This window comes from Cohnella sp. WQ 127256, from assembly GCF_024519285.1.
Taxonomy (GTDB): domain Bacteria; phylum Bacillota; class Bacilli; order Paenibacillales; family Paenibacillaceae; genus Cohnella.
The window spans coordinates 173,015-230,685 of record NZ_JAMZCY010000007.1 but is presented as its reverse complement, the minus strand read 5'-3'; the positions used below and the strand labels follow the sequence as shown (position 1 = coordinate 230,685).

The 57,671-nt window shown below is 45.1% G+C and carries 46 protein-coding genes (2 of these 46 running past the window's edge); 6 read left to right on the top strand and 40 right to left on the bottom strand.

Annotated features, from left to right (window positions below; genetic code table 11):
- The 5 genes from M1K58_RS21150 to M1K58_RS21130 form a co-directional block, all read right to left on the bottom strand.
- Positions 1 to 738 carry the 5' portion of an ABC transporter substrate-binding protein gene (locus M1K58_RS21150; protein ID WP_256760869.1) on the bottom strand. Its footprint begins 390 nt before the window's first position, so only the first 738 of its 1,128 coding nucleotides appear in the window; its start codon is at positions 736 to 738; its stop codon lies beyond the left edge, outside the window.
- A 46-nt stretch (positions 739 to 784) separates the two neighbouring features.
- A complete protein-coding gene (locus M1K58_RS21145) occupies positions 785 to 1,606 on the bottom strand; it encodes an alkaline phosphatase family protein (RefSeq protein WP_256760868.1) in 822 nt (273 codons plus the stop codon).
- 328 nt (positions 1,607 to 1,934) lie between these two features.
- Positions 1,935 to 2,324 carry a LytTR family transcriptional regulator DNA-binding domain-containing protein gene (locus M1K58_RS21140; protein WP_256760867.1) on the bottom strand — a complete coding sequence of 130 codons (390 nt, stop codon included), beginning with the start codon at positions 2,322 to 2,324 and terminating at the stop codon, positions 1,935 to 1,937.
- A gap of 30 nt (positions 2,325 to 2,354) precedes the next feature.
- Positions 2,355 to 2,477 (bottom strand): cyclic lactone autoinducer peptide, encoded by a 123-nt coding sequence (locus tag M1K58_RS29735; protein WP_256760866.1) that lies wholly within the window; start codon positions 2,475 to 2,477, stop codon positions 2,355 to 2,357.
- Positions 2,474 to 3,004, bottom strand: a complete 531-nt coding sequence (locus M1K58_RS21130) for an accessory gene regulator ArgB-like protein (protein ID WP_256760865.1) — start codon at positions 3,002 to 3,004, stop codon at positions 2,474 to 2,476. The genes M1K58_RS29735 and M1K58_RS21130 overlap by 4 nt, the downstream gene beginning before the upstream one ends.
- A gap of 1,360 nt (positions 3,005 to 4,364) precedes the next feature.
- Between M1K58_RS21130 and M1K58_RS21125 the strand changes: the two genes are divergently transcribed.
- The gene (locus M1K58_RS21125; protein WP_256760864.1) at positions 4,365 to 5,204 is read left to right on the top strand and encodes a sensor histidine kinase; all 840 of its coding nucleotides are present in this window, start codon (positions 4,365 to 4,367) and stop codon (positions 5,202 to 5,204) included.
- Positions 5,205 to 5,329: 125 nt separating this feature from the next.
- Positions 5,330 to 6,889 carry a glycosyl hydrolase family 18 protein gene (locus M1K58_RS21120; RefSeq protein ID WP_256760863.1) on the top strand — a complete coding sequence of 520 codons (1,560 nt, stop codon included), beginning with the start codon at positions 5,330 to 5,332 and terminating at the stop codon, positions 6,887 to 6,889.
- Positions 6,890 to 6,981: 92 nt separating this feature from the next.
- Here the strand turns inward: M1K58_RS21120 and M1K58_RS21115 are convergent, their stop codons facing one another.
- From M1K58_RS21115 to M1K58_RS21070, 10 genes are all read right to left on the bottom strand, one after another.
- Positions 6,982 to 9,882 (bottom strand): GxGYxYP domain-containing protein, encoded by a 2,901-nt coding sequence (locus tag M1K58_RS21115; RefSeq protein ID WP_256760862.1) that lies wholly within the window; start codon positions 9,880 to 9,882, stop codon positions 6,982 to 6,984.
- 56 nt (positions 9,883 to 9,938) lie between these two features.
- Positions 9,939 to 12,602, bottom strand: a complete 2,664-nt coding sequence (locus M1K58_RS21110) for an alpha-mannosidase (RefSeq protein WP_256760861.1) — start codon at positions 12,600 to 12,602, stop codon at positions 9,939 to 9,941.
- 77 nt (positions 12,603 to 12,679) lie between these two features.
- Positions 12,680 to 14,779 (bottom strand): DUF5054 domain-containing protein, encoded by a 2,100-nt coding sequence (locus M1K58_RS21105; RefSeq protein ID WP_256760860.1) that lies wholly within the window; start codon positions 14,777 to 14,779, stop codon positions 12,680 to 12,682.
- A 12-nt stretch (positions 14,780 to 14,791) separates the two neighbouring features.
- Entirely contained in the window at positions 14,792 to 15,679 is an 888-nt protein-coding gene (locus tag M1K58_RS21100; protein WP_256760859.1) for a carbohydrate ABC transporter permease, read from the bottom strand.
- A gap of 17 nt (positions 15,680 to 15,696) precedes the next feature.
- Positions 15,697 to 16,578: an ABC transporter permease gene (locus M1K58_RS21095; RefSeq protein ID WP_256760858.1), complete on the bottom strand. Its 882-nt coding sequence runs from the start codon at positions 16,576 to 16,578 to the stop codon at positions 15,697 to 15,699.
- Between the two features lie 70 nt (positions 16,579 to 16,648).
- Positions 16,649 to 18,346 (bottom strand): extracellular solute-binding protein, encoded by a 1,698-nt coding sequence (locus M1K58_RS21090; protein WP_256760857.1) that lies wholly within the window; start codon positions 18,344 to 18,346, stop codon positions 16,649 to 16,651.
- A gap of 167 nt (positions 18,347 to 18,513) precedes the next feature.
- Positions 18,514 to 20,193, bottom strand: a complete 1,680-nt coding sequence (locus M1K58_RS21085) for an extracellular solute-binding protein (RefSeq protein WP_256760856.1) — start codon at positions 20,191 to 20,193, stop codon at positions 18,514 to 18,516.
- A gap of 16 nt (positions 20,194 to 20,209) precedes the next feature.
- A complete protein-coding gene (locus tag M1K58_RS21080; RefSeq protein WP_256760855.1) occupies positions 20,210 to 21,634 on the bottom strand; it encodes a response regulator in 1,425 nt (474 codons plus the stop codon).
- A 13-nt stretch (positions 21,635 to 21,647) separates the two neighbouring features.
- Entirely contained in the window at positions 21,648 to 23,366 is a 1,719-nt protein-coding gene (locus tag M1K58_RS21075; protein ID WP_256760854.1) for a sensor histidine kinase, read from the bottom strand.
- Between the two features lie 48 nt (positions 23,367 to 23,414).
- The gene (locus M1K58_RS21070; RefSeq protein WP_256760853.1) at positions 23,415 to 24,233 is read right to left on the bottom strand and encodes a helix-turn-helix transcriptional regulator; all 819 of its coding nucleotides are present in this window, start codon (positions 24,231 to 24,233) and stop codon (positions 23,415 to 23,417) included.
- Between the two features lie 118 nt (positions 24,234 to 24,351).
- On the opposite strand from M1K58_RS21070, the gene M1K58_RS21065 reads away from it, so the two are divergent.
- Entirely contained in the window at positions 24,352 to 26,853 is a 2,502-nt protein-coding gene (locus M1K58_RS21065) for a beta-galactosidase (RefSeq protein ID WP_256760852.1), read from the top strand.
- Positions 26,854 to 26,932: 79 nt separating this feature from the next.
- Here the strand turns inward: M1K58_RS21065 and M1K58_RS21060 are convergent, their stop codons facing one another.
- Positions 26,933 to 28,828 (bottom strand): PrkA family serine protein kinase, encoded by a 1,896-nt coding sequence (locus tag M1K58_RS21060; RefSeq protein ID WP_256760851.1) that lies wholly within the window; start codon positions 28,826 to 28,828, stop codon positions 26,933 to 26,935.
- Between the two features lie 173 nt (positions 28,829 to 29,001).
- Between M1K58_RS21060 and M1K58_RS21055 the strand changes: the two genes are divergently transcribed.
- The gene (locus M1K58_RS21055; protein WP_256760850.1) at positions 29,002 to 29,862 is read left to right on the top strand and encodes a DUF2161 domain-containing phosphodiesterase; all 861 of its coding nucleotides are present in this window, start codon (positions 29,002 to 29,004) and stop codon (positions 29,860 to 29,862) included.
- On the top strand, positions 29,840 to 30,151 hold the full coding sequence (locus M1K58_RS21050) for a Rieske (2Fe-2S) protein (RefSeq protein ID WP_256760849.1): 312 nt from the start codon (positions 29,840 to 29,842) through the stop codon (positions 30,149 to 30,151). Before M1K58_RS21055 ends, M1K58_RS21050 begins: the two co-directional genes overlap by 23 nt.
- Here the strand turns inward: M1K58_RS21050 and M1K58_RS21045 are convergent.
- A complete protein-coding gene (locus M1K58_RS21045) occupies positions 30,148 to 31,284 on the bottom strand; it encodes an aminotransferase class I/II-fold pyridoxal phosphate-dependent enzyme (protein WP_256760848.1) in 1,137 nt (378 codons plus the stop codon). The two genes, M1K58_RS21050 and M1K58_RS21045, sit on opposite strands and share 4 nt — an antisense overlap.
- A 183-nt stretch (positions 31,285 to 31,467) precedes the next feature.
- Between M1K58_RS21045 and M1K58_RS21040 the strand changes: the two genes are divergently transcribed.
- Entirely contained in the window at positions 31,468 to 31,620 is a 153-nt protein-coding gene (locus M1K58_RS21040; RefSeq protein WP_256761004.1) for a hypothetical protein, read from the top strand.
- Between the two features lie 122 nt (positions 31,621 to 31,742).
- Here the strand turns inward: M1K58_RS21040 and M1K58_RS21035 are convergent, their stop codons facing one another.
- The 23 genes from M1K58_RS21035 to metA all read right to left on the bottom strand — a co-directional run.
- A complete protein-coding gene (locus M1K58_RS21035) occupies positions 31,743 to 31,985 on the bottom strand; it encodes an AbrB/MazE/SpoVT family DNA-binding domain-containing protein (protein WP_120977001.1) in 243 nt (80 codons plus the stop codon).
- A gap of 168 nt (positions 31,986 to 32,153) precedes the next feature.
- Positions 32,154 to 32,615 carry a tRNA (uridine(34)/cytosine(34)/5-carboxymethylaminomethyluridine(34)-2'-O)-methyltransferase TrmL gene (gene trmL / locus M1K58_RS21030; protein ID WP_256760847.1) on the bottom strand — a complete coding sequence of 154 codons (462 nt, stop codon included), beginning with the start codon at positions 32,613 to 32,615 and terminating at the stop codon, positions 32,154 to 32,156.
- A gap of 82 nt (positions 32,616 to 32,697) precedes the next feature.
- A complete protein-coding gene (gene serC, locus M1K58_RS21025; protein WP_256760846.1) occupies positions 32,698 to 33,786 on the bottom strand; it encodes a 3-phosphoserine/phosphohydroxythreonine transaminase in 1,089 nt (362 codons plus the stop codon).
- 226 nt (positions 33,787 to 34,012) lie between these two features.
- Positions 34,013 to 35,437: a type I glutamate--ammonia ligase gene (glnA, locus tag M1K58_RS21020; RefSeq protein ID WP_256760845.1), complete on the bottom strand. Its 1,425-nt coding sequence runs from the start codon at positions 35,435 to 35,437 to the stop codon at positions 34,013 to 34,015.
- Positions 35,438 to 35,861: 424 nt separating this feature from the next.
- Positions 35,862 to 36,923: a 3-deoxy-7-phosphoheptulonate synthase gene (aroF, locus tag M1K58_RS21015; RefSeq protein ID WP_256760998.1), complete on the bottom strand. Its 1,062-nt coding sequence runs from the start codon at positions 36,921 to 36,923 to the stop codon at positions 35,862 to 35,864.
- Between the two features lie 120 nt (positions 36,924 to 37,043).
- Positions 37,044 to 37,544 (bottom strand): DUF2062 domain-containing protein, encoded by a 501-nt coding sequence (locus M1K58_RS21010; protein WP_256760844.1) that lies wholly within the window; start codon positions 37,542 to 37,544, stop codon positions 37,044 to 37,046.
- 33 nt (positions 37,545 to 37,577) lie between these two features.
- Complete coding sequence (locus M1K58_RS21005) at positions 37,578 to 38,543, bottom strand: 4-hydroxy-3-methylbut-2-enyl diphosphate reductase (protein WP_256760843.1); 966 nt, start codon at positions 38,541 to 38,543, stop codon at positions 37,578 to 37,580.
- A 169-nt stretch (positions 38,544 to 38,712) separates the two neighbouring features.
- Positions 38,713 to 40,218, bottom strand: a complete 1,506-nt coding sequence (locus tag M1K58_RS21000; RefSeq protein ID WP_256760842.1) for a sensor histidine kinase — start codon at positions 40,216 to 40,218, stop codon at positions 38,713 to 38,715.
- Positions 40,219 to 40,220: 2 nt separating this feature from the next.
- Positions 40,221 to 40,907: a response regulator transcription factor gene (locus M1K58_RS20995; protein WP_256760841.1), complete on the bottom strand. Its 687-nt coding sequence runs from the start codon at positions 40,905 to 40,907 to the stop codon at positions 40,221 to 40,223.
- 90 nt (positions 40,908 to 40,997) lie between these two features.
- A complete protein-coding gene (locus tag M1K58_RS20990) occupies positions 40,998 to 42,500 on the bottom strand; it encodes a S1C family serine protease (protein ID WP_256760840.1) in 1,503 nt (500 codons plus the stop codon).
- A gap of 268 nt (positions 42,501 to 42,768) precedes the next feature.
- The gene (locus tag M1K58_RS20985) at positions 42,769 to 43,182 is read right to left on the bottom strand and encodes a YugN family protein (protein ID WP_256760839.1); all 414 of its coding nucleotides are present in this window, start codon (positions 43,180 to 43,182) and stop codon (positions 42,769 to 42,771) included.
- Positions 43,183 to 43,230: 48 nt separating this feature from the next.
- The gene (locus tag M1K58_RS20980; protein WP_256760838.1) at positions 43,231 to 43,905 is read right to left on the bottom strand and encodes a response regulator; all 675 of its coding nucleotides are present in this window, start codon (positions 43,903 to 43,905) and stop codon (positions 43,231 to 43,233) included.
- A gap of 12 nt (positions 43,906 to 43,917) precedes the next feature.
- On the bottom strand, positions 43,918 to 44,982 hold the full coding sequence (locus M1K58_RS20975) for a sensor histidine kinase (protein WP_256760837.1): 1,065 nt from the start codon (positions 44,980 to 44,982) through the stop codon (positions 43,918 to 43,920).
- Positions 44,983 to 44,986: 4 nt separating this feature from the next.
- Positions 44,987 to 45,994: a cell wall-active antibiotics response protein LiaF gene (liaF, locus tag M1K58_RS20970; protein ID WP_256760836.1), complete on the bottom strand. Its 1,008-nt coding sequence runs from the start codon at positions 45,992 to 45,994 to the stop codon at positions 44,987 to 44,989.
- 191 nt (positions 45,995 to 46,185) lie between these two features.
- A complete protein-coding gene (locus M1K58_RS20965; protein ID WP_256760835.1) occupies positions 46,186 to 47,634 on the bottom strand; it encodes a methyl-accepting chemotaxis protein in 1,449 nt (482 codons plus the stop codon).
- A 172-nt stretch (positions 47,635 to 47,806) separates the two neighbouring features.
- Complete coding sequence (locus M1K58_RS20960; RefSeq protein WP_256760834.1) at positions 47,807 to 48,325, bottom strand: RNA polymerase sigma factor; 519 nt, start codon at positions 48,323 to 48,325, stop codon at positions 47,807 to 47,809.
- 170 nt (positions 48,326 to 48,495) lie between these two features.
- Positions 48,496 to 50,436 carry a threonine--tRNA ligase gene (gene thrS / locus M1K58_RS20955; RefSeq protein ID WP_256760833.1) on the bottom strand — a complete coding sequence of 647 codons (1,941 nt, stop codon included), beginning with the start codon at positions 50,434 to 50,436 and terminating at the stop codon, positions 48,496 to 48,498.
- Between the two features lie 376 nt (positions 50,437 to 50,812).
- Positions 50,813 to 51,718, bottom strand: a complete 906-nt coding sequence (locus M1K58_RS20950) for a putative sporulation protein YtxC (protein ID WP_256760832.1) — start codon at positions 51,716 to 51,718, stop codon at positions 50,813 to 50,815.
- Positions 51,719 to 51,908: 190 nt separating this feature from the next.
- Positions 51,909 to 53,045, bottom strand: a complete 1,137-nt coding sequence (mqnC, locus tag M1K58_RS20945; RefSeq protein WP_256760831.1) for a cyclic dehypoxanthinyl futalosine synthase — start codon at positions 53,043 to 53,045, stop codon at positions 51,909 to 51,911.
- An 81-nt stretch (positions 53,046 to 53,126) separates the two neighbouring features.
- Positions 53,127 to 54,500, bottom strand: a complete 1,374-nt coding sequence (locus M1K58_RS20940) for an EAL domain-containing protein (protein WP_256760830.1) — start codon at positions 54,498 to 54,500, stop codon at positions 53,127 to 53,129.
- 120 nt (positions 54,501 to 54,620) lie between these two features.
- Positions 54,621 to 55,805, bottom strand: coding sequence for a MalY/PatB family protein (locus tag M1K58_RS20935; protein ID WP_256760829.1), 1,185 nt, complete (start codon positions 55,803 to 55,805; stop codon positions 54,621 to 54,623).
- Positions 55,806 to 55,846: 41 nt separating this feature from the next.
- On the bottom strand, positions 55,847 to 57,007 hold the full coding sequence (locus tag M1K58_RS20930) for a PLP-dependent transferase (RefSeq protein ID WP_256760828.1): 1,161 nt from the start codon (positions 57,005 to 57,007) through the stop codon (positions 55,847 to 55,849).
- A gap of 17 nt (positions 57,008 to 57,024) precedes the next feature.
- On the bottom strand, positions 57,025 to 57,671 hold the 3' portion of the coding sequence (gene metA, locus M1K58_RS20925) for a homoserine O-acetyltransferase MetA (protein WP_256760827.1). 286 nt of this gene lie beyond the right edge of the window; 647 of the gene's 933 nt are visible here — the last part of the coding sequence; its start codon lies off the right edge, out of view — the gene reads right to left on this strand; the stop codon is at positions 57,025 to 57,027.

Genomic DNA, 57,671 nt, shown 5'->3' with positions numbered 1-57,671 from the left:
CTTTTGAAAGTTCGGGATCGTTACATCCACTTTAGAGATCAGGTTATTTTTAGCTAAGCGTGTGAAGTACTCGACACCTGGCTTCAGGTTTCCTTCATCGCCACCGAAAGCAATAGCTGCTGCCAATAGCGCATGTTGCGCTTGTGCTGCACCCGTAACATCGCCTAAAGCAACCTTGTAAGCTCCACCATTGTTCTCGATATCTGCCCAGCTTTTTGGACAAGTGGCCACAAGCTCTTTGTTACAAAGGAATGAGATGGAACCTGTATAACCAACGATCCAGTTTCCGTCCTTGTCTTTTGCCCAATCCGGGATTTCATCCCAGTATTGCGTTTTGAAAGGTTGAGTAACACCTTTCGTCACAGCCAGTGGAGCCAATGCAATTCCAACGTCACCGATATCGGCAGTTGGGTTATTTTTTTCTGCTTCAAATTTATTAATTTCATCAACGCTACCCATATCCGTATCGGAATGGCTCAAGCCATATTTCGTTTTCAGATCTGCCCAAGTATCCTTCCAGTTCGCCCAAGGATCCGGCATACCTACACTAATGACTTTACCTTCTTCTTTAGCTAGTGGAGCTAGTTCTTCAAGTGTTAGAATCTTTTCCGGGGATGCTGATACCTCAGCGTCTTTATTATTGTTCTTCGAACCCCCACATGCGGAAAGGCTAAACACCAATACTAATATGAAGCTCCAAACCAAAATCATTTTTGCCCTGCTGTTCTTGTTAAACATTCTTTGACCTCCTCTTTATTATGGGAAATGTTTATATCCAACCAGATCATTGATCGAAGCCTTTAATAGGAATCGGAGTCATGACTGGTGTAGGATCCACTCCTAACAGCTTGCATACCATCGGGGCTAGCGCCAATTGTGGCACATAATCATCGGTGTAAATCCCAGGCTCGAATGCGGGGCTAATCGCAATTAGGGGTACATCCCTCTCTGCATTGCCCGTTCCTCCATGATGTCCATCTTCATTCATACCGTGGTCTGCAGTAATGATAATATGGTAATCTCCAGCCATCCAAATCGGCAGGAGCAGCGCCAAAATGTTGTCAGCCATTAAAGTACGGCCTCGATACTCAGCAGAGTCGGAAGTGAACTTGTGCCCCGTATCATCAATATTCATAGAGTGTATGTAGAGGAAATCAGGATCGTATGTTCTTCTTAAATATTCCGCATCAAGGAACAAATGAGAGTCTGGATAGCAGTCCTCGAAGTAAAACTTGCCATGCTGGATCGGTTTACTAAGATCATGCTGCTCCCGATCCTCCAAATATTGAAAAGGTGCGCGATTATACAATTCACTCACCCAATGGTAAGCTGCTGCTGCTGTTGTAAGCCCCTTTTCTCTTGCGAGGTGAAACAGGCTTTGATTGTGGGATAACCTTACAATCTGATTACTAGTAATGCCATTCTGCCAGCTGGGAGTTCCGGTTAAGAGTACTTCATAGAGAGGTCTTGATAGACTAGGCAACTCCGACTTTACTTTATACAAAGCAGCCTTCGACTTCTCTACTAAATGGTACACATACCCAAGCTGCGCAATAGCCGTGTCATAACGCAGCCCATCCAATACAACAAAAATAACCTTGGACAAGTTAAAACCCCCTGCATATTTGGTTTCATGTTGTTTCTCTTGTTATTATATTGTATTATAAGCGCTTACAAAACATACCGTCAACAAGAAACCATAAAAATTAAGGTTAAATTTAACAAATTAAGCCTAATATTGATCGCTTCAGTAGTGTTCCATAGATTGGATGCACAAAATACCACTAAATTATAGGAAAAAACAACATGCCTTCTACAGCATCCCTCTCGCTCAGATAACAATGAGGGAACATGTCCATCATTTCCTAATTTCTTAAACAATAAAAAAACCAAACCTCGGCGGCTTGGCTTTTGTTTCCGTATGGCAGTGCAGTTCACTTATTCCAGAACAATGATGGCTTTGGAAATGCTTTGTACTTCGCTTGATCTTCTTTGGCCAGATGTTCCACTTTACTCACGTTCGCTTCCGAAACGGTTGCAAATTTGCTGTCCTTACTCCACGGCTGCTCAAAGTAAACCTTTCGAGCCTTTGGATCAAAAGCCTTAACATGATTTAGATTGACCAAATTCGTCCTATCTAACCGTTCAAAACCAGTATCTTTAAATAAGATCAATAGTTCATCTAGCGTGGTGGGATAGAAATACATGCTGTCCTTCGTATAAAACTCCGGACCATCCGCAGTCGGTTTAATCGCGATTAGATCTTCGATATTCACAGTGCACGGATTCCCATCACGGTCCAATAAGCGGATTTGTTCTGTCATGATCTCATCCCTTCCAGATGTTTATGAATATTATGATCTAAGCTCTTCCGGAACTTCTGGTCTATGGAAAAGCCACACACAGGCAGTGCTTACAAACACGACTGCAAACAACGCTAGTCCTTTTGAGAAAGAAATTAAAATCTTCTTTTTCACTTGTTTTCGCCTCCTTTTTGGCTTGGTATTAAAAATATAGAATAACACAATGAAACCATCAAGAGGGTCGAACTCATCCAGTAGAAGTTACTTCCTACAATAAGAAGTGTTATCAATTTCATAACAGGATAATATTTTTCAGGAATACGCGCATATCCTTTGAAGTTTCTTGGAGCGTATATACTTACTAACACCAGGTTGAATATATTAACAATAATCAACCAAGTTATTGATATTGGGATAAATGGTGAAGCACAAATAACAATAACTGTTAAAACCGTACACACATTTGAATTATGAAGGTGGTATCCTCCTCCAAATACACGAAGTGCCACAAAAAAAAGGAGTCCAATAAATGTCTCAAAAAACACATTTAAGGATAACGAAATTATTGTAATGATAACCACAGTAAAAAGGGAGTGAATAATAATGTAAAGTGAATAGTTCATTACGGCGATGCTTGGTGTGTCTTCAGGTATTTCTTTTTTTAGATAACTGGCTATTCCATTTGAAATTCTACTAATCATGTCCTCCATCCTTTCGAATGGAATAATAAATAAGTAACACAAGTATCACTATTATAATAACAGACACCAAATAAATATAATATGGCAGATTAATAGATGCTAAATAGAAGCCATTAACAAGAATGATAACAAGCAGGGCTAAAAAAAGTGATAAATAGAAAAAACGATTGCCTTTAAAATTACTCTTGTATATTCGGCTACTAGACTCTATGTAACTAAACCCACCATTAGATTTATATACAAATAACGATATTACAACTAACATTATCGCAGTTGACAGTTGCACCACAAACGCATTGTCTGTATACGCTAACACTTCGTCAAATACATCTAATTTTAAATAGATTGACAACAAAAGCCATTGCACAAGAGAAAACACGACGTAAGTTATGACAACCATGATTATTGAATGTAATAATCGAACACGTAAAATTATCGTTAAAAGGAAAACAAATAAAAAAACGTTAACTAATGGAGAAATCTCCTGTAAAGATTCTAATTGCAATGTATTCGAAACCAGAGAAAAGAAAATGGAGGCAAAAAAGAATTTCAACACGTATTCCTTTACTTGAAATCTAAATAATATCATCGAAAAAATAAAAAAAGAACTAAACTCTATGGTCGAAGCGGTAATAAACTTTATAAATAACATAGGTCCCTCCGACAAAAGTCATAACTACTGTATAGTTATATTCTATCAAATAAATAGTCATATTTAATTATTTTTGCTAATATAATAATTTTATTTTTATTTAATACCATCTACTCTGATAGTTTTAGTACTCTATTCGTCTCCTTAGTGGTATAAAAGAAGTATACCCAATTGTAATTACTAGGAGCTATAAGAAGCATGCACGAATTTATTAATTTCATAAAATTAGATATTCTAGTATCTGTTCCTCAATTTTATGTATATTGGTTATTTTGTTTCTCTTTCTTAGATCCACAACCTAGAAAATTAATAAAAAGATTAATTATTGTGGCTATCTTACATTCCGTTTATACCGATGCTTTAATCCTAATCCTCCCAGCCCCTATGCACATGATTAACTCAGTAGCTGCTGGAGCTCTTCTTATGTTTATTTTTTTCAAGGATTTACGAACAAAACAAAAAATACTTCTACTACTTTTCACAATATTATTCGGAATACTTATGGATATTATCCTAACAACTATTGCAATCTATCTAGTCGGTATCCCTTCACAAGGAGATATGATTCGAGATCATCTATACCAAGTTATCGCTATTCTATATCCACAATTAATAGTGACTTACATCTCCTCTTGGTTCATTCGGAATCGCAACTTAAGATCTACTAAAAGAATATTTACAATTATAATGGACATAGAAAGAAGCGCATTGACAAAAGTAACCTCGCTTATTATTTTCCAGTTCATATTGTTGGGCGTACTTCAGTTCATTCAAATTACACCCGACAAAAACAACCATCTGCTTAATACCATTCTAATATATGCACTTATCTTCGTCAGTCTCCTAGCCCTAGTCTCCATCATCCGTCTTCTCATACGTACTCGAGAGCAGGCGGCCCGCATGACGCAGGAAGTGTACATCGACGATATTAACGATATGTTCACTTCCATTCGGGGACAGAGGCATGATTTTCTCAATCATGTTCAGGTTATTCATACGATGGTTCAAATGGGAAAGACGGAACAGTTGAAATGTTATGTAGGTGATTTGGTTAAAGAAACCCGAGATGTAAGCGAGATCGTTCATCATTCCTCACCTGCATTAGCAGCATTCGTGCAAGCAAAGCTGACCATTGCGATCGGTAGAGGCATTTCTTTTACCTATGAATTACCCGACAGCTGGAAAGGCGACGAGACGACCATTAAAATCATCGACATCATTAAGATTATGGGCAACCTCGTGGACAATGCCTTCGATGAATCCAAGACGCTTCCTCCAGAGGAAAGGAAAACGCATGCCGCTATCACAATAATGGATGACAACACGATCGTCCTTCAAGTATCCAATAAAGGGCGTTCGCTTGACGATAAAGACAAAGAACGCATCTTCCTTCCCGGTTATACAACCAAAGGGGAGGGACATTCAGGTCTCGGACTCGCTATTATTCAAGAGCGAGTTAAGCACTATCATGGCAATCTAAGCCTACATTCGGATGAAAAAAGTGGCATCACCGAATTCCGTATCACCATTCCTCAAACCATTTCATAATATCCCCTCTAAACCCAAATTGTTTAACTTTACTTGAATCTATCACTCCCGGACAATAAGAATAATACCTTATTCTAATAGACAGCTTCCTTCAAGGTAAGTCTATTCCCGGGAGAGTTTGATCAATGAAAAGCTATACAACCCGTCTCAGCATTATTATACTAGTCCTCCTTATTAGCTTTATTGCGTTCCCCATGCCATCCGGAAGTGCGAGTAGTGACGTCAAGGTTACATACAACAATAATAGAATTGTTTTCAACTTGCAGCCCATTGTGAAGAACGGTGTCACGTATGTAGAAACGCGTCCATTTCTGAAAGCTGTAGGGTTACAGGTTGATTGGATTAACAAAACCAAATTCAAGCTTTCCAAGACCGGTCTTGTGATCAATATGGAAGTCAACAGCAAGACGGCTTATTTGAACAATAAAAAGGTCACTATAGCTGCCGCACCTAGCTTGAACGGTTCTACTCTGTTTCTTCCACTACGTTCTGTTGTTTCGTTACTAGAATTAGATTTGAAATGGGACGCGAATACGAATACAACTGCAATCACCAGTAAAGCCAATACGAATCCCAACCCAGAAACTCCAACTGTACCAAGTGATTCCTATCGTGTTGTTGCCTACTATACCTCATGGGGAACCTACCAGAACTTTCAGGTGTCCCAGATTGCTGCCTCTAGCATCACCCATATTAACTACGCTTTTGCCAACATCAAGGATGGGAAAGTTGTTAATGGGGATTCATGGGCAGACAGCATTAACTTCAAGCAATTAAAGGCACTTAAGACAGCAAACCCCTCGCTCAAGACGTTAATTAGTGTAGGGGGATGGACGTGGTCTGGACAATTCTCTGATGTAGCCTTGTCCAATAGTTCCCGTAAGAAATTTGCCGATAGCGCTGTGCAATTTATGCGTGATAACGGATTTGACGGTATTGACCTTGATTGGGAGTATCCCGTATCCGGTGGACTGGCCTCAAATAAAACTCGGCCCGAAGACAAGACGAACTTCACTTTGCTCCTACAGTCTATCCGGAATCAATTGGATGCCGCAGAGTTTGTAGATGGTAAATCCTACTTACTAACCATTGCCGCTGGTGCTTTTCCAAGTTATTTGAACAACACACAGATGGACAAGGTAGCCTCAATCGTCGATTGGATTAATCTGATGACCTATGACTTTCATGGAGACTGGGAGAAGAAAGGCAACTTTATTGCACCGCTGTACGCCGATCCTAAAAATCCAAGCAGCGCTAGTTCCAACATTAATTCCTCCGTTCACACTTTCCTGAATGCTAATGTACCCGCAAATAAGCTTGTATTAGGGATTCCGCTGTCAGGGCGAAGCTGGACGAATTGTGGCTCAACCAATCAAGGATTATATCAATCCTGCTCCGGCGTCGCTCCGGGAGTTATCGTAGACGGAGTTCACGAATACGGCAATTTAGAACAACTAGGCTGGATCAACGGAAATGGTTTCGTCCGCTACTGGAACGACAGTGCCAAAGCTGCCTGGTTGTATAAGAAATCAACTGGGACTTTCATCTCTTACGAAGACCCAGAATCGATTGCCTACAAAGCAGCATACATCAAGTCCAAGGGTCTAGGTGGGGCAATGTTATGGGAGCTAAGCCAAGATTTCAATCGTACGCTTCTAACTAAGCTATCATACTCATTACAATGAGAAAATCATGAGTCCCGTAGACTCAATCAACCTGCTCCCTTTCGAAAAAAGACTCGTGCCTGTTAACCGGCACGAGTCTTTTGACTATTGAGTTAATTTTGAATGGAACCGATTCTCAGCCAATCTACGTCGACCGACTTGCCTGAGCCGTTGACGGCCACTTGAATGTCGAACGATTTTACCCCGGTCGTCCACCCCGTCGCGGCTTGAATGTCAAAATTAAAGGTCCCTGTCGATGTACTGCCGCCGTTCGGAAGTCGCCAAGTTGTCGTTCCGTCAAAGATGTTGACCGTCCAATTGGCACCAGAGTCGATTCGCGGAACGCTTATGGAAATATACTTATGTTTCGCCACGTCCACCTTGACCGGCTGGTACATGAGCCCGAACGTGTTCGCGCCACTGCTCAGCGTCGCTTTACCGTTCGCCACAGTGAGTGACGCGCCAGATGGACCGACACCCCAAAGTCTGCTCTTATAAACAAAATCATCTTGGAAGTTGATGCCGCTCTTGAACGCACCTACGAATTCATCCAGCTTCACAACTTTGTAATCAGTCGTGCCTAGGTTATCGGCCACTTGCTTAATCGCCGTCGGTAAATGCTCGTCAAAGGTCGAGTTGCCGAACTTGTAAGTGTTCAGGAACACTTTGAGAAAAAACGGCTTCTTATGCTTATTCGCTTCCGTTCGGATCATATCCGTCAAGCCTTGAACGGTTAATGGCGAACCATCGGCATTCTTAGTCGGATATTGCAAATGGAATACGGGAGTAACGAATGGCGCACCATTCCCCAGCGTCCGTACCTGTGCGAAGGAGTTCCCGTCCACGGAGTCTACTGCGCCTGGCATCGTGCCCTCGAATATCGCCGACAGATTCGTTCCGGTCGTAAAGCTCTCCGCAACACCGAGATTCCAATGGGTATCCCACTTATCAGCAACGGCGATATTAGCTTGATCCAGCGCTGTTTTGGAGAAGTTGGTGAATTTCGTCAGGTTCGCGCCTGACATTTCGGTCAAGAAAGTATAACCTACCGGAATAGCTGAATAGAAATAATCGTTGGCAGTAGCTGAATTGCGATAATACTCCGCCATTGCCGGGAATCGGGTTTGAAACATCGGATTCCATTGCCAGTTGATGGGTACCGTGCCGCGCCCCGGATCCATCCACTGCCCGGTGACGAAATCCGTTGCCGACGCGAACGTGTCGCCTTCAGCCGTCATAAACGCGACATAATATTTATCCGAATCGATCGGCGACGTACCAATCGTGCGGGATTGATTAAATGATACCGGTCCTGCGGGAACAGTCGAATGGAAGCTACCGTTGCTACCCGGAGACAGAACGGCGTAATGCCCATTCTGTGCAATCGCCGTAATAAATTTCTCTTCACCGGACGGTGCGCCGCTAGGATCGTTCTCGAAGGCTCCTTGCCAGCCCCCGTAAATGGCGGCGGGAGCGGACAAATGATTGAGTATGTTATTAAACAATGTCATCTTATCGACTTCAGACATCGTTGGAGGTAGCCTGAAGCTAAATGCCCCCGATTGTACGGCAATATCAAGCGAACTTGCTTGGTATTGCCCCGTATTCGAAGCGTATTCCTCGTCCCCGACATGATAAGCGGATTTCTTATCGGTCAAAGGCAACAGGTTGGCGATTGCCCAATTGTATGCCGTCGTATCGTTCGTCCAGTTGTGCGTCCGCAAATCCTTGCTTACCGCGAATGAGTTGATGAAGTTTCCTTCCTCGAATGGATGGCGCCCGACACGAACCCAGTCAAGAGTAACGGAGCTATTCACACCTCCGTTGGCGACGATCTGAAGCTCGAACGTCTGACCCCCTCGCCGTCCTTGCGTATTCGCACCGATCTGGAACAGGAACTCGCCGGTTAGTGAACTCGGATACAACGGGTAATCGATATTCTGGGCAACGTCCCTTAGTACGACATGCCAATTGCCAGTTGCGGCTGTCGCTTTAACATCAATATATGAATATTCGTCAGCATTGAACGTTAATGAACGGCGCATAAGGGCATATCCGGAACTCGGACCCGTCGACAAGGTTGCGTTCTCGCCATTGGTTGTTAGAGAATGTCCGCCATTCGGACTGCCTACGGTCCATCCGTTAAGGGTATAAAAATTATCGGCAAAACCGTATTTACCGATATGCATCCAATCAAGAGATACGGATTTGCCCGCACCGCCCTGCACCCCGATTTGCAATTGAAACGTAACGTTCCCGCTGAAGCCTGTCTTTTGTCGCAAATCAATCGTGCTTACCCCAACTTCAGTGCTCGATGCAGGGATCCTCGTCGTCACACCGTTCTGGTTCACGGCTATGAACCAGTTAGCCCCCGAACCGGTAAGCCCGTTGACCTTGAGCTGCAAATACGGGTAGCTGTCGACGTCAACGGTAACCGTTCGATAGATCAGAGCATATTTGCCTGAAGCTGCGCTGGAAATGTTGAGCAGGTCGCCATTGCTTGATGCGGATCCCCCCGGATCGCCTCCGACGCTCCACCCGCCGAACGTCGTGAAGTTATCCTGAAGTGCGGTGTCGACCATATCCGCGCTGACGGGTAGCGCGTTATGAATGCCAGAATAAGTTTCCGCAATCCATCGCGCGGCATCTGTGCGGAAATCGTAAATCGCCAACCCCGGAATGTTCGACTGATACTTTTTCAGAACATCATCCAATGAGTTCAAGCGATTAAACGAATACCCTTTCGTATTCGTATAATAATCCATCCACTTGGTAGCAGTTTGCTGGTAATTCCAAAGATTCGTGTCTATAAAGAGTCGATTAGCCGAGGTCGACGTTTTGTTAACAATTCCTTGCAAGCTCCTGGCGATAATTGACTGGTTATAACCAAGATTAGTCGTATCGTAAACATTAGCTCCGATAGAAGCATGAGCGATAGATGATGGAGCGACAATAGGGGCTGTCAGCGTTACGGCCAGAATCAATGACAGAAACAAGTTCCATTTGATTTTCATTTTGAAACCTCCTGGGGATGGATAAATCGATAACGATTGACATTAAAACTTAAGCCCTAACACACATACCCGATCGTTAAAATCTGTGCTGGAATAAGGGATACATGAACGTTTTTACCCGAATGTTGTAAAAGACCTTCAACCTCTTCGTTCAGATTGAGGCAGAATACATGTTTTGGCGATTCGTAGAATTGAACATTGCCCTCAATGTGCTGATCCGTGCAATTGTAAAGCCTGATGATTTTCATACCCTCCTTCCCCGATTTATAGGCGCTTAGAATCGCACCAGGAACATTGATCGAGAGAAAGCTCTGTTGTCGGGATAATGCCCCTTCATGAGAATCCGTACAAACCGCCTTTATTCCCGCCCTCCAGCCGTCGCCTTCAGCCACGATATCTCCGACGTTCGTAAGGCCGTCTCGGAAGTCCAAAGCATATTCAAAAGACATTTCGCGGAACATGTAGCTCATCTCCCCCTCGTCCCTTCCGACTTCATTACGGAATGATCGGAATAACGTCAAGGCAATCGTTCGGCTCCGATCTTCCGTTACTTCCACTTCATAGAGACCTTTGTTGTACAGGGCAAGACCGTTATCTCCTTCTTTCAACCAAACTAGCCCTTGATTCGGAGAAACGCCTGTCTCGGCCTCCACGTACTCGCTCCAATCTATCTTCCCGACATCTCTATCTTGCAAATAGAATGGAGTTGAAGTATAGAAACGATCGGTTGACAAGTCAGTCGGAAATAGAACCCTTACGCGATGTTCAGCGGCACGATTGTCTATTACGGTCTTGAAATCTAGCATCGTACTATCCTTGTTCATTCCGACGTAAGTCGTGATTTCTATCGGTACCGTAACGTCGGCTCTTTCCAAACCGTTTTCTTTCATCCGGACAGGGACATTTATCACATGGATGATTTTCCATTGAACGGCAAGCGGACCCTCGTATTCGACGGATACCGAGGCTTTACCGCCTAGGCTAAGAAGTCTGGAGTCGCGAACGGGTTTGCGATAGTTCCATCCGTCCCCCACATCCGCGTTATCTTCGAAAATCAGCAAATCCCGATACTCTTTTCCTGTCTGCAGATTTACAACGCGTAACGTTCCGTTCTCCTGAATGGATACCTGGATTTTCCCGTTGTCCCATGTCTTGTGGTCTATTTGCATACTGCCCAAGTAGCGAATCGGGGCATGGTACTCAAGGAAAGTATAATCGCCTTGGCCAGGCGGAACGTTCCTGTATTCCTCAAAACCGTATAAGGAATATCCGATCGCCGGAATCCGGGCTTTGAAGATTACCGTATAAATATCTATTTTGACGAAATCGATTAACATCCGAATTTGCGCGACTTTGCGGGTCACGTTCCTTTGGACGCGGATCAATTGGTAAGGGACTACGTGCCCTTGATCGTCCATGATTTTGAACATGCCTTGGGAGCCTTCTGGCAATTCGATATTCACCTGCACTCCCGCGTCATAAGCGTTCTGGGATGCATTAAAAAGGACGATCGCACGGCTTGTTCCCGTTTGTCGGGTATCCATCGCGGACACGAGATTTTGCAAATACTGCTCCAGCAATTCGTTGCCGATATCGTCGACCTGTTGGAATCGGTATTCGTTGTCCTGATGTACGCGGGTGATCGAGCAGCCGCATATGGAATCGTGAGGATGATTCTGAAGCAAGTATTTCCATGCCTCTGTCATAAATCCATCTGAATGATGTGGCTTGATGAAGCTTGCAGCCACCCCGAACGGCTCGGTCCATCGAGTTAATAGCGTCTCGCATGCCTGATTCATTTGTTTCAGATGAACCATGGAAGAAAGTACATTTTTTAATACCTGATTATTAACCCCACGATTGGCGACATTGTAAAGCTCGCCCTTAATCGTATCCAATTTCGGGTTAGCATGTAGCTGCGCCGCAAGGTAATCCTCCAATCGACTGTGTTCGACTTCCACATTATCGAACCTTTCCCGAAACAAAGAGATCAGTTCCGGTAACCGGGGTTCTATCTCGCAATGGTCGACCCCATCCATCATTAGCAGTTGATCGGATACGGCCAGTGGCCTACTAAATTCCAGCAGTTGCTGCATTCGGCTTACCAGTTCATCCGAATCGTAATCGCTCCCTTCGAAAGGACGGCGGATAGCGAAATAAAAATTGCTATAGCTCCGTTCCCGGTCTAGCTTGATCGCGTATACCCGGCTGCCATCTGCGCCTTCCCATTCGAATAAATCCTTCTCATAGTCTCCGATCCCCCGATAGAGAGTAGCCGAAGAAATGCCGAATTGTTGTAAAATTTGCGGAAACTGGCTGTTGTGGCCGAAGATATCGGTGACATATCCATTTTTCATCGGCTCTACGCCATAATCGGCCGACATCGCAAATCCACGTTGGAAGTTCCTAACCAACGATTCGCCGGAAACGAGGAATTCGTCCGGCATCACGTACCAAGGCCCGATCAAGATTCTTCCTTCTCGGATCAGCTTCCGCAGCCTTTCTTCGTTGTCCGGACGAATTTGCAAATAATCTTCGATGATAATCGTTTGACCGTCCAGGTGAAAGTATTTATAGTCCGCGTTATTCTCCATCACCTCGATCAGCTCGTCCATCATATAAACAAGCCTTTTGCGAAACCCTTGGAATGTTTGGTACCACTCCCGGTCCCAGTGCGTATGTGAGATGACATGCAATTTCCAGCGCTTCTGATCGTTCAACCTTCATTCCCCCATTGCGAAAGGAAACTGCCCGATACTCGGACAGCCCCTTCAGCTCAAATTCGTATTTTCGCAGCTCAAGCTTGAAGAACGAGAGAGAATCTAAACTTGGCGTTTTCCTCATACCACATCGGAAAATTCGTACCCCATACATTGTTGTAAAGAAGAAAGTGCATCCCTCCGTCTAATCCAGCAAAAGTGTTATCGTGCTGCAGCAGCCTTCCTTCCCCTGGAGAGACAAGTGCAGCGTCCAAAGTTTCGATACTCGCTCCTCCATCCGCGCCATGATAGAAGACTCCTCTGTTGACGGCATGAAGGTTCCGGTTTCCGTTCTTCACCACTTCCAACGGGGAAATCTCTTCCCCCAACTTGTCCATCTTCCACTGGTTCGGATTGTCCACTTTCGGCGCAAAACTGAGCCAAATCGCTTCCGGCAAACGGTTTGCTTGCTTGTCAAACCAATGCAAAGTCACATCCACTTGTCGATGATGTTTACTGAACCGGTACTCGATCACGATTTTTTCAGGGGCTCCGTACTGCTTGACAGCGATCGACGGCGCCCTCAAAATGACAAATACGATGTCCGCTTCTTCCTTATGAACGACCTCGAGAGATGAGACATGTGCGACGTACTTCCGATACATCGGCTGTGGATGCAAATTCTCCATGCCCGGTTTACCGAAATCAGAATCCGCCCAGCTGTAAGTCGTATCTATATTCTGAATATACTGCTCATACCAAGTATGGTAATTGTCCACACCGAAAGTTTCATAGGCGAACAAGCCAAGACGATGCGTATCGTCCGCCCAAACTTTCCCTGCGAAATCCTTCAGCATCTGAATGGAACCATCAGCCGAGAATTCTACTTCGAACGATCCGAACGAATAAGTTTCACCGGTAGCGATAGGCTGAGCTCCATCCGGGACAGCTACAATGGGGTCCAATTCCCTGAAAGATGCTCTAACCTCCGTTTGTTTGTCCGCGTCTAGGGCGGCTAACGCTTTACCGATATAATTTCTTTGCTCCTGCCAGGAGCTTTCGAACCGCGAATACGAAGCCTGAACTGCCAAGTCTTCTCCAAGCTTCTCCGACATCCCGTGCATTCGGAAAAAACCGAGATATCGGTATTTATCCGGTATTGCATCCGCTGACACGAGATCCGCTTGCCGAGCGGAGGCGAAAGATTCGGGCGTATAGTTTTTGAAATCGCTCAGAAATTTTTTCTCATCCATCCCCCACGTATGCTCCGCAATCAGCAGTAAATTGTCAGAGAAATCGATATACTCTCTGCTATCCAAGTCAAATCGTTTGTGTTCTATCCATTCGTTGCGCAATCGAAGTAGCGCTCGATATTCTGCTAATTTACGAGGATCGCTGGCAGTCCCGTGTATCCACGTATCCCCAATCTCTTCCAGAACGATAGGTAATTGATCCTTGAACGCTAGGAGTTTGCGAGTGAAATCATCCATTGTCGATGCCTTGACTGTTGCTCCGGGATAACGCTCTGATAATTCAGAGAACTGCCGCTGGATATCTTCGATCGAAGGTGGACCACAGTTGTCGCCGGTATGAGCGAATACCATGATATCAGTCAATCCTTCCACCTCTAGCAGATCTCCGTAATCCGCTGCATAGTTGACGATAATGTCCGAACCGTCCTCGCCCTTCCATAGGAAAACGTTAGGAACGCTCGGCATAGTCGAGGCAGGATTCACCCCCAGATGCAAATACTTAATACCGCCTCGCACCATATGCGGAATAATCGCCCTCGTATGTCCGGGCACATCGGTCATTTTGGAGGCAATCGTTTGCTTTCCAAATCTTGCATCCAAGCTATGGGACAAGGAAAGACCGTATTCGAACAATTGCGGATCCATCAATTCCGTGTGTGTAGTAAATGGAAGCCCATGCCAAGCGATAAATCCCCTTTGTATCGCTTGTTCCATTTGAGATCGTTGATCAACGGAGGCCTGTTTCAAATATTCATGGATTAGCCATGACCCTGTTGTCCATATGAAACCTGCTTGACCTTGCTCCTTAGAAAGCCGTTCCGCTAGTTCTATCGCCTTAGGAATATACTCATACCTATATTGATCAACCACGTTATGAGCCAGATCGGTGAAACCAATATCCAGATGCGTCTTAAAAATGACATGTACCGTTTCGATCTTTCTCATGCTTTACCTCCTTCATTCTTTTACCGACCCAAGGACGATCCCATGAATAAAAAACCGTTGCAAGAAAGGATAGACGATTAGAATAGGGATCATCGAGATGACGATTTTCGCGGCGTTTAACGTCTTGGAGGAAATTTGCATGATCTGCTTGATTTCATCCGGGTTCATTCTGCTCATATCGTTGATCTGCACAACTAGCTGCTGAATATAAGTCTGAAGTGGATAATTATTGGAATGATTCATTAAAATCAGGCCATCGAAAAAGCTGTTCCAATGCCCGACGATGCTAAACAGCGTTACCGTAGCTAGAGCAGGCAAAGAGATTGGGATGAAAATTTTGAAGAGCATGTACAGGTGTCCCGCTCCGTCCATGGCCGCGGCTTCCTCTAAATCTTTGGGAATGCCCCTGAAAAAGTTCATTAACAAAATAACATTGAATACCGGAACCGCTCCAGGCAATACTAGCGCCCACATCGTGTCCAGAAGATGTAGCTTCTGGATCACCATGTACCAGGGAATTAAGCCTGCACTAAATAACATCGTGAATACGAGAATCCACATGTAGACGTTCCGGCTTCGAAACTTGTTTGCCTCCCTCGACAAGGGGTACGCCATTAGAACGGTCATCAGAAAGTTAAGCAACCCACCGAGTGCCACGCGTTGAAGAGATACGCCAAACGCGGTAAAAAACTTTTGGTCCTCTAGAAGCTTTTCATAGGAGGACCAATTAAACCCGACAGGTAGAAGCGTGACCGCATTTGCGGCAGCTGCCGACTTCTCGCTCAGCGAGACCGCTATGGTATACCAGATGGGAGCCAAGCATAGCAACGAAATGATCCCCAGAATTACAAACAAACTACCGTATCCTAACTTTGCCTGCCACGTCTGAGCTCTAACCATTTCAATCTCCTACTTTTCTAGAAAATTCGATAATTCGCAAATTTATAGGCTAACCGGTACGAGACGATGATCAACAAGAAGCTTACGACGGATTTCATCAGACCTATAGCCGTGGCAAGCCCATATTGCTGCTCGATTAGCCCTGTCCTGTACACATAGGTATCGATAATATCGCCCGACTCGTACACTAGCGGATTGTACAAATTGAATATTTGGTCAAACCCTGCGTTCAGCACGTTACCGATCGCCAACGTTGCAAGCAAAATGATCGTAGGCAATAGAGTGGGCAAGGTGACATGGCGAATCTGCTTCATTCTTGCGGCACCGTCAATCGCAGCCGCCTCGTAAAGCGATGGATTAATGCCCGTCAGCGCAGCTAAGTAAATAATCGTATTGAAGCCGAATTCCTTCCAAGTATCCGTAAAAACGAGAATCCATCTGAACCAATGGTTGTTGCTCATGAACATGATGGGGTTTAAGCCGAAAGTGCTTAAAATATGATTAATAATGCCATCGTAGGATAGAAGGTCGAGTACGATGCCGGATAAGATGACCCAAGATAAAAAGTGTGGTAAATAAACGATTGTTTGAACGGATTTCTTAAACCACGCCAATCTCATCTCGTTAAGCAAGAGCGCGAATAACAAAGGAACAACTAACCCGCTAATGATTTTCATGCAAGCGATGACGAGGGTATTCGTAAAGACCTGTTTGCTGTCGGGAATCTGAAACATAAACGTAAAATTCGCCCACCCCGACCATGGCGAACGCGTAACTCCTAAAGCCGGATTAAAATCTTGAAACGCGATGACCGCCCCGAGCATGGGCAAAATCGCGAAAACGAACAGGATAGCCATGCCGGGAAGCAACATCAGATGAAGCGTCATATTTTTTTTCATGGAGGTTCACCGTTTCTCATCGATTAAAAGGGGCGCAAGCGCAAGCTCGCGCCCCCTTCGAATGTTCAAGCTACTGTTTCGAGGCTTCCGCCACTTCTTTCGTGATTTGATCTCCACCGAGACTCTTCCATTGCTTCACGAAATCGTCGAAGGAATCGATCGATGCTTCGCCGATAACGATTTTCAGGAACGCTTGGCTCTCCAGTTTTCCTAACACGGAGCCTTTCGTCTTCATCGTCGGTGTTGTTCCGTAGAACGCCGGGGAAACGATATTCGTAGTTCCGTCTTTCATCGGAATGACACCCGTCGTCCATGCGTTCGTCTCCGCCCAAGCCGCAAGATCCTTCTTCGGGTTCGCCAGTTCCTTCTGGATCATCTTGACCCGTCCGAGGATTTCTGGGGACAATCCTTCCATGCTGTTGGCATCGAGTGCGGCTTTAACTTGATCATAACCGCGGATAACCGCGTCGTTATAGTCGAGTTGGAGCGCGAACGGCCAGTTCGCCCAGTTCACACCAAGGTCCTTATAGATATTTTGTGTTTCAGAGTAGATCGGATCCGCAGATCGAATAGCCGCTGACTGCACGTTTAACACTTTAACGACGGCGTCCGGATGCTTATAATCTTTGCGGACGACCAGGAATCTCGTCGTCGGAGCATCTGCGACGACGTTCAGCTTCCCGTCGGCATCGAGCGGTGCGTTGTATGCGATCCATTCCGCCTTCGGCTCGTTCTTTACCGAGTCGTTGAGCGGCCAGTACGGAATCCACCAAGGCCCGAACACGATGCCCGCTTTCGAGCTGGCCACTAGCGCGTTGGTATCATCAGGCTTGCGGACTGCGAACTGCTTGTCGATGATGCCCGCTTTGTACAATTCACTAAGCTTTGCAAGCGCCGTTTTTGTTTCAGGTGCAATCGAACCATTGGCGACATTGCCTGAGGCATCCTTGATCCACGTTCCCGGAAAAGCGCCGAACATCCCGAAAATATTGTTGAAGCTGTGGACCGTATTCCGAATGGTCGGTCCGGCCAGTCTGGAGTCTCCCAATAAACCGAACGTATCGGCTTTGGAATTTCCGTCCGGATCCTGCTCAATGAACGCTTTGGCGATTGAGACGATGTCATCCATTGTCTTCGGAGCCGGAAGACCAAGCTTATCGAGCCAATCCTTACGTACCCACATCAGGTCGTGCTGATAACCGATGTTTGATGAGGGTAGAGCCATGATCTTGCCGTCAAATGTCACCATGCCTAACAATTGATCTTGGAAGGATTCGTAAATCTCCTTCACCAATGGCGACGCATTTGCGTTATATGCATCCGTCAAGTCGGCGATTGCATCCGCTTTCACGAGTTGGGTCAATTGCTCGAGGTTAACCATCATCGCATCCGGGTAAGCATTGCTTGCGATCGTCAAACCTACCTTCTGAGTGTATGGGTCTCCCGGCTCGGATTCCCAAGCGTGCGTAACCTTCACGTTCAACTTCTTTTCGATGTACTTCGTGAACTCGTTGTTTTCCAGCGTTCCGCCTTCCGGCAGGTTGTTGTTTGGAATCGTTTCTTTCGCTATCGATAACGTCACGGGTTCAGCAAAAGCACCGTAAGGATCCGCCTGAGCTTCAGGCGAAGCGGAAGCGGCGCTTGCGCTTGCCTGCTCCGTTTGCGAGGGCGTTGCCTCGGAAGAAGAATTTGTATTACCGTTACCTGAAGCGCAGCCGCTTACCGCCAGAGCGAGAATAAGCAAACTTCCTAACCATTTTAGTTTCATGTGATCCCCTTCTTTCGATGTATTTACGTGTTTATCATAGCTACTATTAAAGGTCTGACGAGAGTGAATCCGATATGATGATAGGAGAAACTCGTCCTGAATAAAAAAAACAGAAGGCGAAATTACACCTCCTGCACACAGATTTCATACCTAAGCTCTAAACATTGTTATTTCAATGCATCTGTTACTTCTAGCGTGATTTGATCCCCGCCGAGACTTTTCCATTGCTTCACGAAATCGTCGAAGGAATCAATTGATGCTTCACCTAAGACGATCTTCAGGAAGGCTTGGCTCTCTAGCTTACCTAATACCGTTCCTTTGGTTTTCATCGTCGGCGTCGTTCCATAGAACGCCGGAGAAACGATATTCGTAGTGCTTTCTTTCAACGGAATGATGCCCGTCGTCCATGCGTTCGTCTCCGACCAAGCCGTGAGGTCCTTCTTCGGATTACTTTGCTCCTTCATAATCTGCTTATACTTGCTAAGCCCTTCCGCCGACAGACCGACTGGGCTCTCAGCATCCAAAGCCGCTTTCACTTTATCGTATCCACGGATAACCGCATCGTTGTAGTCAAGCTGCAGGTTGAACGGCCAGTTCGCCCAGTTCACGTCCAGATCCTTATAGATCGCTTTCGTTTCCTCGAAGATCGGGTCGGCCGAGCGAATCGCTGCGGACTGCACGTTCAATACTTTAACGACGGCCTCTAGCTGCTCGTAGTCTTTGCGGACGACCAGAAACTTTGTCGCCGGCGCGTCAGCAACAACGTTCAGCTTTCCGTCAGTATCGAGTGGCGCATTGTATGCTATCCATTCCGCCTTAGGCTCGTTTTTCACCGAGTCGTTAAGCGGCCTGTACGGAATCCACCAAGGGCCGAACACGATGCCAGCTTTCGAGCTTGCAACTAGCGCGTTGGTGTCCTCCGAGCTGCGGAAAGCGAATTGCTTGTCGATAATACCCGCAGCATATAATTCCGCCAGCTTAGCTAGCGCAGACTTCGTCTCCGACGCAATGGAACCATAGACGATATTGCCGGTAGCATCTTTGACCCAGGTTCCCGGATAAGCACCGAACATCCCAAAAATATTGTTGAAACTGTGGACCGTATTATGTATGCTCGGTCCCGCCATTCTGACATCCCCCAGTAAACCGAATGTATCGGCCAAGGAATTGTCGTCAGGGTCTTGTTCGATGAACGCTTTGGCGATGAGGATGATATCGTCCAACGTCTTCGGTACTGGAAGTTCAAGCTTATCTAGCCAATCCTTACGAACCCACATCAAGTCATGCTGATAACCGATGTTCGATCCGGGTAGCGCCATGAGCTTTCCGTCGAATGTCGCCATTTCCAGCAATTGATCTTGATACGAGCTGTAAATCTCTTTCACTAATGGCGAAGCATACGCTTTATACACTTCTGTTAAGTCGGCAATTGCATCCGCTTTCACTAGTTGGTTTAAATGGTCCAGATTGACCATCATTGCATCCGGGTAAGCGTTGCTCGCTATCGTCAAGCCTACCTTTTGTGTATATGTATCACCCGGCTCCGATTCCCAGGCGTGCGATACGATCACGTTAAGCTTCTTTTCGATAAACTTCGTGTATTCGTTGTTTTCCAGCGTTCCTCCATCCGGCAAATTATTGTTCGGAATCGTTTCTTTAGCAATGGAAAGGGTGACGGGCTCCGCAAATGAACCGTAAGGATCTGCTTGGTGAACTACCGAGTTAACATCTCTATTATCGTTTGCCTGTTCGGCTTGCGAGGATGACTCTAGTTCCCCGTTACTGGAAGTGCAGCCGCTTACCGCTAGCGCAATTATAAGCAAGTTTCCTAACCCTTTTATTTTCAATTTCAAATTCCTCTCTTTACACCGTCTGCATACGCGCTTCGTCCCTGAGTTGTTTTCTATAAGCTGTCGGAAGCATTCCCGTTTTGTTTCTAAATACTTTACTGAAGTATTTCTCATCCATAAAGCCCGTTTTTGCGGAAATCCATTGAATAGGCTCATCCGTTTCTAGTAATAATAGCATCGCTCTCTTTAACCGCTTATCTCTAAGAAAATCACTAAACGTTTGTTGAAGCACATTTTTGAAGCAAACGCTGAAATAGCTGCGACTCATGGACGCAATACCTGCAATCTCGTCTTGATTGATCCGTTCACTAAGGTTATGTTCCAAATAAACAACGGCTTTAGTAATATTCCGAATGATTTCTACTGAAAATATTTCTGCAAGAAGCTTTGATAGTTTCATTCGGGTTTGCAGTAACCAGGTTTCAAGATGATGCCAAGTCGGAAAAGGGGTCTTTACGGTCGCCAATAGATCATGATAATCATTGCGACGGAACATCTCCGCATATTCTTCGCCAATCATCGTTATAAACTGCCACGCTTGCAATCTAGAGCTACCCATCGATTGAAAATGCCTCAGTCCTTGTCCATAAGCATTATCGTCAAATAGCCAATAGAATGAGCGCCAATCAGCTGCCAAGAGATCCATACTCATCCTACCCGCTTGTTCCCTTAGATTCGACGAACTCAAGGATACTGTATAAACCTGCATTAGAGGACGGAATAGATAATACCATTCTTCTTCCACATAAGAGAGCAGCAATTGACCCATTTGTTCAATATGCTTTCCTTCATCATCGTAAACCTTTATGAGCACCCACGAAGGTCCCTGTCCCCCATACAGAAAATCGTTCACTTCCTTGTCCTCTTGAAGCGAGCTCGAACGCGGAAGAAACCACGTTCCCTCGCGGATTCGGATCAATTGTTCCTCCCGAAGCCACGAAATTCCGAACAATTGCTCTATCCCACTAATTTGATCAAGAGACAGGAGCAAGTAACCTCGCAACGGTATCGCAGACGTTGATGTCTGTGCAGCTTGTGATGCAGGCACGGTGCTTCTATCAAAATTAATCCTTGATGAGATCCTATGTAATGCCTCGTCCATTTTATCTTTAACTAATTTCGTTTTGACGATATAATCAATGGCTCCTAGCCTCATCGCTTCTTGTAAATAATCGAAATCCTGATGGCAGGTGAGGACGACGATTTTGACAGCAGGATAACGGATATGCATTTCCCTCATCAATTCGAATCCATCCATAACTGGCATCGTAAGGTCGACAAACATAAGGTCGATCACATTCTCACTTGCCGCTATAAGAGCCTCTTCGCCGTCGTTTGCCTCTCCGATTACCTTCATCCCATACTCATCCCAAGGCATCAATGTTATAAGCCCTTGTCTAACTAACCATTCGTCATCCACGATAAGAACATTCGTCATTCGCTAACCCCCATCAGTCGATGTGCAAAGGTATCGTTATCGATACCGACGTCCCAATTTCCGGCTCACTTTGAATATCCATCGTTAGCCGTTCCCCATAACGGGTCTTCAATACGCGAAGCACGTAATTCAACCCAATTCCCATGCCACTTTTTTTGCGAGGATCCGTCTCGCCAGTGAATAGTCTATCGAGAACTTCAGGCTTCATTCCTTTACCATTGTCCTTCACGACGATCCCAAGCTTATTCTGAGCGTTCAAACCAACGATCACTTCAATGATGCAATCATCTTTCATCCCGTGATATAGCGCATTCTCTACAAGGGGTTGCAAAATAAAGCGAGGGATTTGCACTTGCTTAACCGACTCATCTACCTGGACTCTAACATCGAATTTATAATTGTATCGAATTCTTTGAAGTGTAATGTAATCTCGAATAATTTCGATTTCATCGCCAACTGTTACCAGACTTCCCTCTTTGCCCAAATTATACTGAAGCACATTGGAGAAGATGGCGATCAAGCGGTCGATTTCTTCCTCACCGTTCAATCTGGCAATCCATTGAATCGTATTCAGCGTGTTATAAAGAAAATGAGGATTGATCTGATGGAGTAGCTTCTCCACCTCCAAGTCGCCGCGCAGCCGTTCCTTCTGCTTCACTTCCTCGATCAAGTCTTTTACTTGCTGCCTCATGTCGGAGAACCTAGACATTAACATGTCGAACTCTTCTATATTCGTTGATGTTTTTCTATGAGCTACGAGTGGATCGGAGAGTAGTCGGACTTCTTTATTGATTTGCGTAATCGGAGTATAGATCATTTTGAATATCGCATAGCCTAGCCACAGTGAGAGCACAACGGCCAAGCTGCCGATAATGAGAAGCTGTTCAAGCCACTTATTCATTTCCTGCTTAATGTCAGAATTCGGTATGGCGACCGCAAGCTTCCAGCCTTGAGGATTGTCCGTTTCGATAAAATAGGAATATTGTTGGTTAACCGTAGTTTCGGTGTACGTTTTACCGATAGCAAACTTCTCCGGATCGTCGCTGTACACGACTATCCCTTTATCATTGAGCAACAAGTGGAAAGCGTTCATACCGAACTGCTTTTTATTCAGAACGGTCTGAAAAAGCTTAAAATTCGTTTCCAAATAAACGAACACGGTGTCGAAACCGGCGACGTCCACCTGGCGCAGCATGGAAAAAACGAATTCCTTACCATAACGGTAAGAGGTCCGATGAGGACCATTGAATGTCAAATTCTTGTATGTCGTAAACACGGGGAGATTACTGAAATCAAATCCGGGTGTCACTTCCAAATTCTCAAATAGGATAGATTGGGAATTCGGAAAATAATAAAACATAACACCGACATTCGGATTAGTAAAGTTAACCAATGTTAGATTATTGGATATTTCCTCGCGAAGCTCGATCTTCTGAGATTGCTTGCTCTCCGTTAAATATTGATAGAACTTCTGTCCGATGCTGCCCTCATAAGATAATTGCACCGAAGCATAGCTCAGATTATCCAGCGCGCTCTGCAAAGCCATGCCTTCCTGGCGAAGGCTGTTCTGAATTCCGTTATTGATTTTATTTTGATAGAGCTTGGAGAAGGAGATGTAAGAAACGAAGCCCAATGTAATTAATGGCAAAATGGTGCTCAGCAGTAAAATAACGACCAGTCTTTTTTTGATTGAGTAAAACAGCTTCTCAAGCGATCTTAAAAATAACCTCAAGCTCCCGCCCCCTCCTATGTAGTGAATCCGTGTTGATGGGCTTGCTTCCTACTTCGGTCTTTTCATTTTTCCGGGAGTCATGCCGTAAGCCCGCTTGAACGCCTTGATGAAATAACCAGTTTCCATTCCAACACGTCCCGCTACTTCATGAACGGGAACCTCGTTGCTTTGCTCCAGTAATTCCGCTGCTTTTTGAAGTCGAATCTGCTGTAAATATTTCTGCACGGGCATGCCGAATTCCTTGCGAAACAACCGATTCAAATGCTGGGGGGTATAACCGACAGATTGGGCAACATCGGGAATTTGCATGGGTAGTGAATAGTGTTCATGGAGAAACGTAACGAGACGATCCATCACGCTAGATTTTACTAGTGGGCGGTCGAACTCGTTACGGGAAATAAAGTGAACTTCCATTAGTATCGCGTATAGAGCCTGAGAAGCTAGCCATCTTGTTTTCTCATTTTGGTATTCGCTTTGATGCCAGATCTCTTTGATTAGTTCTCCGATCCTTCGGGTTTCACTCTTCATTCGAATAACACTCACGTTTCCTAGACCCAACTCATCGATCAAACCCGAAGAAATATTTCCTACAAAAGAGATGAAGCCTATTATCCAAGCCTGTTCCCCCGTTGGATAGTACTCGTGGACGACCCCTTCGCGAACGAAGAACACGTCTCCATATCCGATTTCCCATTGTCCTTCTCCTTGTACCCTTAATATTCCACTACCTTGTTCTGTAACAAATAGCTGATGGGCAGAGAAGCCTTCCGTACGTACAATATATCCTTGCTCTTGTAAGCCCACGGTATAAACTTCAAGCGGTAGCTCGTAGGCACCATCCTTATCGGACATAAAACGAACAGACATGACGAACCTCCAATGTTCAATGAGTCATATTCATGTTCTTTTTCAACTCTTTCAAAATCCCTATATTTCATATTAACATGAAAGATAAATAAAGATAAATAGAGAGGATAATATAAGAATGTTCGATAACAACAATTTTTCAGATCAAGTAAAATATGATCACAAAGGCTTTCTGATCGACGGAAAAAGGACATTTCTCGTCTCCGGAACGATACATTATTTCCGAATTCCGAAGGAGCTTTGGAGAGATCGGTTAGAGAAGGCACGTCAATTCGGACTGAATTGTATCGAAACCTACGTAGCATGGAACGTCCATGAACCGGAGGAAGGCAAATTCGAGTTCGAGGAAAACAACGACTTGGAGCAATTCATAACATTAGCCAAGGAATACGGTCTTTATGTCATTTGCCGTCCTGGCCCCTATATTTGCGCGGAATGGGATTTCGGTGGATTCCCATCCTGGCTACTTCAGAAGAAAGGGCTTGTTCCAAGAAGAAACAATGCCGTATATCTGAAGTACGTACGCCGCTGGTTCGATATTCTATTGTCCCGGCTACGGCCTCATTTAATTACAGTCGGCGGTCCTATTATCATGATGCAGGTCGAGAACGAGCTGGCTAACATCCGCCTCGATGATAATGAGCGAAAAAGCTATATGAATGAGCTCGTGAAAATGTTTAGAGATAACGGTATCGACGTCCCTTACATTAGCTGCGAAGGTGGACTAGATGGTGGCTTGGAATGTATCAACGCTCATGATCCGGCTGAGCGCTTTGCAGAGTATCGTTCCAAATACCCACAGTATCCGCTTTTTTCGACTGAGTTTTGGCCTTCTTGGTACTCCACCTGGGACAAAGAAAAACCGGAACATGAACGTACGCCATCGCAAGTCGAGCAGGCGACGTGGAAAATCCTTTCCCGTGGAGGGGCAGGTTATAACTATTACATGTGGCACGGTGGGACGAATTTCGGCTATCGCTCCATGTATTTACAAACGACTAGCTACTTTAATGAAGCGCCTCTGAATGAATCGGGTTTGTTCAACGAATGCGGACGCCGAACACGGCGGATTGCTCGATTTGCCACAGCGATGGGCGAAACCTTGGCCGATTCCGAGTCGGTGTACGAGTTTCGCGAGAGCGACAACCGATTAATGTGGGACAATGTTGACCCCGAGTTATTCCTAAGTTGCCGATCTTCTCAAAACGGAGAAATCATTTTTATAGAAAACCTGACATCCATAGCGAGGACAGCTCGTTTTCGCTACATGGACAAGATCATCTCTCTCCCCTTAACTTCAGGTGCGTGCGTTCCGATCATTCGCAATCTTCAACTATCGGATGGTCTTGTGATTGATTTTCTATCCGCAACTTTATTCGCTAGGCAACCCTATGAAGGAGCCACGACTATACTGTTCTACGGGGAACAGGGGCAGTCCGTGCAACTTGGCCTACGCATGAACGAATTTTATCGACATCAAGATGATTCCACTTTTCCAGCAGAACTTATTGATAGCGTACTTGTCGTTGACTTTACGATCGAATCCTTGCCCCAGCAATTCACAGTTACTTCGGCTGATGGACAAATATGGAACTTTATCGGAATTCCGTCCGAACTTTGCGATCGCACCTGGTTTCTGCCGGATAAAATCATCATGGGGACGGAACTGTTGGGATATGACGGAACGGAATACCATTGGAGGATTCAGAAAACGGATAAGACGTGGGTTATCGATCAACATGGAATCAGGAAGGAAACGTTTGGAGGGAATGAAGCGAGCTTGAATCCACCCGTCTTGTATGATTGGACATGGGCAGACGCATTTCCCGAGGCAAAAGTCGATTATGACGACTCCACTTGGGTCACGATGAGGAATCCGGAAGAGATGACTTTATTGGACTGTCATTATGGATATGGCTGGTATCGCACAGAAATCCAGTCCACCTCCGCTCGCAGCACAACACTGTTCTTTGAAGGCTATGCGGATAGGTTGCTACTTTTCGCGAATGAATCTTTGGTTGGTATTGCACCTCACACAGCCGAAGATAGGAGTCGGCATCCTTCATGGAGCGTATCCATCGATTTACTCAAAGGCACAAATATCATTGCCGTCCTGGCAGACAATCTAGGTAAAATCAAGGGGGATTGGCAGCTTGGAATGAAGTCTATGGATCATGAAGCCAAAGGCATATTCGCCCCTGTATATATCGATTGGAATAATAGGGAACCCAATTACGATTGGAAATTCCGTGGCTCGTTATGTATAGAGTCGAATGTACTGACCCATCCGGAATTGGATGAGGGTAAACTAGACGCTTTGCTTTGGAATGAAGGGAAAGAAACCGCACCACAGCCCGGAGCGATTTATTCAAGCCACTTCACGATCCCGCAAACTCAACTTGGGAAGCCTCTATTCTGGAAAATCCGGCTAACCGGTATGACCAAAGGAGTAATCTGGCTGAACGGCCACTCATTAGGTCGTTATTGGACAGACAACGGTCACGAAGACTATTACTTACCCCACACTTGGCTGCGCGCAGAAAACCGTATCGTCCTGTTCGAAGAACAAACAGGCGATATAACCAAGGTCCATATCGTAGTAGATTCTGAACTTATATAAGTAGGAGTAGCAAACGAGCCCAAGACTCACGTCTTGAGCTCGCTTGCGATATAAGATCTATCCATTCCCCAATCACTTCTCAACGATTCAACAAGCTCCCCACATACCGCAGAAGCTCATTAGAACAGACTGGACAATAGCCGTGTTCATCCATAAGCCGCTTAGTCACTTCGTTGATTCGCTTCAGCTGACTTTCATCCGGCGTCTTCGTCGAGGTCGTAATCTTCACAATGTCCTTGAGATCGGTAAACAGCTTCTTCTCGATTGCTTCCCGAAGCCGGTCGTGCATGCTGTAATCGAACTTCTTACCTTTGCGTGAGTATGCGGATATTCGAATGAGGATTTCCTCGCGGAACGCTTTCTTCGCATTTTCCGAGACACCGATTTGCTCTTCGATCGAGCGCATAAGACGCTCATCTGGATCCATCTCTTCACCTGTCAACGGATCCTTGATCTTCGACCAGTTACAATAGGCTTCGATGTTATCGAGATAATTATCGAACAAGGTTCGCGCCGATTCCTCGAAGGAATATACAAATGCCTTTTGAATTTCCTTCTTCGCCAGGTTGTCGTATTCCTTACGCGCGACGGAAATAAAGTTCAAATACTTCTCCCGCTCCTCCCGCGTAATGGACGGATGCTGGTCTAGTCCGTCTTTCAAGGCACGCAATACGTCCAGAGCATTAATACATGACATATTCTGCTTGATCAAGGCACTGGAAATCCGATTAATGACATAACGAGGGTCAATTCCAGACATGCCTTCTTCTACAAATTCATTTTGCATTTCCTTCAGATCGGCTTCCTTATACCCTTCGACTTCTTCTCCATCGTACATTCGCATCTTCTTGACCAAATCCATCCCTTGCTTCTTCGATTCCTTCAACCGGGTTAGGATGGAGAAAATAGCTGCAGCACGTAACGCATGTGGAGCAATGTGTACGTGGTTCATATCCGATTGCCCAATAAGCTTCGTATAGATTTTCTCCTCATCCGATACCCTCAGGTTATAAGGAACCGGCATAACAATCATCCTTGATTGCAGCGCTTCGTTCTTCTTGTTAGAAATAAACGCCTTATACTCCGATTCGTTCGTGTGCGCAACAATTAATTCATCGGCACTAATAAGAGCAAACCGCCCAGCCTTGAAATTCCCTTCTTGCGTTAGCGACAGAAGGTTCCAGAGAAACTTCTCGTCACACTTGAGCATCTCTTGGAACTCCATCAACCCTCTGTTTGCCTTATTGAGCTCACCATCGAACCTGTAAGCCCGAGGATCCGACTCTGACCCGAATTCTGTAATCGTCGAGAAGTCGATACTTCCGGTTAAATCCGCGATATCTTGTGATTTCGGATCTGATGGACTAAACGTTCCGATGCCAACACGATTTTTCTCGGAGATGAGCACTCGTTCGATCGGTACCTTCTCAATGTCGCCTTCGAATTCTGTGCGTAGCCGCATTTGGCAGGAGGGACACAGATCCCCCTCAATACGCACACCTAGCTCCTTCTCGACCTCAGGACGCAGCTCATTCGGAATAAGATGTAACGGGTCTTCTTGCATCGGGCAGCCCTTAATGGCGTATACAGCGCCTCTAGACGTCCGCGAATATTGTTCTAGCCCTTTCTTAAGTAAAGTGACTATGGTCGACTTCCCACCGCTAACCGGACCCATCAATAGCAGTATTCTCTTACGAACGTCAAGTCGTCTTGCTGCAGAATGGAAGTACTCCTCTACGAGCTTTTCCATAGTCTGGTCCAATCCAAAAATTTCAGAATTAAAAAACTGATATTTTTTACTACCGCCTCGCTCCTCTACCCCGTGGGAAACGATCATATCGTAAACTCGGGCATGCGCGGTCATCGCCGGAGTATTGTCACGACGAAGTAGATCGATGTAATCTCTAAAGTTTCCTGACCAACTTAACTTCTCACTCTCGGCCCGGTATTCTGAGATCCGACTAAAGATGTCCATGCCGCTTCCTCCTCGCATCTTTCTCTACACTTCACTTGACGTAATACATACTTATGCGGGGATGCGGACGAATTTGACCTAACATTACTTTTACATTCATTAATTCATCTGAAAGCAGTGTGCTATAATGGCGATAATCAAGGATAGTTGCCCATAAAATAGGAGGGAATCCGGTGGCCGTCAAATTAGAAACCGAGCTTTACCCGCCGGTCAAAAGCTTTTTTACCGAAAGAGGTTATGAGGTAAAGGCAGAAATACGCGGCTGTGACCTCGTAGCATATCGCGCTGACCAGGCTGACCCGACCATCGTTGAGATGAAAAAAACATTTACATTACCCTTACTACTCCAAGGTATTGATCGTCAGAAAACTGGCGCGGTCGTCTGGCTCGCTATTGAACGAAATCGAACGAAGCGCGGAGCTCATAACCAAAGATTTGGCGAAATTACCGGCCTCTGCCGGAGATTGAATCTTGGCTTTCTTTCCGTTACCTTCTACAAGACCAAATCCCCTGTCATCGAGGTCTGGTGCGAACCCACTATCAGCAAGGCCAAGATAACAGCTCCAGCAGCTGTTTCCATAGCGGCAGAAACCGCACAGCCCTACGAAACCATCCCAGGGGGCCGTCGTAAGTCGAAGGCCGCCAAGCTATTGAAAGAGTTCAACGCTCGAAGTGGAGATTATAACTTGGGAGGGAGTACGAAACGCAAGCTCATAACCGCCTTTAGAGAGAGAGCCATCCAATGTGCGCTTGCACTAGACTGTCACGGCCCCTCTGCTCCTCGTCACGTGAGAGATTGGACTCATTGTCCAACAGCATCATCCCTGCTTCAACAGAACCACTACGGATGGTTTAAGCGTATTACTAAAGGCGTTTACGATTTAACCCCCTCAGGTAAAGCTGCATTACAAGAGTATGCCGATGTAACCCAGTTCTGGGCAACACAATTTCCGTGGGCATCCCGATACGTAATCTTAAACAGCAAATTAACGAAGGAAGGAGAAATTCTCGATGACAGTGTTGCAAGAAATTGATTTAGGCTCAGCGGATTCATTCGCAGCGTTCCCTGTTGAAGTGACCTTAGAACATACACCCTATTGGCTTGTCCGGACGTCTGAAGGAGAATATCGCTTGCTGCTAGCGATTTGTCCACATGCGGGGGGAGAAATTCGACCTATGAATGATGTCCTCTTCTGTCCTCTACACTTTTGGACTTTCAACGCCGAGAATGGGACTTGCCTGAATGATCCCGATGAACGGCTCATGCAGCGTAAGGTCGTCGTTAAAGAAGGTCATCTCATCGCGGTTGGCGATCATTATTAGCTCCCCGACCAACGTCCCGTAAATTCCTCAATGCTCTCTGCTAACCTTGTCAAACCCTGTCTCATTTGACGATCGTCCGCGAAAGCATGCGTAATTCTTAAAGTGTTTATGAGTGGATCTTTCACGTAGAACGGGGCGCCTGGTTGGAAAATAAGCCCCTTCAGCCAGGCTCCACGTAACAGAGACTCCCCATCCAAGCCTGTGGGCAGTATGACCCATAGATGAAGCCCTCCCTTGGGTTTGACCCAAGATAGATTTGCAATCCCCTTGAGCTCCAATTGCTCCGTCATTCTCCTCATTCTTTCCGCGCATTGTACCCGTAGCATCTCAAGCATCGGCTCCAATGGCTGCTCCTCTATTAGCTGCGATAACGCCCTTTGCTCTAGATAGCCAGCCATTGTCTCTTTACGCGACGAAGTATTCACGCGCAAATCCGACCTTGAAGCCTGCATCGTTGGCCCAGCTATCCAGCCAACGCGCATCCCAGCTACTAATCCAGGTGGAAGCTGTCCTATGGAAAGAGTACCTGGCTCTAATTTTCTACGCGAAGGATAGCTACTCGAATCATATAGCAGCATTTCTTGTCGATCATCCATGACGAGAAGGACAGCTGCCTCTCGGCATCTTGCTTGAATCGCCAGCCTCATCTCCGGACTCCAGCTCATTCCTTCTGGATCCGTGCAGGATGGCGATATATACACCATTTTCGGACGATATTTATATAAAGCCGTCGTTAGTGCCTCCTGATCCATTCCCTTGTGATCGCCTTCGACGGCCTCCACATTCATACCCGCTTTGCGGAAAGCCTGAAGCGCTGATCTCGAGGTGAGCTTCTCAGTCAATATCGTATCTCCAGCGACAAGCATATGCTCCAATATCCATGTGAGAGCACCGTCTGCGCCATGTGTCACTCTAATTTGATGACTATCTCCTCCTGTCTTGTCCTTAAGCAATCCCTTGGCTAGCTGCGTCCTAAGCATTTCTACTCCGTAAGACTCAGGGCTCCCCTCTAGTGCACCTAATTTCTCAGAGGCACTCAGGGAAGCAGCTGCTTCTACACGTTCTTCCCAGTCAGCCGCGGAAATAAGTCCTTCCTTAGACCATCCGCCCATCCAATTAATGATTGAACTCAAGGCGATCCCCTCCCATAACGATCTTGGCCTTGGTTCATATATATGTCGATCCTATAAAAAAACGACCTCGTACCTACGGAGTTCATTCGTTAGCTAATCTGATGTAACATTGTTCACAAATTTTGCGTTTTCTTTTTTACAGGGGTTGGTTATAATATGGATAGTTAAGCGGAGGTGTGGAACATGTTTCTTTCAGGTGGAGCTGCAGAAGCAGCAGACCAAATTAAGTTGTTTGGAATGTCCAATCAGTTCTGGATCATCATTCTGGTTCTGGTCTTGTTCCTAGCAGCAATCTTGACGTCTTCTTATAACGAAGATAAAACAAAAGGTCTTTAAGACCCGCTAAAAGCCGGATCCCATCTCTGCGACAGAGTGGTATCCGGCTTTTTCTGTAAACATAACCGGCATAAAAAAGAAGCCGCCCCTTATCGGGAACGACTTCTTTATGCCGGTTATGTTTACAGTCCGTGCATATCCTTCACACAAGATGCGCATACATAGCGCTCCTTGAAATCTCCGACACCTTCCATCGAAGAACAAAACACGCAGCGGGGCCGGTAACGTTCCAGAATGATATGATCGCCTTGGACCAGTATTTCCACTGGATCCCCTTCATTCATTTGATATCGTTTACGCAACGATTTAGGGAGTACAATACGTCCCAATTGGTCCACTTTACGAACTACGCCTGCAGGTTTCAATGCAGTACCTCCATTCATACGCTTATTCTAGCTAGTTGTCTCGAAACCTTTTAGCCACTCTATACCGTTCTATACCCAACTTTAATTCCCTGCTTTGTACAGGAATTGCTTAAAATAGTGCAAAATTTCGACACAATAACTCATAATAAGCAGAATAATGTCGAATCATCAAGAAAGAGGAAAGTCATTTTGCCTCAACGCCTCATAGATAACGATTGCCGCAGAATTTGCCAAATTAAGCGATCGAACCTTGTCCGTCATCGGAATTCGCATACATGTTTCCAAATTATCATCAAGAAGCTGTCTGGGTAAACCTGCAGTCTCTTTCCCGAACACAAAGAAATCCCCATCTCGGAAATCAAAATCTGCATAATTTTTCTCTACTCGTGTACTTGCGAAGAAAAATCTCGCCTCAGCATTTGCAGCTTGTAATTCTTCAAACGAGTCGTAATAGGTTATATTAACGGCATACCAATAGTCCAATCCCGCCCTCTTCAAGGCACGATCATCTGTCGAGAAGCCCAATGGACGAACAAGGTGTAGATGTGTACCTGTAGCCGCACATGTTCTTGCGATATTACCTGTATTCGCCGGTATTTCCGGATTCACGAGTACAATATGAAACGCCATAATCATTTCCTCCCGGAACAAATTGAAAAATAGCGGCACAAAACCGCTATTTTTCATTATTCTTTATTTAATTCAAGCTCGTTCAGCTATTCTTGTTTTGAAAATCCTTCATTAAGCTCACAAGAGCCTGAACGCTTTCCAGAGGTACAGCATTATAGATCGATGCTCGCAAGCCTCCGACGCTACGATGACCTTTCAGACCGACGAAGCCTCTTGCTTCGGATTCCTTGATGAATTGCTTCTCCAACTCCTCGCTAGCAAGCGTGAAGGTTACATTCATCAATGAGCGGCTGTCCGCATCCGCGAATCCACGGTAGAAGCCATTGCTGCTATCGATAACGTCATAGATAAGATTAGCTTTCTCCTGATTGCGTACTTCCATGCCAGCCGCTCCGCCATTTTCTTTCACCCATTTGAGTACCTCGTTCATCATGTAAATCGCGAACGTAGGAGGTGTGTTGTACAAAGAATCAGCTTTAGCGTGCGTATCATAACGTAGCATAGTTGGAACAGCAACGGAAGGCTTAGCAATCAAATCCTCACGAATAATAACGATTGTAACGCCTGACGGCCCAAGATTTTTCTGAGCTCCAGCATAGATAACACCGAATTTAGATACGTCGATTGGACGACAGAGGATATCACTCGACATATCCCCAATTAGAGTAACATCACCAGTGTCAGGAAACTCCTTCCACTGTGTTCCTTCTATAGTTTCATTTGAGGTTAAGTGAAGGTAAGCGACATCGGAAGCATAATTCAGCTCGCTAATAGCTGGAATGCGCTTATAGGAATCCCCTTCCGAAGAAGCAGCGATTGAAGTTTCACCAAATAGCTTCGCTTCTTGAATCGCTTTTGTTGCCCAGCTTCCAGTCGCAACATATGCAGCTGTCTTCCCTGGTTGAACCAAGTTCAATGGGATCATGGCGAACTGCGTGCTTGCGCCACCTTGAATGAACAATACTTTGTACCCTTCAGGAATCGCTAGCAGCTCCCTTATGAGGGCTTCCGCCTCGAAGTGAACCTTCTCATATACGGGTCCGCGGTGGGACATCTCCATCAAAGACATGCCATTATTCTCGAATTCAACGAATTGTTCTTTGACTTTTTCCAGAACCTCTAGCGGCAGCGCCGCAGGACCTGCATTGAAATTAAAAGCTCGGTTGGCCATTTTGTCCCCACCTTGTTTAAATTCGTATTTATAATATTGTTATCATATCAAAGCTTTACTCAGAAGATCAACCATTATCCATTCAAATACCTTAAGAATAATACCTAATTCCGAACGAAAACGGTATCATTGTTACAGAATTTTCGGATTTATAATATTTCATAAAAAAAAGTCTCTCTTCCCGTAGGATGAGAGACTGAATGATAATGCCATTAATCGTTGCTAATTAGCAATCGAAGTAAAGACCATACTCATGAGGATGAATGCGAATCGCTACTGCTTTTGCTTCTGCTCGTTTAACATTAACGTAGTTTTCAATAAATTCCTTCGTGAAAACTCCGCCTTCTGTCAAGAATTCACAATCTGCTTCCAAAGCATCAAGCGCTTCGTCCAATGTGCCTGGAACGCTGCGAATTTCTTTCTTCTGCTCATCGGAAAGCTCATAGATGTTCGTATCGAAAGGTCCATAGCCAAGTGCCGATGGATCGATCTTACGTTTGATTCCATCCAATCCAGCCATCAGCATTGCTGCGAATGCAAGATAAGGGTTAGCTGTGGAATCTGGTGTACGGAACTCTATACGGCAGCCTTTAGGTGTTACCGCTGCAACTGGGATACGAACTGCTGCGGAACGGTTACCTTTGGAATATACCAAGTTAACTGGTGCTTCGTAGCCAGGAACAAGACGCTTGAATGAGTTCGTAGATGGGTTAGTGATTGCGATTAGAGCAGGAGCATGGTGGAGAATACCACCGATATAGTGCAACGCCATTTCGCTCAAGTTAGCATAGCCACCTTTTTCGTAAAACAAAGGCTCGCCGCCGTTGAAGATAGATGAATGCACATGCATTCCGCTACCATTGTCTCCGAAAAGAGGTTTAGGCATGAATGTTGCTACTTTGCCATATTGGCGAGCTACGTTGTGCACAATATATTTATATTTCATAAGATTATCAGCAGTTGTTGTCAGTGTGTCGAAACGGAAGTTGATTTCAGCTTGACCAGCTGTTGCAACTTCATGGTGATGACGTTCAACGCGAAGGCCTGCTTCTTGCATTAGGCGAACCATTTCGCTACGAATGTCTTGTTGGGAATCAACTGGTGCTACTGGAACATATCCGCCTTTAACGCCGACTTTGAAGCCAAGGTTGCCGCCTTCTTCTTTGCGGTTCGTGTTCCAAGATGCTTCTTCTGAATCTACGAAGAAAGAAGATGAGTTCATTGTCGATTCATAACGAACATCGTCGAAGATGAAAAATTCGGATTCTGGAGCGAAGTAAGCAGTTGTGCCCACACCAGACTTCTGAAGGAATTCTTCTGCTTTATGTGCGATAGAACGAGGATCACGCTCGTAACGCTCGCCATCTGGCGTGTGAATGTTACTAGTAATAATTAATGTCGAGTGGGCTGTAAAAGGATCCACATAAGCTGTGCTCGTATCTGGCATCATAACCATATCGGATTCTTCGATACCACGGAAACCCGTAATAGAGGAACCGTCGAATGCTACCCCGTTAACGAACGTTTCTGCATCGACTTCGGTAGCAGGCAAAGTAATGTGATGTGCGCGACCGTTAAGGTCGATAAAACGAAAATCTACGAATTCAATACCTTTTTCCTTGATCAAATCCAAAACTTGTTGTGCTGACATGTGAATTTCCTCCCGTTTCCGAACATTAAGTGTGTTTTAGTAATCAATCGTTCAATATTTTCTATGATCTTATGAGGTTATTATAAAACTCCAAAATAAGAGCGTCAATAGTTATGTAAGGTATTTTTTGCGATGATGTTAGTATTTCTCACATTCTTTATGAAGTATTAACAAATCAATCCGTCTGAAACCTATAAATATCTATCATCGCTTCACCGAATTTAGGATTTCACCCTATCGCTTTGTATGCGCTTTCCTGTGAAACTTCAATAAAACCTCACACTTCCGTAAAAAGCTGTAAATGGGGTTAAGCGTTCAATTTCCGAACAAAGAGGTTTTTCGTGCCAAAAAAAAGAACCCCATTCTCTGTTCACGGTTTAATTACCAGTGAGCAATGAATGGGATCCTCAAACGGTTAATTGAATTATTTAATCCATGTTGCAAAGTCTTCTGCTGGAGCTTTCTCCGTATCGAACTTCTTGCCCAGTAGCGGAGCAAGCTGCTCTAGCTCCTTGAGTAGGTTAGCGAACTGATCCGGGAATAGTGATTGAACACCATCTCCCGTGGACGAGTTGTCAGGATCAGTATGCATTTCGATAATTAAGCCATTTGCTCCCGCAGCCAATGATGCTTTAGTCATCGTCTCAACCAATTCACGACGGCCAGTCGCATGACTTGGATCAGCAATAACAGGAAGATGCGATAGCTGCTGTACAACTGGAATAGCGGTTAGATCAAATGTGTTACGCGTATAAGTCTCGAACGTTCGTATTCCGCGTTCACATAACATCACATTAGGATTTCCACCAGCCAGAATGTACTCCGCTGCATTTAGCCATTCATCGTACGTTGCGCTAAATCCACGCTTGAGCAATACGGGGTTCTTGATCGTGCCGAGCTTACGAAGGAGATCGAAGTTCTGCATGTTCCGTGTTCCTACCTGCATAATATCAGCGTATTCTGCACAGACATCGACGAACTCCGGCGCCATAACCTCTGTTATCGTTAGCAAGCCGTATTTCTCGCCCGCATCCTTCATCCACTTAAGACCTTCAATGCCGATCCCTTGGAAGCTGTAAGGACCTGTACGCGGCTTAAATGCACCACCACGAAGCACTTGACCACCTGCTGCTTTAACTAAACGAGCGATCTCGTCAATTTGTTCTGGAGTTTCCACGGCACAGGGTCCACCCATAACAACAAGGTTATCTCCACCGATCTTAACACCCTTCACCTCAATAATTGTATCGTCTGGGTGAAAATCTCGGCTTGCTAGCTTATAGGACTTAGAAATCTTAATGACGTTCTCTACGCCCTTCATTGAACGAATATGCTCTGAAAGCGAAGGATCGGCTTTACCAATAATTCCAATAACGGTGCGGTCAGTACCACGTGACACATGCGCTTGTACGCCGGTTTGCTCAATATAACGGACAATCTCTATAATACGTTCTTCTGCAATGTGAGGGGATGTTATTACGATCATCATTTTCACGCTCCTAAATTTTAGCGCGTACACGCTTCGACGCTTATACGCTTTTAAGCACTAAAGCAAATATAGATGAAAAAATCGTCGTTGTCAACTACAACAAGACGATTTCCCCACTTACTCTATGATAGTTCCTGTATCCATTGTTGCCCGATTAACCTTCCGCTTATCCTTGCGTTTGGCTTTATAGGTATCCAGGCTGTATTTAATTGGAAAATAGCAAATCAATCCAAGAACAGCTCCATCGACCATACCTCCGACGATCAACTTCAGATTCGTCAGCAAGAGATGATTAATCCACTCTGGGACAACGGGAATATGAATCGTAAGATGCTTCGGTAGAATCCAGCCTCCCACTTTGGAGTTGGGGTACATCATTGGAATGTAGATCACTTTGCCGAATACAAAACCAACTAGAGCAGCAGGCATGTTTCCTCGGAGCAAATAACAGAGCGGAAAAATAAGGACAAAAGCAAAACCCAATGTCGGCAATGTGAACATCTCAATGGCAAGCCCAATTGCAAAACCCATCGCTACTATTGATGCTCCGCCCTTAGCCCGGATTAACATCATGTATTTATATTTCAACCAACGGCGTAACTGTTGAAGTCTATTCATGGGTTGATCCCTCCATTGGTTGAAGCAAGCAAATCAAATCTCAGTGGTAGCTCCTACCGCTTTCACCTTCACATTAGGCAACAATTTGTTCGGATTAACCGTCCGTTTAATCGGCCATGTATGAGGGTGATCTGTATCAAATTGTTCCAAATAAGCGATCACTTCTCTAGTTAGAGCTGTAGGCGTCGAAGCACCGGAAGTAACGGCTACCCGTTGAAGCCCCTGCAACCATTCTTGCTTAATCTCGGATACATCTGCCACACGATAAGCAGGTACACCTGCTATTTCTTGAGACACTTGTGCCAATCGATTAGAGTTGTTACTACGCGGATCACCAACTACAATACATAATTGAGCTTCACCGGCCTGGTCTGCAACCGCTTCTTGACGGACTTGGGTAGCTAGACAAATCTCGTTATGAATTTCGGCAGTTGGGAATGCCGCTAACAGTAACGCCATAAGATGTCTAATATCCCATTGGGACATTGTCGTCTGGTTGGTAATGATTATTCGTTCAGTCGCAAGCTCTAGCTTCTCAATATCTTCTTCACGTTCTATCAGATGAACATGACCAGGAGCAATTCCAATCGCCCCCTCTGGTTCAGGGTGGTTCTTCTTACCAATATATATAACCTCGTAACCCTCGCCAACCTTTTCCCGAATGAGTTCATGTGTTTTGGTCACATCTGGACAAGTGGCGTCTACTAAGGTTAAACCTTTCTCTCGCGCTCTTCTACGCACTTCAGGGGATACACCATGCGCCGTGAAAATGACAGTCCCTTGTTCAATCTGCTCTAAAATTTCCAAGCGATCATTACCGTCTAAAGTAATAATCCCCTCATCCTTGAATGCTTCCGTCACATGACTATTATGGACAATCATACCTAATATATAAATGGGTCTTGGAAGGTCCAAGTTGCGCGCCGTTTGCAACGCTAGAACCATTGCATCCACCACGCCATAACAATAGCCCCTTGGGGAAATTTTCACAACTTCCATATTATACGCCCACTTTCTCGCCTACAAAGCGAATTCCTGCTATAAAATCATAGTATTATTGACTCATTTTCTATTATAGCTTATTACCTGCACAGGGGAAAGGAAACTCGGATAGGTAAAGGCGACAAGATTAGGATGCATCTACCTAATCTCGCCGCCTCCAAAAAGGCTATTCAGTTACATCAAGTTTAGTTCTCACTAGGATTGGGAGCCATATCGTGAAGACAGTACCTTCTCCTAGCATAGTCCTTACTTCGAACCTAGCATGATGCATATCGGCGATCCATTTCGCAATAGAGAGACCTAACCCCGTGCCCGAGGTTTCACCACGCGATACATCCACACGATAAAATCTCTCGAAAATATGCGGCACTTCCTCGGCACTAATTCCGATCCCAGTGTCTGCCACTGATATGCCAATAAACCCATCAGATTGCATTGCATATAAGCGAACGACCCCAGATGGTGTGTACTTGAAGCCGTTCTCAATGAGAATAAACAATAGCTGTAATAAATAATCGCGATTACCGCGAACTTCTATTCCATCCAATTCCTCTAACGGCCCAACGACCCACTCCGCCTTCCGAGGAAGGAAGGATGCCCGACGTGCCGCCTCTTCCGACAACGCCCGCAAAGACACATTTTCCATTTCAATTGTGTATCCCGCATCTGCTCTTGCTAAGGATAACATGTCATTGACCAAGCCACTCATCCGTCTTGCCTCGTCTGCAATATCCCTAATCGACTCCAAGGACATTTGCTGAATTTCAGTTGATGATAGCGCATTTTGCTCCAAACTACTTTGTCCATCTGCGTTGCCATTCGGATGAGTTTGTTTGTCGCTAAGCCACATTTTCTCTAATAAATCCACATTTCCGCGAATGGTCGTCAGTGGTGTACGCAGCTCATGCGAGGCATCAGACACAAACCTCCGTTGGGTTGCATTAGAGTCCTCCAAGCTTTTGTACGCTTGCTCCAGCCCCGAGAGCATCCCATTCAAAGTATCGGTTAACCGGCCGATCTCATCATTCGGCTTCTCCCGCGGTATTCGAATACCAAACCAAGACCCACTTTGAATTCGCTCTGCAGCTTCCGTTACCCGGTTAATGGGCATTAAAGCTTTGCGGGAGAGGAACATCCCTAGGAAAAAGGCAGCCATTAACCCTAGGGCACCGGAAATCCACAATATCGTTCTTAATAACGACAGTAAAGCAAACTCACTTCTCGCAACAGCGCCGACCTGAAGCAATCCAATAACTGTATCTGTGCCTTTAATTGTCATCGGCTGTTCGTAGATGTAGAAAGTGATATCTTCTATACGTTTGGTTACAAATCTTTTGCTGACATGCTCTTGATCCGGAAATGGGAAAGTTATATTTGATCGAAACAAATTGGACGATTTGCCTGCCGAAATCCCATCACGTTGATTCGTATAATCGATTAATTGCAGGCCGATGATCGTCGCGTCAAAGCCTGGTGCCGTGGAATTTAAATTATACTCATTAGGAAACCTTGAACCCGATGCTTCTATTCTCGTAGCCACTTGTATTAGCCTTTGACGTAGCTCAGAAATTGTATTGTGATAGACGACATTATATACGATTAGCCCAAACGCCACGAAAGCCACAGCGAATAGCCCTGAATACCACAAGGTTAGTCGTAGCCGGATGGACATACTTAGCTTTCTCCCTTCAGGACGTATCCGGCGCCTCTAACGGTTTGAATCAACCTCTTCTCCCCGTGTTCCTCTAGCTTCTGCCTAAGCATGGCGACATAAACTTCAAGTACATTGGACTCACCACTATAATCGTAGCCCCATATTCGCTCCATAATGAGATCTCTGGAAAGCACTCTCTTCGGATTTTGCATGAAAAGATGCAGTAAATCGAACTCTTTAGCTGTGAGCTCGATACGTCTGTCCTTCCGCAAGGTTTCACGGCCATCAACATCCAACAGCAAGTCCTCATAACGGAAATGTCCGCTTTCGTCCGCTCTATCGGATCGTCTACGCAGCAACGCCCGCACCCGTGCCATCAATTCCTCAAGCGCAAAAGGCTTGACCAAATAATCATCGGCACCCAGATCAAGCCCTTTGACCCTATCCGTAACTTCGTCCTTCGCTGTAAGCAGTAATATCGGTGAAGTAATTCCTGCTTCACGTAACCTTCTACATACTTCCCAGCCATCCATCCTAGGCATCATCACATCAAGAATAATGAGATCTACCTGCTGCTGGCTCAACAGCTTCAAGCCTTCCGCTCCATCAGGGGCTGTTGTAATTTCATAACCTTCAAAAGCTAAGCTACGCCGAAGCAAAGCTGTAATTTTCTCATCATCGTCAATGACTGCGATATGGGGTCTCAATGGCTCGTCCTCCTCTAACAAACAAAGAGCGGGATAACCCTTATTCGGTTTCCCGCTCCATTTTGTCTTACGCTCTAACTTTTATTATCGTTATTGCTGGACATTAAATTTGTTTTTATCTCCAACCTCAACGGTTACTTCAAGCTTCTTTTCCCCTCGAAGAACATCAAAATTAACTTTATCTCCGACTGCTTTCTTCTGTATGGCTGCAATCAATTCTTCTTTCGACTTGTATGCTTTACCATCCATGCCAGTAATGACGTCATACTGTCTAAGGTCGCCTTTGTAAGCAGGAGTATTAAACATAATCTCCGTGATGAAAGAACCCTTCGTCGCTTCATCAATACCTAATCGTTGAGCAATGTCTGCAGTTACATCTGTTAAGGTAGCTCCGATGAACGGAACCGGCTTTTGTGGAATTTCTGTATTACTCTTCAAGTTATCGAGTACTTCCGTAATCGTACTGGTTGGAATTGCAAAGCCAATCCCTTGTGCTTGAGAGCTTACAGCCGTATTAATCCCAATAACTTCACCTTGCAGATTTAGCAGCGGCCCACCTGAATTACCGGGGTTAATGGAAGCATCTGTTTGAAGTAAATGTTCATAATTACGTGTACCATTCGTATCCTGGATGCTAATCTCTCTCTCATTGGAGCTTAGAACACCTACAGTAACCGTATGATCAAAGCCATAAGGGTTCCCAATCGCTACAACCCAATCTCCCATGTTTAAGCCACTGGAATCACCTAGCTTTAATGCTGGGAAATCTTTGCCTTCAATTTTAAGTACAGCTAGATCCAGCTCATAGCTTGAACCAAGTAATTTCGCTGTGAGAGGATCACTATGACCGTCCACAGTTACTTTAATCTCACTTGCTCCGTTAATTACATGTTGGTTGGTCAGGATATAGCCCGTCGAGTCGAAAATAAATCCTGAACCCATTCCCGTTTGTTGTAGCTCACCTTTGTTATTTTTACTTTCACTTTTATCCGTGTTCCCGCTTCTATCTCCGAAAAATTGACGGAAGAAGTCATCCTCTGACATACCACCAGAGCTATTTTGTTGCGCAGAAGCATAAGTTTCGATCTTAACTACCGCAGGAGATGATTGCTCGAATATCTTCGCAATATTGTTCGGACGAACCACATCACTGCTATTGGTAACGGGATTATTTACTGTTTTGGCGATAGCTTCCTTAACCTGAGAGGTTCCACCGAACAATTCAGAGGAGAACCAGTTTTGTCTATCCGCTGTGAACATTAGACCTCCGACAACAACGACCCCTACCAAGAAGGCAGCGAACATCGATCGAAATGATGTACGACGCGGAGGCTGAGCTCCCCATTCTTGACGTGTAGGACCACCAGTTACGGTGAAAGGGCGATACTCCTTCGTTGATGAAGGTGTTACATCTAATGTTCTTTGCTCTTCCTGAAGAGGCTGTTCTCGCCCTCCGAAAGTCTGACTAGGTCCGTATGGACCAAATGTATAAGGTTCGGATTCCCTGCGGACCTCCGCATATGGATCGTCCCTATTTTCCTGATCGTATGAGAAGCCTTGTGGTTGTTCTGGTTTTTTGTTCTCGTCTTCCATTTCATTTGCCTCCTCACGTAGCCTTAGGCTAACGCCGCTCTGAACTTCATATCTGTATATTAATCCAGTTTCCTTAAAACTATCTTAAACGGAAATGAAGATGAAGTAAAAGCACAGAAAAAATTTTATTTTCTTCAACACGCATAAACGGCTGACGCCGTCCTTTCACGGCGTTCAACGTTTATGTCGGAGACCTATCAGAAAAGGTTAGAGAATTATAAACTTTCTGATACATCAATAAAGAAACGGCACATACGTGCCGTTCATCCTAGTCCAGATATGTAGCTTCAACAGCATCCAGCTTCTTTCTTGCCTGCTCGATCCAATGAGCTTCGATCTTGTCGTCGGGATCGATCGGATCAGAAAACTGGTCAAATAATGCCCCTAACACCCGAGGTTGTGCTTCTCTATCCAAGCCCTCATTATAAATATGCTTTAACACGTAGGGCTCCTTAAATTGAATGACCGTATCACTCGAATCGGCATCCATGTCTAAATCTCCAATCGTTACATTAAACGGCAGCCTAAGCCACACTTTGTTTGCGTCGTCTAATGCACAATCGAAAGACCCATGTTGATAATCCCAATTCCCACCTAGCGTAAAACCATGCTCGGATAGAGCATCTCGCGTGTTCACATAGCTCCGAACTTGCGTTGTTAATGATGAAGGCAGAACATGCACCTGGAGAACCCTCCCTTTTTATTACTAGAGTGTCCATATGCGTTCAATTTATCCTTGTTTTGCCCATCCTTTACGATGTGCATAAATGGCAAGCTGTGTTCGATCATCCAGTTCGCATTTCATTAGAAGGTTGCTGACATGTGTTTTTACAGTTTTGATACTGATATGTAGCTCATCACCAATATCCTTGTTATTTCTCCCCTCAGCGATTAACAGTAGTACTTCCCGCTCTCGCTCAGTTAAGCCTTCGACTTCATGACTTGCTGAACGTTTACGCAATCCACGCGTTAGAGCTTGAGAAACATCGCTGCTCATGACAGGCATATTCTTAATAGCACCTTGCATCGCATAAATTAATTCATCGGCCGATACCGTCTTCAATACATAGCTGACCGCTCCGGCTTCAATTGCTTCAACAACCTTCTCGTCCTCCAGAAAGCTCGTAAGAATAATAATCCTAAGATCCGGATATTGACTAAGGAGTGCACGGGTCGTTTCTACCCCATCCATATCCGGCATCATTAAGTCCATCAACACAATCTGAGGCAATTGTCCTTGATAACCTCCTCGTGCTAAAGTCTCAAACGCATCCTTGCCTCCGTTAGCTTCCCCAATCACTTCAAATCTAGCATCTAGCATTAAATAAGTGCGTAACCCCATTCGAACCATTTCATGATCATCAACAATGAGTACTTTCCAAGGGGTGCCTGCAGGCTCCATCATTTTCATCCGCTCCTAAGCTCTATTCTCCGGTAGTTGTTCAGTCTGTTCCAATTGATCCGTATCGAATTTCGGAAACCACACCCGTACACGCGTGCCTGAGCCTGGCTTCGTTACAATTTCCGCTTCCCCACCTAGCTTCTGAGCTCGTTCACGCATCGTAGATAAGCCATAAGCGCCCGCTCTCACCTGTTCATTTCTAAAACCTGCACCATTATCTTCTATAGATAACGAGATTTGACGATCGGTTTCTCCAAGAAACAAGCGAACGCTTTGCGCTTCCGCATGCTTGACTACATTAGCCATTGCTTCTTGGATAATTAGGAAAAGCTGATGTTCCTTGGCTTCCGAGATTCCTCCACGAACTTGGGTCTCAAGCGTTCCCTGAAGGCCATTCTGTCGACAATAATCTGGAAACCAACGTCCTAGCGCTTCCTCCAGCGTTCTTCCCTGGAGCTCCATAGGCCTGAGCTGTGCAATCAACCCACGCATTTGTCGTTGCGCCGAAGATGACATCGCAATCAATTGCTCCATAACCTTCTGCGCATGCTCTTTATCAAGCTCTAATAGCTTTGGTAATGAGGATGCAGACATATGCATAGCAAACAGTTGCTGACTAACCGTGTCATGAAGATCTCTTGCCAAGCGTTTTCTCTCTTCCAATACAGCTGCCTCTTGCGACGATACCTCTTCCATGACTTCCTTCTCCCCTAGCTGCTGAAGAAGCTTGAGGCGAGCTTCTAATTGCCCCATCATCATGTTCATTTCCCGGTACACTCCCGAGAAAGCATCGCCATCTAGCTTCGGTAATCGAGTATTCCAGCTCCCAACGGATACTTGCTTCATCGCGAGTTGTAGCTGATCAATCTTACGCTGAGTGCGTTGTCCCGTTTGATAAGTGATCGCAATCTGCACTATAGCAAGAATCCCCATCCAGCTTAGCCAGGTTTTTAGCTCCGGAACATGATCTGTGAAAATCAGGAGTCCATAATATAAAATTACCATCAACAGTATTGTCGTTATACCTGAATAGATTGACGACGCCCATTTGCTTGTTCGTACCCATTTCACCATTGCCATTGCCTTAGCCTACCTTCGTTACACGAACATCACCGATAAAGCTGCTTACAATTAGAACGACACGTTTATCACTATCCGAATATCGAGGTGTTTCCACTGTCATTTGATTAAATAATCCGCCACGCTTCTGATCCAACACTTTAACATCACCGATCAAAGAGCTAGAGACAACTTGTAGTCCAACTCCAAGATCATTAGGCACGAACACCTTCACATCTCCGATAAAAGAAGACAAATAAATTTTAGTTTCACCCATCGCAATATGGGCTTTCGTAAGGTCCAAAGTCGTATCCCCTATAAACATGGAAATACTCATTGGGCGAAGCTCCCAATAGTCGTTCCCTAAATGAATATCACCGATAAATCGGCTATGGTTGTCCTTGCGAGAGCTCCAATCGTGTCCCTTCCACCAGTCCTTATGCTCATGCCCATGCTTATGCTTCCAATCGTAAGATCGATTAGGATTAGGCCTCCCAGATTGATCTTCTTGTTGGGAGTAGAACTGCTGAGAAGCTTCCGATTGATCATTTGATTTTTTGTTCAGATTAATAGAATTTCGTTGTTCGAATTCATCCAGCTCTGGTGGAGCAGGGGGTGGGCCAGGGGGCATCGGAGGAATCGATGGGTTTATCGGATTCCATTGCTCATCCTTCTCTACTCTTTTAGATTTTGCGGGACCGTTACTTCTGAAAATCATATTGATCCCGAATAAAATAATCGCAATCGGGGCGAGGATACGAATAAAATCCGAGAAACCCCATTGTAACCAATCTAGATTTTTTCCGAGAAAGTAGCAGCCAACTAGAACCGTTACAGAATTCCACCACATCCCACCTGCATGCTGCAGCAACAGACCTTGTAACCCAAATAGAATCAGGAACACAGGCCAGTAGGTTGCGAATAAATCTCCAATATCCATTGTGATAAGCCCGATTTGATTTAATAAAAAAACAACTCCGACTGCCACAACTACCATTCCCCAAAACATCCGGTGTACGGTCGATGATTGCATAGCCTCTTCCTCCAATGAACGCTTATCAAGTCTTTATGTAACTAGTATAACGATACTTCCATAGGATACAACAGCGGCGCGGGTAGTAAATTTCCCTCAGTCTACAGACCGAGGCGAAATAAGCAAAAACATCCCCCCACCTTCCATAAGGATGGCGAGGGAATGTTTTTGTCCTAGACGATTAGAAAAGGTCAAGAAACTGCAATATCAATACCTATAACGCCAAAAACTCCTCCGTCTGCCCGTTGAAGTGGCATAGAGACGGTTAAACATGGCTTTTTCGTAATCGCTGAGACATATACCTCTGACACAAAGGTTTCCCCGTTCATGGCTTTCATCCACCATTCACGTCCTCTTGCATTTAACAATCCCGCCTCAGGCTCCGAATAAACGAAGGAGCCATCACTACGGTTAGACCAAATAGCCTCCACTCCCGCTGTGCGATTAAACCAACCCTTGAGAACTTCACGATGGGCTTCCTCTTCCATTCCGCTCAGATCAGGATCTAAGGCTACGATGCGCAGCAAGTCGGACCATCGAGCCTTATCTACCGCTGCCGCCCCTTCCCACATTTGGCCTCCGGCACTTTGAACGGCAACAACTAATTCATCAGCCGATTCCTTCAGCTCCTCAGATACGCGCCCTAAATTATTGATTTCTACCCTTTGTCGTTTGTTCTGAGCCAAAGTGTCATCTACACTGTCCATAGTCAGCCCAACAGCTTCGACAACATCCTCTAGCATCTTATTCGTAGCAGCCGTTCGATCCGCTTGATTTACCGCAAAGTCCAACGTTCTATTCACATGCTCGTCTACCTTCTGAAAGGAATTAAAGATAACATCCATTTTCTCACGAGTGTTATTCATTTCTTTTAACCCTAGGGCAACAGATTGTTTCTCTCGATCAACAGAGCTCACGACCTCGCGAATCCCTGTCTCGATATGCTGCACAATGCTTGTTGAACGTTTGACGGCTTGTCCGCTTTGTTCAGCCAGCTTCTTAATCTCCTGGGCAACAATTGCAAAGCCTAGTCCATGCTCGCCAGCATGTGCTGCCTCGATAGCGGCATTAAGGGCAAGTAATGAGGTTTGTGCGACGATCTCTTGTATCAATTCATTGATCTCACCGATCTTGGAAGCTTGAGTAATTAATCCATTTACTCGTTCCTCCATCGTTCCATGATTAGTAGACAATTCATTCATAACCTCATCTGTATGGTTGAGAGAGCGGCATACATCAATCACCACTTCTTTCGTTAGTTGGCTTTGTGAGCTTAGATCACTTGTGACATCACGAATTTCCTGAGAAACAGCAGATACTTCCTGCAAGGAAGAAAAGGCTTCTTCTAAACGAATCATTGCGGATTTACTAATCTTGCGAAGATTCTCTTCCTGTTCCGTTGCTCGATTAGCAATACTATCTAACTGACTCATACTAGAGTCCACTTCAGATACAGCCGCTTGAAGACGGTCCGCGATAACGATCGCTTCTTCAATCATATGTCGAAGTGCAGCAGGCGTCGTCGCTTCCTTAGGGAACTTACCCTCACGAGAGATTGCATTCGACTGATCAGGGGGAGAAATTTGAATACTATTCCTTCCCTCACTATAGTTCTTTAACCATCGTTGCCATTGTGCCATCTCTCATCACTCCTAATCTTCATCCCAAGTTAGTGTTAGGTTTCCTAACATTATATACCAGTATTAGACAAAAAGAAAGGGACCCGCTAAGGTCCCTTCCCATCTAATACGTATTTTCGATTAATTATGATTAAGAAGCACGATTAAAATCTAACACAATTATGACACCTGCTTATGTAAATCGTTCTCCATCTTCTACATGAGTCTTTAGTCTTGCTTTCCCACGGTGTATCCTTGCCTTAACAGTTCCGACCGGTAACTGTAATGCTGTCGCAATTTCAGCATCCTTCAATCCATAATAAAACTTATACAGAAGAAGAGTTCTAGTAACAGGATCCAACTGTCCAAGTAAATCCGAAAGCTCCATCATCGATTCTCGACTAAATTCAGACTCCGTAGAAGCAATCTCATCCAGATGATCATAAATACTCTCATGACGTCTTGCACGATTAGCATTCGAAGCTAGGTTATACGCTATTGCCTTTGCCCATGGAATCAGCTTGTCTTTGTGCCTTAAAGTTGATTTCTTCTCTAAAATACGCACCCAAGCTTCCTGTACCACATCACCTGCATCGTTCTTATGCCATAGCTTATAAAGAACGACCTTTAACATCTGCGAATAGAGCTCGCTCAGCACTTCATCTTCTGACCCGAACGATTCCGGAAAATTAGAATCACGAAGGAAGTTCATGTATCTAGCCCCTCCTATAGGGATGGGTATATGAAGCATTTCTCATTCTACCATAAACGAGATAAAAAGAGAATAATGTCCATATGGCAAGGATTTTGCAACACCGTTGTCTGAAACGCTTAAAAAAACCCATAAGCTGTTTTAGCTTATGGGTCATTATGCAAGTCAATTTAGTCTATACGTTTAGAAGCAATTTCCCCACTAATACGGGCAACAAAATCTTCAACGGATTGAGCACCCAAATCCCCTTCGCCACGGCGACGAACGGAAACCGTACCATTCAATGATTCATTTTCCCCAATGACGAGCATATATGGAGTTTTCTCTAGCTGTGCTTCACGAATCTTGTAACCAAGCTTCTCGTTCCGCATGTCTGATTCCACTCGAACACCAGCTCTTTGGAGCTTTTCTTCCACTTCTTTAACATAAGCTTCATAAACCGGACTCACCGGAATCAACTTCGCTTGAACAGGCGACAACCAAAGCGGCAATGCTCCAGCGAAATTCTCCAATAAGAACGCAGTCATACGCTCCATTGTACTGATGATTCCGCGATGAATAACGACTGGACGATGCTTCTTCCCATCATCTCCTGTGTATTCCAGCTGGAAGCGTTCAGGAAGCAATACATCCAGCTGCGCAGTAGACAAAGTCTCTTCTTTGCCTAGTGCAGTTTTAATTTGCACGTCTAGCTTAGGCCCGTAGAATGCAGCCTCGCCTTCTGCTTCGAAGTAAGGTAAACCAAGCTCTTCCACAACTTCACGAAGCATCCGTTGCGAAGTTTCCCACATTTCGTCGTCCGGCCAATACTTTTCAGTATCCTTAGGATCCCGATAAGAAAGACGGAAACGGTAATCTTTAATTCCGAAGTCCTCATACACCTGACGGATCAAGTTAACAACCCGAGTAAACTCTTCCTTAATCTGATCCAGACGACAGAAGATATGAGCATCATTCAATGTCATTGCGCGAACCCGATGTAAGCCTGTTAGCGCTCCAGACATTTCATAACGGTGCATTGTCCCTAGCTCAGCAATCCGGATCGGAAGATCACGGTAGCTCCGCATATCACTCTTGTATATCATCATGTGATGCGGACAGTTCATTGGACGGAGAACCAATTCTTCATTATCCAAAGTCATCATAGGGAACATGTCTTCTTGATAATGCTCCCAGTGGCCAGAAGTTTTATAGAGATCAACATTGGCGAGCACTGGAGTGTACACATGAGAATAGCCCAAGCGTTCCTCAAGATCGACGATGTAGCGCTCCAACGTTTGACGGAGCTTCGCGCCGTACGGCAACCATAATGGCAAGCCTTGACCGACCTCACGTGAGAAGGTAAACATCTTCAGCTCGCGACCCAGTTTACGATGATCCCGTTTTTTGGCTTCCTCTAGGAAATGAAGGTGCTCCTCTAACTCGGTTTTCTTCGCGAATGCTGTTCCGTAAATCCGTTGCAGCATCTTGTTCTTGCTATCCCCGCGCCAGTATGCGCCCGCCACACTAAGCAGCTTGAAAGCTTTGATGCGACCTGTGGAAGGTACATGAGGTCCGCGACAGAGATCAAAAAATTCTCCTTGGTCATAGATTGTGATTGCGACACCTTCAGGCAAGTCACGAATCAATTCAAGCTTCAACGGATCCGCTATTTCTTCAAATATACGAAGCGCCTCTTCACGGCTAACTTCTCTTCTTACGATCGGTAAATTTTCTTTAACAATCTTGTCCATTTCCTTCTCTAGCTTGACCAAATCTTCGGAGGAAATGGATTGCTCCATATCGATGTCATAGTAAAACCCATCCTCAATAACAGGACCAATGCCGAGCTTTACTTTGTCCGCTCCATATACACGCTTGATCGCTTGAGCCAATAAGTGGGCCGTACTATGACGCATAACCTCTAAGCCTTCTGCATTATCAAGCGTCACAATTTCCAAAGCCACATCACTTGTGATAGAAGTATTCACGTCCACCACTTGACCATCCACTTTACCTGCAACTGCAACCTTCTTCAGACCAGGACTGATCGAGAAAGCAATATCTTCGATTGTCACACCAGACTCATAAGTCCGGACCGCGCCATCTGGCAATTTGACTTGAACAGACACTTCGAAATCCTCCTTTTAATTCACTTTCAACTCTCTGGCGCACAAAAAAAACACCTCGTCCCAAAAGGGACGGGTGCTCTGTATGCGGCCCGTGGTTCCACCCTCCATCAACCGGTACATCCGTATCCGATCCTCTGGCATGTAATAACGGTCATGACCCGGCAAAGAATACTATCACGATTAAATCATTCATCGTGGATTCATCTCAGCAGCTCGAAAGGGGTAAATGCGAGTCGGTTTTGGAAGGAACTTGCAGCCTTGGTTCCTCTCTCTGGACCATCCGGTTCTTGCATTGCTGTCTTTCTCAACGCTTCTAAATGTGGATTAATATCGATAATTATAACCACTTAGACATCCTTCAGTCAAGGGAGGCCTGTTAATGTGCCGGTAACTCAGGATATAACGCTGCTCTGTCCCCGAATATTCCAATAATTGTTCGAATGACCTGTGATTCTGGTTCAGTCGTATGGATGTACAGTTGGCGGGGAGAAGCTGCAAGTAATCGGCTCACAACCTGACTTTCTTCTTCCTCCACCTGCTCCCCATGAATTTCATGCACTTCAGCAAGCTGCTGGCTTTCCACTCCAGCCCCAGTAAGCTCCGGATATTGTTGCTCTAGCGGGCGCATATCCTCATCCAGCAATCGAAACGCATGTCCCCCGGAATGGAGTACATGCACAGTAGACGTTCGTGTCTCTTGCCATTCCACCATCGACTTAAGCAGTGCCATGAACTCCTGATATTGTCTTTCCATGAGCCTTTCCTCAATTGCTGTTTCTGCCGCTTCTTGCACCTCAGAACGATAATCATTTAATCGAAAACGTAAAAACCCGTCCAGATGAAGTCTTTCATGATTTTCTAAGTAAAGGGAAAATCGGGAGGTCAACTTTTGCAGCCGATGCTCTCTGCCACGCCCCATCCATGTTTCTCCGAAGTCTGGCTCTCCATCCATTAAAGAAACGGCTTCCGCGATTAACAGATCCGTCTCCACCTCATCTTTAAGACCGAAGCGCATTTGAAATAGGCTTCGAAGCAACGAAGGCTCCTGATCGGATAACGTATACTCTGCAAGCACGCGCCCTACCCTGTCGCAATAATTTTTTTTATCTTGTGGCCCGGGACCTAATGGAAATTGACAACGGATAAACCCATCCTCTCGGCTAAGCTCCCATTGCACACTATCCACAGGATTGTCTGTGCCAATTAAAGTTCGATTTAGCATACCAGCCAGTCGCTCCAACGATGGATGCTCATATTCCACAACAAATTCTACTTTTTTCAACCCCACACCACCTCCAGCCTCCATGCTTGTTACTTACTATATGGTGACCTAAAAGAGGATATACAATGGGCTGTTTGCTCTGGTATATTTTATGAGCTTAATCGCATAAGAAACAACTAAGATAATACAAGCAAGAACGCTCCCCTCGATAGTGAGTGGAGCGTTCTTGCTCGTTGTTCATTGATGTAATTTAATTTTGCATCACATAATCTTTTGCAACCGTATCGTGCTCATTGTAGATTTTAACCATTTCGTATTTCGTATTACGTTGAGCGGGAATTTTACCACATTCGCGAATTAGCTTTAGAATAAGTTCAATGTTAACCTTGTGAGTTGTTCCTGCAGCTGAAACGACATTTTCTTCGATCATCGTGCTACCAAAGTCATTGCAGCCATAGGAGAGTGACAATTTGCCTACTTCAGGTCCCATTGTTACCCACGACGATTGGAAATTATCTATGTTATCGAGCGCTATTCGGCTGATCGCTAATGTTTTCAAATATTCTTCAGGCGTAGCCTTCACGCGCTTCATGTTTGTATTCTCCGGCTGGAATGTCCAAGGGATGAACGCAAGGAAACCTGGGGACGGATAGTTATTGTTCAAGCACTCATCTTGTGCATCACGCACGCGCATCAGATGTAATGCTCTCTCTTCCATCGATTCCCCGAATCCGATGACCATAGTGGCTGTTGAATTCATACCCACTTTATGCGCCGTCGTCATCACGTCCATCCAGTCGCGCCATGATCCCTTCAGACGACTGATCTTTTGCCGAGTCCGGTCATCCAGGATTTCTGCTCCACCACCTGGAAGGGAATCTAACCCAGCTTCATGAAGCTGACGGACAACATCCTCGATCGGGATATTGCCAGCGACCACCTGCATTTTACGGATTTCCGCTGGGGAGAAAGAGTGCATGGTGATCTCAGGGAATTTCTGCTTAATAGCACGAAGCAAATCTAAGTAATAACTGAATGGCAGATCGGGATTCGTTCCACCTTGCATCAGAATCTCAGTTCCACCTACGTCGATTGTTTCCTGGATTTTTTGAAAAATAACTTCATCCGGCAATACATAACCTTCCTTAGACCCCGGAGCACGGTAGAATGCACAAAATCTGCAATATACATCACATACATTCGTATAGTTAATGTTACGCCCAACTACGAAAGTTGTTATTGGCTCGGGATGCTTCCTAAGCATGATCTGGTTTGCCGTATGTCCTAGCTTCTCTATTTCATCGCTTTCATACAAAGCTACGATATCTTCTAATTGTAGTCGCTTTCCCTGTAGAGCCCCATCCAATATTCGATCCACTTGATTCATATCTTAACACTCCTTCTTACGGGACTTTTATTCATTCAAATCGCTTATCTCATCGTATCATAAAAACACCGCAGTAGTCACCTAAGAGGCGACAAGACTGCGGCGAAGTTGGATGCGATCTTTCGTTTCCTTGAACATCTCTCTTTCATGCTCATATAGAAGAACACTTGGTCTGGCAAAATAATAGCCTTGCCCCATCTCAACATCGAGCTTAAATAGAACATCCGCCTCTTCTTCGCTCTCGACACCCTCCGCAACGATCTCGCAATTCATCTCACGAGCCGCCATAACCATCGCGCGTAATAACGATTCCTTAATCGCAATGCGATCAACATGCCTAATTACTGAGCGATCAATCTTAATCAGCTCAGGGACGAGCTCACCGATCCAATGCAAGCTGGAATAACCAGAGCCGGCATCATCAACCGCAAATCGAAATCCATGTTTACGATAATTACGTAGGATATCAATCATCGCGTCCATATCCGTAATCTGATGGCGTTCTGTAATTTCAAAATAGACCTGCTGTGGACTAAGCTGAGGAAACCGCTCTAAGCATTGCAGTACGTGAGTTAGAAATAGAGGATGAGATAATGTAACAGCCGTCACATTCAGAAACACAGGCTCCTTAATTTGCCGCGATGCGACTTCCTCCGTTGCCCGCTTAACAACAAGAAACTCTAACCGACTCAATACTCGGGCTTGCGCAGCGAACTGGAACAGCTCCTCCGGGGAATGCAAGACTGTCCCCTCAGGTCCACGAGTTAAGATTTCCCACCCATACACATCCCCACTAGTTAAATTCATAATGGGCTGAGCCAAGACGGAAATCAAACCTTTATCCAGCATATTTTCTAACTGATTACGTAACTCCTCCATACCTGGAGTGATCAATCCCGTTGCCACTGCCAGGGTAGCTTGGTAGCTTTCGTGAAGGAGCTGCTCTGTACGAATTGCCTTATTTAAGGTAGAGATCGGAACCGAAGCGGTATTTACCCGCAAGCAATTTCTCCATTCTGGGAAACTATCCGCTAAGGCGATTTCTAGATTGCTTTGAATTTTGTCTAATTTATTCTTAAGCCCCACTGGGACTAATAATCCGATATCTTTAGGAAAATGATCTTCAATTAATAACATGAAATTTAACTTATCCAATTGATCGATTGCGATCACTTGCTTGTCTTCAAATAGATTCGTTGCAGATAAGCGCAAATGTTTACGACTGCACTCCTGAAGTCCCGCCCATACTTCTTCTGGAACATCTTGCTGGTGATGGGAAAAATCCAAACGAAATAATATGAAGTAACATTGAGCGCCTCGGCTCATTCGTTTATGCAACAGTGAAACTACAGGACGACGCAAAGTAAATTCCGGTGGAAAATACTTTAAGGAACGATCCGGAAGCATCATCTTGATGACTAGCGAAAACCGGTCGATCAACGTTTGGAAATTCATTTTCCATCATCCTTGTCTCGAATAGGTTGGAATTATTGTAGCATGATTCACGAAACCACAATAGACAAATTCACCAAAAAACCGCAATAATACGGAGTATTTTCGCGGTTTTTCGACGATTTAATTGTTTTTCGACACTAAACCCACAGCTGCTGTGAATTTTTCCAAAGCCTCCACTAACAATGAACGAGGACAAGCAAGATTAATTCGTAAATAGCCTGCGCCTTGTTTACCGAATACAGAGCCTTCAGTAAAGGCTACTCCCGCCTTGTCGAACATAATCTGTTTGAGCTCTTGCGGATTTTCAGAGATTGCTGTACAGTCCATCCAAACCAAGTAAGTGCCTTCCGGCTTGATAACTTTTACTTGTGGCAGCTGCTTTTCTACGAACTCCAGCAATGTATTTAGATTACCCTCGATATATTCGAGCAATTGATCCAGCCATTGTTCACCATAAGTGTAGCTGCTTTCTATTGCCGTCAATCCAAAATAACTTTCCATATGGATAGACAAGGTTTTTAGCAATGCATTATATTTGTTCCTTATCTCTACATTCGGAATAATGACCGATGCTGCCAGTAAACCCGCGAGGTTGAAGGTTTTACTTGGCGCAATGCAGGTAACCGAGTTATTAGCGAATTCTTCCGATATGGAAGCAAAAGGAACATGCTTATGACCGGAAAATACGAGATCATGATGAATCTCATCCGCGACTACAAGAACGTTGTATTTCACACAAATATTCCCAATGCGTTCTAGCTCTTCCCTCTTCCATACACGTCCACCTGGATTGTGCGGGGAGCAGAGTAATAGCATTTTTGCGCCAGCCTTCGCTTGCTGTTCTAATAAGTCAAAATCGATTGTGTAATGACCATCCTCCAAGATTAAAGGGTTGTCCACTACGGTACGACCATTCATCTTGATTACGTCGTAGAAAGGATAATAGACTGGCGATTGCAAAATGATACTGTCACCCGGTTCGGTTAATGCGAGCACCATGAGGCTCAGCGCAGGAACAACACCAAGACTTGAACTAATCCAATCTTGCTCAATTGTCCATCCATGACGTCTGGATAACCAGCCCGTGATCGCATCATAGAACGTTTGTGTCCGCGCCGTATAACCATAAATTCCATGCTCAGCTCTACGGGTTATCGCTTCTACGACTTCTCTTGGTGCTTCGAAATCCATATCAGCTACCCATAAAGGCAAGATGTCTGCTCGACCGAACAGCTTCTCAGACTGATCCCATTTATATGACGCGGTTCCCGTGCGATCGATCCTTTTGTCGAAATCATATTTCATAGTCGTGTCCCCTTCATTCCCCAGTACGTATTATTCTTGATTTATTTTCCGTTGATTTCTCGCTCTGCAGCTTCAATCGCTTGTTTAAGATCATTCATAATATCGTCCACGTGCTCTATCCCCACAGAGAAGCGCAATAACCGGTCATCCACGCCGATAGCCTGACGGATTTCCTCTGGAATATCCGCATGCGTCTGAACAGCTGGATAAGTCATTAAGGATTCCGTCCCGCCTAAGCTTTCCGCGAACGCGATTAACTGAATATGACGAAGAATCGGTTCAATCGTGCGGGCATCCTTCATTTTGAAGGAGAAGATACCAGTGTTACCCGAGGATTGCGAACTCTGTATATCATGCCCAGGATGATGAGGAAGTCCCGGATAATAGACCTCCTCTACCGAAGGATGATTTTTAAGCCACTGAGCAATTTTTGTAGCATTATATTGATGACGCTCCATCCGAAGCGCTAAAGTTTTCATGCCTCTCATTAATAACCAAGAATCCTGTGGCCCAAGCACTGCGCCGATTGAGTTGTGTAGAAAAGCAAGATCTGCGGACAGCTTCTCCCCTTTGGAGACAATGAGCCCTGCGAGAACATCATTATGACCACCCAAGTACTTCGTTGCACTATGTACAACGATATCCGCTCCAAGCTCAATAGGTCGTTGAAAGAATGGCGTGAGCAAAGTGTTATCTACGATCGTCAAGAGCTCTTTCTGCTTGGCGTACGCAGCAACTTTCGCAATATCTGTAACCATCATTAAGGGATTCGTTGGAGTCTCGATAAGAATCGCCTTTGTGTTCGGTTTACGATTAGACTCCAGCGCATCAAGATCGTTCGTATCGATGTATGAAGCTGTCACGCCAAAACGAGACATCACTTGCTCCAGCAGACGGTATGTACCGCCATATAAATCAAGAGATACTAACAGATGATCACCTTGGCTAAATAGGGAGAATACGATTTGTAGAGCGGCCATACCTGAGCTTGTCGCGAACGCTGCATCTCCGCTTTCTAACTCAGCAACAGCGGCTTCTAAGACAGCCCGTGTTGGGCTCTTAGACCGTGAATAATCAAATCCCGTACTTTGTCCCAGACGGGGATGACGGAACGCGGTCGCGTGATAAACCGGAAAGCTAACCGCTCCTGTTTGCGGATCATTTTGTGAACCAATTTGGGCTAACCGACTTTCGATATTCATCTTGTTCAATTGCCTCCCTATCTCAATGTGGTTGAGTTTGCCTTGCCCAATTCAAACGGTGTGGCTTGATAAACATAATAATTCAACCAGTTGGAGAACAGCAGATTAGCATGAGCCCTCCAGGTGGATACCGGCGATTTCGACGGATCGTTATTCGGATAATAATTTTTAGGGACATCGATACGAAGCCCTTTCGCCTTATCGCGATCATATTCCCATTTGAGTGAGTGCGGGTCATACTCGGAATGTCCGGTAACAAAAATTTGTTTACCATCATGCGTAGAAGCGATATATACTCCAGCCTCTTCAGACTCGGACCATATTTCTAAACCTTCAACCTTCTCAATGTCAGATCTTAGCACATCTGTATGACGGGATTGCGGCACATAAAACATTTCATCGAATCCGCGAAGCAATGGCGTATTTGGCTTAGTTATCCCATGCGGGTATACACCAAAAATCTTGTCGGGTAACGTATATTTCGGCACCCCGAAATGATGATACAATCCCGCTTGGGCACCCCAGCAAATATGGAGAGTCGAAGTTACGTTATGAACTGACCAATCCATAATTTCCTTCAACTCATCCCAATAGGTTACTTCCTCGAAGGGAAGATGCTCAACTGGAGCCCCCGTGATAATGAATCCATCATATTTCTCATCTT

Bases quoted from the DNA above. Each gene is read 5' to 3' on its own strand.
- M1K58_RS21100 (WP_256760859.1), bottom strand. From the start codon at position 15,679: ATGGTTAGAGCTCAGACGTGGCAGGCAAAGTTAGGATACGGTAGTTTG.
- M1K58_RS20980 (WP_256760838.1), bottom strand. From the start codon at position 43,905: ATGATGGAGCCTGCAGGCACCCCTTGGAAAGTACTCATTGTTGATGAT.
- M1K58_RS21005 (WP_256760843.1), bottom strand. From the start codon at position 38,543: ATGGAAGTTGTGAAAATTTCCCCAAGGGGCTATTGTTATGGCGTGGTG.
- M1K58_RS20990 (WP_256760840.1), bottom strand. From the start codon at position 42,500: ATGGAAGACGAGAACAAAAAACCAGAACAACCACAAGGCTTCTCATAC.
- glnA (WP_256760845.1), bottom strand. From the start codon at position 35,437: ATGTCAGCACAACAAGTTTTGGATTTGATCAAGGAAAAAGGTATTGAA.
- M1K58_RS20965 (WP_256760835.1), bottom strand. From the start codon at position 47,634: ATGGCACAATGGCAACGATGGTTAAAGAACTATAGTGAGGGAAGGAAT.
- M1K58_RS21115 (WP_256760862.1), bottom strand. From the start codon at position 9,882: ATGAAAATCAAATGGAACTTGTTTCTGTCATTGATTCTGGCCGTAACG.
- aroF (WP_256760998.1), bottom strand. From the start codon at position 36,923: ATGATCGTAATAACATCCCCTCACATTGCAGAAGAACGTATTATAGAG.
- M1K58_RS20935 (WP_256760829.1), bottom strand. From the start codon at position 55,805: ATGAAATATGATTTCGACAAAAGGATCGATCGCACGGGAACCGCGTCA.
- liaF (WP_256760836.1), bottom strand. From the start codon at position 45,994: ATGCAATCATCGACCGTACACCGGATGTTTTGGGGAATGGTAGTTGTG.
- M1K58_RS21130 (WP_256760865.1), bottom strand. From the start codon at position 3,004: ATGATTAGTAGAATTTCAAATGGAATAGCCAGTTATCTAAAAAAAGAA.
- M1K58_RS21000 (WP_256760842.1), bottom strand. From the start codon at position 40,218: ATGTCCATCCGGCTACGACTAACCTTGTGGTATTCAGGGCTATTCGCT.
- M1K58_RS21095 (WP_256760858.1), bottom strand. From the start codon at position 16,578: ATGAAAAAAAATATGACGCTTCATCTGATGTTGCTTCCCGGCATGGCT.
- M1K58_RS20960 (WP_256760834.1), bottom strand. From the start codon at position 48,325: ATGAACTTCCTTCGTGATTCTAATTTTCCGGAATCGTTCGGGTCAGAA.
- M1K58_RS20930 (WP_256760828.1), bottom strand. From the start codon at position 57,007: ATGAATATCGAAAGTCGGTTAGCCCAAATTGGTTCACAAAATGATCCG.
- M1K58_RS21090 (WP_256760857.1), bottom strand. From the start codon at position 18,346: ATGAAACTAAAATGGTTAGGAAGTTTGCTTATTCTCGCTCTGGCGGTA.
- M1K58_RS21120 (WP_256760863.1), top strand. From the start codon at position 5,330: ATGAAAAGCTATACAACCCGTCTCAGCATTATTATACTAGTCCTCCTT.
- M1K58_RS20940 (WP_256760830.1), bottom strand. From the start codon at position 54,500: ATGAATTTCCAAACGTTGATCGACCGGTTTTCGCTAGTCATCAAGATG.
- M1K58_RS21105 (WP_256760860.1), bottom strand. From the start codon at position 14,779: ATGAGAAAGATCGAAACGGTACATGTCATTTTTAAGACGCATCTGGAT.
- serC (WP_256760846.1), bottom strand. From the start codon at position 33,786: ATGGCCAACCGAGCTTTTAATTTCAATGCAGGTCCTGCGGCGCTGCCG.
- M1K58_RS21010 (WP_256760844.1), bottom strand. From the start codon at position 37,544: ATGAATAGACTTCAACAGTTACGCCGTTGGTTGAAATATAAATACATG.
- M1K58_RS21040 (WP_256761004.1), top strand. From the start codon at position 31,468: ATGTTTCTTTCAGGTGGAGCTGCAGAAGCAGCAGACCAAATTAAGTTG.
- mqnC (WP_256760831.1), bottom strand. From the start codon at position 53,045: ATGAATCAAGTGGATCGAATATTGGATGGGGCTCTACAGGGAAAGCGA.
- M1K58_RS21060 (WP_256760851.1), bottom strand. From the start codon at position 28,828: ATGGACATCTTTAGTCGGATCTCAGAATACCGGGCCGAGAGTGAGAAG.
- trmL (WP_256760847.1), bottom strand. From the start codon at position 32,615: ATGGCGTTTCATATTGTACTCGTGAATCCGGAAATACCGGCGAATACA.
- M1K58_RS21140 (WP_256760867.1), bottom strand. From the start codon at position 2,324: ATGACAGAACAAATCCGCTTATTGGACCGTGATGGGAATCCGTGCACT.
- M1K58_RS21070 (WP_256760853.1), bottom strand. From the start codon at position 24,233: ATGTCTGTTCGTTTTATGTCCGATAAGGATGGTGCCTACGAGCTACCG.
- M1K58_RS20975 (WP_256760837.1), bottom strand. From the start codon at position 44,982: ATGGCAATGGTGAAATGGGTACGAACAAGCAAATGGGCGTCGTCAATC.
- M1K58_RS21065 (WP_256760852.1), top strand. From the start codon at position 24,352: ATGTTCGATAACAACAATTTTTCAGATCAAGTAAAATATGATCACAAA.
- M1K58_RS21080 (WP_256760855.1), bottom strand. From the start codon at position 21,634: ATGACGAATGTTCTTATCGTGGATGACGAATGGTTAGTTAGACAAGGG.
- M1K58_RS21050 (WP_256760849.1), top strand. From the start codon at position 29,840: ATGACAGTGTTGCAAGAAATTGATTTAGGCTCAGCGGATTCATTCGCA.